We start from the raw sequence: 57,457 nt of genomic DNA, 5'->3' as shown, positions 1-57,457 counted from the left end.
CTACCAACAAGACCTGGTAAGCTGCCTCTGCCTTCTTATATTTTTCAATATTTTCATTGAGGGTCTTTGCCTTTTCCAAATCGCTTATAAGATTTTTTTCATTTTTCTTAAGTTTATCCAAGGATTTTAGAATTTCTTTCAAAAAACCTTCCTGGTCAGCCTCAGTTTGGGCAATTATTTGAAAAATATTTTCAAAATCACGTCTTAAAATGAGGTCTTCGCTGATTTTTCCTTGCAAAAGCTCATTATCACTTAGGACATTAGCTAGGTCCTTATCAACCTGAGCAAGCATTTTTTTGTTTTCATTGGCCCTCTTTTTAAGCTCATCCTGGATGGCTCTTAGGGCATCAGTCTTGAAAATATCTGACAAAAGTGCTGCTTTTTCATCCGATTTTGAAATCAAAAATTTTTGAAATTGACCCTGGGCGAGGAGCATAACCTTGGAAAATTGGTTCTTATCAAGACCTACCAGATCTTTAATCCTTTCGTCAACTTCTTTTATCTTATCAGCTAGGAGGGTTTTTTCACCTGTAATATCGTAAAGCTCAACCCTATGGCCAATATTTTTTGGATTTTTAAGCTCAACTGCCCTCTGACTTGGGATTCTTACAATTTTATAAACCCTGTCAGCAAGAGAAAATTCCAAGTCTACATAGGTGAAATCGTCATCTTCTGAAAGGTAGTCGCTCCTTAAATCTTCCATGGCAATTTCCCTTGGCACTTCCCCGTAAAGGGCAAAGGAAATGGCGTCAAAAATCGTAGTCTTGCCTGATCCAGTTGGGCCCGATATCAAAAATATTTTTTTGTCGAAAAGTCTGGTAAAGTCGATTGTGACCTCGTCCTTGTAGGTCAAAAATCCCCTTAATTTTACCTTCCTAACCTTCATTGATTACCCCTATCACGTCTTCTAGGACGTTTTTTTCATCATCAGTCAACTTTCGATTGTCCTTATAAGAAATAAAGTCATCAAATAATTCCAAGGTCGACTTATTTTCTATATCTATATTTATGTCTTCATCATTCATGGCAAAAACAGACCTTGATGCGTAATTTATAAGGACTGCGTTTGGAAATTTTTTCTTAAATTTCGCCATGGCATTTTCGATTGTAGCCCCATCTTCGAGGATAAATTTGATATAAGAATCACTTGCCGGCTCTCCTATCAAATCGTCAAAAAATCCTGTCCTCACTTCAAAGTCTCTCAAAAGTTTGATAGGAATTTTCTCAATCTTGACACTTTCAGACCCCAAATCGACAATAGTCACCGATTTATTATTATCTTTTTTATCGAAAGAGTAAGGCATAAAGGTGCCCGAATACCTGATTTTTGGATCTAAAACGTAGTGGGCAGAATGAAGGTGGCCCAAGGCGACATAGTCAAAGCCCATAAAAAGTCCTGCATCCATACAGTCTGAACCCCCGATTGTCAGTGGTTTTTGGCCCTCATTGTAATCTTTTTCTAAGCTCTGGTTAAATTCTGTCGCATAGCAGTGGGTGATTAAAATATTCCTGTCCTCATATTTATAATCCTTAAGAGCCTCTCGGTATAAATCGGTAAAATCAGCGAGATCTTCTCCAAAAATCACCCTAGCCTTGGCAAGAGACATAAAGGGCAAGAGGAAAAAGTGGATTGGCCCGTTTTCGTCTTCTAAGGTCACGACTTCTTTTGTGTATTCTCCTGCCAGATAATATTTATTGGTCTTATAAAACCTCTTATTCACATCCAAACGCTTGGCAGAATCGTGGTTGCCGGAAATAGCTAGAACTGGAATTTTTATGTCAAAAATAATTTTTTCTATGAAATAATTATATAAATCAAGGGCATCAGCCGATGCAACAGCTGTGTCAAAAATATCGCCAGCAATCATTACAGCGTCGATTTTTCTCTCCTCGATGATGTCTAAAATCTGATCTAAAACATATTTTTGATCTTCAAGAAAGGAAAAATTACCCAAAGATTTGCCTATATGAAGGTCCGATAAGTGGAGGAGTTTCATTTTTCATCTCCCTTTCTCACAAAGGTTAGGGTATCTTTTGTCGAATTGTATGGGTCATAGACATAACCATTGACATCAAGCCCTTTAATTTCCTCAACATCCTCGATTTTTCCTGAAATTATTTCCCTAAGCATGGCACCCCTCGCCTGTTTTGTGTAGGAAACAACAGATTTCAATTTCCCATCACGATTTTCCTTAAAATCCACAGTCAAAAACTTATCAGTTTCCTTCAAAAATGGCATTAAGGTCTTGGTATATTCCTTGCTCGCAAGGTTTAAAACCAAATCTCCGTCCTCAAAAAGTTTTTTATACAAATCATCGCCCCAAAATTCGTAGAGGTCATACATGGTGTTGTCAAAATATAGCCTATAATCTCTAATCCCTGTCATTGGCTTTAATAGACCATAAAATGCATCAAGAATGTAGACATGGTCATTTAGATAGTCTATATCATCGAAATCTTCCATGGAAAATTGCTTAAAAACCAAACCATCAAAGGAAAAAAGTGCTGGATTTGTGAGGTCGTTAAAGTCAAAATCCTGAAAATCGTAGTAAGCCTTTTCAGTGAGTTTATCATTAGTCCTATTAAGATTTCCCATTTCATTCATGGAAAGTTTCCTAACTTTATCAAGCAAAATCCTAGTCTTTTCAGGAAACAAAAGCTCTTCAGTCTTTATATTATCAAAATGTTTAAAACCCTTAGCCGGTGAAATAATAATCTTCATAAAAATCCTTTCTTTATATATAATATTATATCATAAAAAGAACTGACCTGGTCTGGTCAGTTCTTTTTATAGCCCCCAAAAAGCTCAATCCAATATTTGATACTTTGAGGTAAATAGTTTTGAAAGTCTTCATTACTTAGATAATTAAATAATTCTTTAGGATCAACTTTTTTTATATTTTCATACTTTTCATCGTAATTATCAATACTGCCGAATGTGGATAGTAGATAAACATCGCCTGTTAAATGTAAATATTCTTCTGCATTTATATTTCCATTCTTAACCTGGATAAAAATATTTTTCCCAGTCTTAGGGTCAAGAAAAACACACTCATAAAGTTCGGTTGATTTTTTGTTTGTTGAAGGAATAACAACATAACCATATTCTTTATTTAAGTACATACAAAGGAGGTCTTCGCAATCACTTGTGGAAATTGACTTATAAAAATTCTCCTGATTAAAAGTTAATTCAGTATTCATGTAATAATTTGTACCAGCTATTTTATCATATATATATTTAGAAAATTCCTTAACCCCTTCTTCGTTTATCCTACAAAAAGTAAGCCTTGAAATAAGGGCAGTTGTCACAGCTCCCGGCACAACACTCTCATCACCGATAGGTATCCAATCAATATTTCTTATCTGAATACAAGCATCCTTTTTTAGAGTTTCTTCTGAAGGATAATAACCAACAATAGATTCAGAACTAAACCTTCCTAGGTAATAAATTCCCTCATGCCTCATCCAAATTAAGTCGCCTTCTTCTATCTCCCTGGTAAATCTTGTGATGTTTGCATTTACACCATTTTTATAAATTTTATATTCATAACAAAATTTATCATAATCATCAATAGTTTTTATATCGTTTCTTTCTTTGCAGACCCTAGCCATGTCTTCTTCTTTTATAGTTCCCCTAAGGTGAGAGTCCTTTAAACTCCAACCTATAGCCATAATGTGCTCATTAAGCATATAACCAGAAATTTTTTTCTCATCATCTGAATCTGTATTTGCGTGTAATCTCCAAACTGTAGTCATAATCTCTCCTTAAATCCCATATAAATTTTCTTTCACACTTTCAATAACCGACTCTCTTAGGCTAACTGGCTCTAGAACTTCCACATAAGGAAGAAATTGCAGAGCCCAGTATTCTATGCCCTTTTCGGGTGCCATAAATTCTCCTAGGTAATAATCGCCATCTTCCCTTAATTTTATATCCGTTCCAAATTGATCTATGACATAGGTTAAAATATCCTTGTCAAAACGAATTTTAATGAATGACGGCTTACCAAAAAAGGCGTGGCTGGCTTTTTCTATTAGCCTATTTAATTCATCTTCCCTAAAGGAATCCCTATTTTCGTCTAAAATTTTTATATCCTTTATAAAATCAATCCTAAAGGACAAAATATTTGTAAAACCTGGCGTCGTTCCCAAAAGATAGTATTTTTTATTGTCAGCTAGGATCCTATAGGCATTTAATTTGTAAGGTCTTTTCCTTTTTGGCACAAGTTTCTTATCTGGCCCATAGGTCAGATAAGTAAATTCAATTTGGCGATTTTCCTCAATTGCCTCGTTTATAATTTCTATATTTAGGAAAACTTCCTTGTTTGAAGTTCTTTTCGTCCTATAAAAATCTGTCTGGCTGATGTATTTATCAACTGACCTTTGGTATTTAGACTGACTTTTGCCTATTTTCCTTAAAAGCTCTGTACACTGGTCCTTGTCAATGTAGGCAAGTGAAAAAATGGCATCCATCAAAAGATATGTCTCGCTTTTTTCAAAATCCCTATCTATTAAATAATAGCCTAGTCCATTGTCCGTAAAGGTTGAAATATCAATTCCAAAGTCAATTAGATCATTAATTGCGCTTGTAACAGTCCTCCTATCTAGATTTACACCATAATATAAAGAGAGTTTTTTCTTTATATCTGCCATTGATAAAATATGGTCGGAATCACTTTCTTCACGAAGAATTTCTAGGATATATAAAATATTTAATCTCGAACTTGCCATAGGTCCTCCTGGAAATATTATATCATATTAAAGCATTAATTTTATAATCTAAATAAGAATAAAGGGTGACTTTTACTAGGCTTGTCTTATCCCAAGTATGGGTGATTTTTTTAAGGTAGTCATCTATTTCTGGATTTATTTCTGGAAGATTGCTAGCCTCGGAAAAACTTATGTCACAGGCAAGCTTTGCGGCTCTTTCCCTATCAAGCCCATGGTCTAAATAATAAGCAAAAATTTCTTCCCTATTTGATGGATAATTTCTATTGGCAAAGTCTATAAACAAGGAATATGCCCTGGTATAGGTCAATGTGAGCCCAAAAAGATAAAGGAAATCTCCATAGGTTTTTATATTTTCCTTATAAGCAAAATTTTCTAAAGATTCGGTCACCTTCCTAGGATAAACATTTTTCAATTCAATTTTTTCATTAAGATAATAACCAAATAAATAATCTTTAAAATCTTCTATATCTATGTCTTGATAGATATTTTTTTCATAATATAAGAGATTTAACTTATCAAGATAAATAAAATGTGTAAAATATAAGCCACATTTTTCCATCCCCTTGTAAATACACCAAAGATACCCTGGTCCATAATCGTAATATTCCAATATCCAAAACCTTACTCTATCCTCATATTTTTTATCAATCTGAATTTCAAAATAAATTTTATTTTCAAAGATATAGGAAAAATCAATATTAAATCCATCTCGGCTAAACCCATCCTTTTTTTCTAAATCGACCCCATATTCCACCTCATTTACAAAAATAAGTTCCTTGGTATTCTCATTGTAATAATGGGCAGGAAGTGGATTTATTAGACTAAGACCTAAAAGATAAAAACTAAAAAATGGCAAATTTTCGATAAGGATATTTTGGTCGAGATTTTCCTTTAAGAACAAGAGAAAGTCAATTTCATCTTCCGAAGCTTTTTCTCTTATTACTTCCATTTCTTTTTTTATCCTATCTTCTATAAAAGGATTTTCTCCGTATTTGACTCTACTTATACGCAAAATCTTTTCTTCCAGATTCATACCATCACCTCTTATAATTATTATAACAAAGGTAATGTACAAAAAATTGTACAGGTAAATTTTTCCATCAAAAAATGACCCCCTAATGCCTCATTGAAATAGGTATTTGTAAAATAGTTTGGTAAATCTTTATTTTGTAAGAAAAAAACTATGAGTTTGAACACTCATAGTCTTACCTCTGATTTATATAATTTGCCGACTGGCATAAAACCATATCAAATACTTCTTCACTCAATTATAAAGGTATCCGTTTTCATAAAGAAGATTTACTGAATCCATTTTTAGTTGTACTTATCATCTCTTTCAATAAAAATTTTAAGGTCACCAATATAATATCCAATAGTTAGAGAACCTAAAGATTGAATTCATTAATAAAATTTTTATCGTCTATTTATTTACTTCTTTTCTTCTTTCTAAATAAAATATAATAAAAATACTTATAATTTCAATAAATGTTACCACTATACTGCCCTCTGGCCCATAAATTTCATCATACAAGTTATAATTTAAAATTTTAAAATTAAGTAAGCTATCAAATCCACTAAAGCCACTTACGTTTAATCCATAAATCATTGCCATGGAAAAGTTCCAACCTGCATGAACTCCAGAGGTCAACATAATATTTCCTTTATAAAATAGTAATTTTGCAAAAAATATGCCCACTAGGATTGTGTTAAGGGTTGATAAAATTGTAACTCCTTCATTACCCAGGTGCAAAAGTCCAAAAAATATCGAAGGTAGTAAGATTGCAACGTTTCTTCCAAATTTATCAGATAAGACCCTAGTTAAGATACCTCTTACCAAGACTTCTTCTGATGTTGATTGGATAAAAAATCCTATAAAGTAGGCAAGAAATATCAAATTAAAATTACCAAAGCTACTTCCACTGTATCCTAAAACTCCCCTCCACATATCTAATAATACATAAATTGAGATTTGCAGTAAGCCTAGGAAGAGTCCAATGCAAATGTTCTTGGCAAGGTCTTCTTTTTTAAAAAAGATGTAATCAATTTTCTTTTTTAAAATAAATTTCACAAAAAATATGCCTGCTAATAATTGACCCGTAGTTCCCATTAACATCACTAGGTTTGCATTTTTATAGTCGCTATTAAAGTGGGTTTTTCCATAAAAAATTAGTGATAGGGCAAGCATAATCCCGCCAGTGAAAACGGCGATTGCCAGCAACAATACAAAAATCCTTAAGATGATTTTAAAAAAATTCTTTATTTTATTTTTATTTTCCATAATCTGCTCTCCTGTCTTCTAATGATATTTTACATAATTTATCATAGGAAAATCCTATATTGCACCTCTTAGGTCATTTCACTTTGAATAATTTTTCTGTAATATTATACCATGCTTTACAACTTAATATTTAAACATTTCTAAAGTTAAACTTGGATCAGTTTTTACTAAATAAATTTAGGAAAATATACTGAAAAATTCAGAAATTCATACTGTATTGAGGCTATTTTTTTTGATATAAAACAATATGCCCCAAGCAAAAAGACCCTCTATTTGGAGGTCATTTTCTTTATTTTTTCTCTTATTTTTTTAAATATTGCGACAATTACCAAGGTCCCTATAGCTATCATCACTATGGCGCCGCCTGGTTTTAGGCCGTAGTAGAAGGATATAGTGATTCCTGAAATCATAAAAATTACCGAAAATATTAGGGAGATTAGGTAGGTTTTTTTGTAGGAATCGCTCATTAAAAGGGCTGTGGCTACTGGGATTACCATTAAAGATGTAATCATCAGTGCCCCTACGATTTTGGCTGAGATGGCTATTGTGATGGCTGTTAGGAAGGTAAATACTCCGTTTACCATCCCTACTTTCACTCCTGCCAGCCTTGCCATTATCGGATTTATGGATATAAACAAGAGAGCGTTGTAAAAGTAAAGCGACATGGTGACGACTAGGGCAAAAATTATCCCTACCAGGATGACGTCCTCTCTTGAAACTGTTGTGATTGACCCAAAGAGGTAGGATTCAAAGCTCTTGCCTCCTGGGGAAAAGTCCGAAAGAATTGCCGCAAGTCCAATGCCAAAACTCATGATGATGGCTGTCGCCATATCGCCGAAGTCCTTAAATCTTTTCCTGATTATGTCTATAGCAAAGGCGCCTAAAACACAAAATACCAAGGATGTCCACATGGGATTTATGGCGAAAATCAGTCCCATGGCTATGCCTGCTAGTGAAGAGTGGGATAGGGCGTCGCCTATCATGGATGTCTTCCTATTTATCATTACAAGGCCAATCATGGGGATGATGACTGCAAGCATTACGCCAACAGCTAGGGCTCTTTGCATAAAATCATAACTTAGCATATAAGGCCGTCCTTTAGTTTAAATACCTTGTCTACATAATCGCCAAGGATGTCCATTTCATGGGTTATCATTAGGATCGATATTTTGTGGTGGCGGTTTAGGTGGACTAAAAGATTAAGGAAGTCTTCCTTAGATTTTTGGTCGATGCCGACTGTTGGTTCGTCTAAAATCAATATATCGGGATTATTTACCATGGCCCTTGCGATCATAACTCTCTGGGCTTGACCACCGGATAAGTTGTTGACTGGCCTATCTATAAGGTCTTTTATTTTTAGGGTGGAAAAAGTGTTTTCTATTTTCAATTTGGATTTTTTTGTAATAGTATTAAAAATTGAAAATTCCTTATAGAGGTTTAGGCCAACATATTCCCTGGCTGATACCGGAAAGGCAACCTTTATGGCTTCATTTACTTGGGGCACATAGCCAACCTTGTCAAAATTTTTAAACTCTTCCATATCTATGCCAAAAAGTTTTATGCTTCCGGAATCTTTTTTTAACTCGCCTAGAATTAGCTTGATAAGGGTGGACTTGCCCGATCCATTTTCGCCGGATATCACCGCAAAGTCTCCCTCATCAAGGTCTAAGTTTATACCTTTTAATATTAAATTTTCATTATAGCCAAACTTTAGGTTTTTTATCTCAATTTGCTTCATACATATATTATGCTAGAGACTTATATATATTTTCAAGGTTTTCCTTAATTATTTCTTGAATTGTTACTTCCTTGTCGATTTCTTCTTGAGTTGCAAATTCCATTGTTGATAGTGGGGCTACTTCTGCACCTATCTCATCAGCGATAGTCTTTGCAGCCTTGTCTGAACCACCTTTTTCAAAGAAAACTGTCTTAATCTTGTCAGCCTTAGCTAAATCTGTTACTTCCTTCATTACCTTGGCATCTGGGTCTGCTGTCGATGTAAGGCTTGCTAGAGGAATTTGTTCAAGACCAAAATCTCTTGCTACATAGCCAAAGGCCTCATGAGGAACTATGAATTTTTTGTTAGTAACTTTTTCAAATTTTTCCTTGTAGTCTTTGATAATTTCATCAAATTCTTTTGCGATTTTTTCGTAATTTTTTTCGTAATAATCCTTATTAGCTGGGTCGATTTCTGCTAATTTGTCAGCTATTACCTTAGCTTGAGCCTTGGCATTTATTGGTGATAACCAAGTGTGTGGGTCAAACTCACCATGGTGGTGGTGATGGTGTTCTTCTTCGCCATCTTCGTGGTCGTGATCATCGTGGTCTTTATCTTCATGGTCATGGTCTTTATCTTCATGATCGTGGTCATGGTCTGCGTCCTCGTGGTCTTTATCCTCATGGTCATGGTCGTGATCTGCGTCTTCGTGGTCAGCCTTGATTAAATCTAGGCCAGCACTTGTATCTACCATTTCTATTCCAACACTACCTTCAACAGCATCCTTCCATTCTTCCATGCCAGCGCCATTCATAAAAATTAATTTAGAGTCGCTAAGCTCTGCAATTTCCTTAGCAGATGGTTCGAAATCGTGGCTTTCTGTTGTAAGGGAATTAAAGGCCTTTACATCAAACTTATCGCCAGCAATTTGCTTGGTTAGGTTGTAAATTGGATAAAAAGAAGCGTAAATCACCTTTGATTCTGCTTGTTTTTCTGTCTTTTCTTCTTGTTTTGTTTCTGTTTTTGGGCTTTCTTTTGCTTGGTTGCCACAGCCTGTTACAGCTAGGGCAAGGGCTAAAGCCATAAATATATTTTTCTTTTTCATAAACCCTCCTTTTGCAAATCATTTGCAGTAGTATTATATAGGTATTTTCATTTCTGTCAAATAAAGTATAATAAATTTAAGGAGGGAAAAATGCAATTAAACGACCTTTTAAAAGATAAAAACCTCAGAATCACCAAGCAGCGCAGGTTGATATTAGATTACATAGACAAAAAAAACGAGCCTGTATCTAGCCAAGAAATCTACGATGACCTCAAGAAAGAAATGGCAATTGACCTTTCTACAGTCTATCGTAACCTCAATATCCTTGAGGAAAACGACCTCTTGCTCAAGACATCTGACCTAGATGGAATTTCCTACTACCAGCTAAAAAAAGACGACCACAAGCACTTTATCACCTGCAGTCACTGCCACAAAAAATATATAATCAAATCTTGTCCAGTCCATGATCTAGAAAAGGAAGTAGCCGCAGAAACAGGCTTCATAATAAACGGCCACAACTTTGAATTTTACGGTATATGTCCTGCCTGCCAAAGAAAAATGAACCAAGCCTAGGATAATCTTTACCTTTTTTCCCTAGGCCTTGCATCAATCAGCCAATTAATAAAGGAAAAAGAAATCATTTGAGTAGGATTTAAACCTACAATATTAGGAATTGTTAAAAATTTAAAATACAGTTGTTTGAACTTTTCGAACTACTTAAAAATTTACATTATTTAAGGAAATATCTTCTTATTTAATATTTGAAATCATACCAAATATTTTTGTAGTTCATTTCTTTATTAAAACACAAAAAGAGCTAAAACCACACTTGTGGTTGATAGCTCTTTTTCACTCATACATATTTTTTATATGTCCAATATCAATTGCAAGGACAATTAGCTCATCATCTCTAATGTCACAAATTACCCTGTAGGCACCAATCCTGTATCGCCAAAGTCGCTTATATTCACCAACTAAGGCCTTGCCAAATCTTCGGGGATTTTCTAAACCATCAAGTTTGGCTTTCATATCCTTAGCGAGCATGAGGCCAAGATGTTTGTCCATTTCCTTAATTTTTTTCCTAACATTTTCTGAAACAACTAGCCTATAAGTCATTTTCTAATTCCAAAATTAAATCATCTATAGAATAGGTTATAGGTTTTTTTTCAAAATCTTTCAAAGCCTTGATCCCTGTATCGTAATCAAACTCATCTTCAATTTGATTTGCAAGAGCTGATTTAAAAAGTTCGGATAATGATTTACCAGTATGTCTAGAATATGTTCTAAACAAGTTATTTTCTTCCTCATTTAGTCTAAGTGATACAACGCTCATAAAAACCTCCAGTTCTTGTTTACATTGTACTACATTTGTAGAAAAATTCAATATTTATGCAAAAATATTTGGCACGTCCTCAGGGAATCGAACCCTGGTCTTGGGCTTCGGACACCCTTGTTTTGCCACTAAACTAAGGACGCTTGATTGTGATGTTGGTGTAGGAGATTGGGTCTAAAAACCTTAGGGGCAAGAAGGTGTTGCCGAGACCTGCTGATACGTAAATCTGACTTTGCTTATACTCATAAAGTCCCATGTCGTAGTCTGGAAAATATCCTTCTCCTGGGGCTATTAGTCCTCCTATGAAGGGTGCTCTCACTTGGCCACCATGGGTGTGGCCTGAAAAAATTATATCCATCCTTGGGTCGTAATTTTCCCTAATTCTTTTTGAAAAATGTGCCAAAATTAGGTTTAGGCTTGCCTCTGGCTTGAAATTACTTAGGTCCACCCCCCAATATGGGACTCCGTATACATAGACTTTGTTGTCCCTTATTTGCAAAAATTCGCCTTCATTGTCTAGTTTACTGATGGATAAATCTTTTATTAGCTCATAGAAAATGGTAGATTCTTCTGAAGCTTCCTCGTGGTTGCCGGATACAAAATAGGTTTTTATCCCAAGTTTTGATAGTCTTTTGAGGAAGTACATGGTTCTTTCGATTTTGCTTGGAGTCGGATAATCGATCATATCCCCTGTTAGAAAAATCAAATCAGGGTTAAAGGCCTTGATATTATCGAGAACTTCATCCAAATTACTAAGTACATTTGAATGTAGGTCTGATATATGTGTTATTTTTAGGTCGGTTTTGACCTTGGAATTTTTTATGGTGACCTTTTTCTCCACGCCAACAAAGGCCTGGTCGTGAAGGTATTTGCCTGTCAAAACCATTGTGGCAAGAACAAGTCCTGCCACAAGTTTTTTATTTTTCATCTAGGTCTCCTAGGTAAAGGTCACTCGCCATGTCGGAGGCAATCTTAAAGCCAAGTCTTGGCGAAAAGCTCCTTCCGGTCACATCTGGGCCGTCAACAGCAGTAGAGCGCTTAAATTGAGATTGGGTAAAGCGTTTAAAATATGATTTAAGCCACTTTTTGATTGTCCCCTCATCGTAGCTATCACCAAAGGCGTAGGTCGCTTCGATTAGGATTTGCCTTGCGCTCTTGTGGTAGGTCAAATGTTGGTAGATGAAAAAGTCCAAAAGTTCGTAAGGGCCGATTATATCCTCAGTTTTTTGGGTAATTTCTCCTGCCTTTTCGCTAACAAGCTCTGGTGAAATTGGTGTTGCCAAGATATCTGTCAAAACTTTTTTCAACTTATCATTGTCTGTAAAATGGGCGTAAGACTTAATTAGATACCTTAATTCAGTCTTCATCAAGGTCGCATTTAGGCCGTAAGATGCCATGTGATCACCATTGAAGGTGGCAAAACCCTGCATATTTTCAGATAGGTCACCAGTTCCTATAACAAGGCCCCCACCCATGTTCGAAAGGTCAAAGAGGACTTGGGTCCTCATCCTTGCCTGAGCATTTTCGTAGGCAAGATCAGCAGTTTTTCCATCATGGCCTATGTCATGCAAATGGGCTGTGACAGACTTTGAAATATTTATTTCCTTAAGGTCGATTCCAAATGCTTGGCAAAGCAAATATGCATTTGACTTGGTCCTGTCGCTTGTGCCAAAGGCCGGCATGGTGTAGGCACCAATTTTTTCCTTGTCAAAACCTGCCATCTCATAAGCCTTTGTGATAGCTAGGAGGACTGCAGTCGAGTCGACCCCACCAGATACTCCTAGATAAACCCTGTCAGTTCCTACAGCCTTCATCCTTTGTAAAAGACCTAGGGCTTGAATTTCAAGTGCATCTTCCATATATTCCTTAGAATATTCTGCCTTTGGCAAGTATGGGAATTTCTCCACATGGTAAGGTTCATCGGTAAAGATATTGAAATTTTCAGTCCATTCTTCATTATATATTTCTATAGAAAATACTTGGGTGTCTCCATCTAGGATTTGACCATTTTTTGCGAGGTAAGATTCGCCTGTGTAAACCATGTCTGTGGACGATTCGCCTAAGCCTGCTCCTGTGTGGACATAAATCACATCCTTTGATAGAAATTCAATATTTTTGCGGATTTTACCACCAGTGAAAATATTTCTAGCAACTGCTGATGGATTTAGGATAATATCTGGACCCATTTCCTTTAATTTTAATGATTTTGGAATGGTCATTTCCTCGTCTTCACCTATGGTGATTCCGATTTTTAGACCTGAAATAATATTTACTAAAGGTTCTTCATCCAATCTATAATCAAGGACCTTAAATTCTCCTCTTGGCTCAGATTCGAAAATTGTTTTTTCGTAAGGCTTTAAATTTTCCTTGCTGACAAGACCCATAAGTTCGCCGGATTTTATAAGGGCCATGGCATTATATAGACCAAATTCAGTCCTTATTGGAAGACCTATTGTGAAGGCTAGGTCAAATTTTTCGCTAAAGGCGATTAAATCTTTGAGGCCATCTTCTGCTGATTTTAGCAAATCTTCCTCTAAATAGGCGTCATAAAGACTTGCCCCTGTAAGGCAGAGTTCTGGTAAGGATAGGATATTTACCTTTTCTTCCTCAGATTTTTTGATTAATTCTTTTATTTTCTTAAGATTTTCTGGCACATTTCCCAAAGAAACTGGAAAAGATGCAGATTTTATTTTTATATTTCTTTTCATTTTATCACCTAATCTTATTTTACCCCTTCTAGATAAAAAAAAGAGGACCCTAATGGGTCCTGCTCTCTAAATTTAAAATGGAAATTTTATAGGTTTTTGATTTCTTCAATTAGGATTGGTAAGACTTCGGTAAAGTCGCCAACTATACCATAATCGCAATTTTTGAAAAATTGTGCTCCCTCATCGTTATTAATAACTACAACTTTTCTCGCAGCTTCGATGCCCTTTAAGTGTTGGAGAGCACCAGAAATGCCTATGCCAAAATATAGCTCTCCTGCAAATTTCTTGCCACTAACGCCAATATAGTGGTCATCAGAAACATAGTGCCTAACTTGGGCGGCAGGTCTTGATGCACCGAGTACTGATCCTGTAAGTTTAGCCAATTCTTTGACCATTTCTAGGTTTTGTTTATCTCCTAGACCCATACCTACAGCCACAACCCTCTCGCAAGAATCAACAGGGCCTTCTAGGTCAACTGGATCTTTCTTAAGCTTAATCCCATCAGCAAGAAGGGCAGCCACAACATTCTTAACAGCCTTTCTAACATCTCCAACAAAGACTTCCTTCTTCCTTTCTTCAACCTTAACAGGTTCTTTTTTAACGGCGTCTTCTGCCTTTGTAGCCTTCTTCACTTCTTTTTTATCTAAAATATAGGTTGCAATCATTTCCTTCATAAGGTCACTTGAACCATCATAGATTTGGCAAACCTTGGCATCCCTGTAGAGTGTTTCAAGGTCAGTAGCTTGTGAAGAAATGCCACCACACATATCAAGGGCCTTGGAAGTTAAATCTTCTGCTAGCCTTGAAGCAAAAAGTTTGGCCATGGAAGTATCCTTGCCATAAAATTCTGCCTTAGCATCCATTTTTAAAGCCGCATCCCTAACCATCATCTGTGCTGCCTTAAGATCTGTTGCCATAGAAGCGAGAATTGGACGGTTGACCTTAGCAGCCTTACGAGCTTTGAAACTCTTTAGACCACTTTGCAAATAAGCTTGACTCGCCTCACAACTAGCATCACCAAGACCTAGGGCAAGGGCAGCTGTTGCAAGGTTACTTGCCTCAAAAATTTCTTCCATATAAGTTACACCCTTGTTCAATTCACCAAGTAAATTTTCCTTAGGAACCCTTGCATCCTTTAAAATCAAATCTCCAGTGATAGCTGATCTTGAACCTAAGTTGTCATAGGTTTTTGAAAAAGAAAGTCCTGGGCAATCCTTATCCAAGATAAAAAGTGAAAGACCATTTTCCTTATCTCTTGGATTTGTAAGGGCTGTTATTAGGTAATAATTTGCTAGACGGGCGTTGGTTACAAGGATTTTCTTGCCGTTAAGTAGGAAATAATCGCCCTCATCTGTGGCAGTAGTCTTTATTTCCTCATCTTCCTCATAGTGGCCAAGACCTGCTAGATTTTTCCCATCTAAAAATAGCTTTAAATATTTTTCCTTTTGTTTGTCATTACCAAAGGCATTTATAGGCCAAGTCGCTAGGGATGTGTGGGCTATGACAAGGCTTGCAAGCCCAGAATTAATCCTTGCTAATTCTTCGATGGCTATGGCGTAATTTTCAAAACTTAAACCAGCTCCTCCAAATTTTTCCTCAAAAGGGATGGATAAAAGACCAGCTTCTCCAATTTCTTTTAGAACTTCTTTTGGGAAAGCCTCCTGCATATAGCTAGCGAGGGGTCTAAGCTTTTCTTCAGAAAAATCTCTAACGAATTTTCTAAAATCTTTTGTATCTTTTGCTAATTTGTATGTCATATCTTCTCCTATAATTTATTATGCTTATACATAACTGATACCCCTTATCATTTTCCTAAAACATTTTCATAAACTTTTTTGAATTTAGATAATTATTTAACATCCTCTAAAAAACAGGTATAGTTAAGGTAGAAAAAATTTTTAACAAGGAGAAAATATGCACAATATAATAGAAGTACTAGATAATATATATTGGGTGGGTGTTAATGACCGTAGGATTGACAGGTTTGAGAATATGTTTGAAGTTCCAAACGGTGTTTCTTACAACGCTTACGTTATCAAAGATGAAAAAAATGCCCTAATGGATTCTGTTGAAGGAGCTTTCACAAGACAATATCTCGAAAATGTTAAAGCAGCCCTTAACGGAGATAATCTTGACTACATAGTCGTTTCCCACATGGAACCTGACCACTGCAGAAATATTGATTTCATCTTAAATGAATATCCAAATTGTAAATTTGTCGGCAATGCTAAGACTCACAAATTTTTTGAACAATTCTACGATGACAAATATGCTGACAGATATATAGAAATCAAAGAAGGCGATGAAATCAACCTCGGCAAGAGGAACCTAAAATTTGTCTTTGCTCCAATGGTTCACTGGCCAGAAGTATTTATGACCTACGAAACAACAGAAGGTCTCTTCTTCTCTGCTGACGCTTTTGGCTCTTTTAACGCTATCGCTGGTAATATCGAAGCAAGCAAGGTTATCCACAAGGGTGACTGGCTAGAACAAGCTAGACGTTATTATATCAATATAGTTGGTAAACAAGGTAAGATGGTTCAAAACCTCTTCAAAAAGGTAGCAGACCTTAAAATCAATGCCATCCTCCCACTTCATGGCCCTGTTTACAAGGATCCTGAATCTATTAGCTTTATCCTTGAAAAATACGGACGTTGGGCAGGTTTCAAACCAGAACAAAAGGGTGTAGTTATTGTCTACGCATCAATGTACGGTGACACAGAACAAGCAAGCGACATCCTCGCAAACTACCTAGCCCAAGAAGGCGTTGAAGATATCGCTCTATATGACATATCTGACTGGGATTATTCTTATCCAATCGCTGATTGCCACAGATTTACCCATCAAGTCTTTGCCCCAATCAACTACAACGCAGGCCTCTACTACAAGATGGATGCCTTCCTAAGAGAATTAGTTGGCACAGGCTACCAAAATAGAACAGTTTCCTTCCTAAACAACTGGTCTTGGGGTGGAAAATCTCTAGAAATTTCACAAGAAATCCTAGAGCCTGCTAAATGCAACTACATCGGCGACGTTGTAAAAATCAACTCAGGCGTAAAAGAACCTCAAGTTGAAGAATTAAAAGCCCTTGCAAAAATAATTGCAGAAGATTTAAAAAATACAGAAATCTAATAAAAAATTAAGCTCGAAGCGAAAACTTCGAGCCTTTTTTTGCTTTTAAGGGTCGGTTAATATACTCAACCTCCCTCCATATTTCTCTCATACATAGGGAAGGTTTTTAAAAATAAATTAATTATCAAAATCAATTTCCCCTATATATAAAGAAGGTTTTTTAAAATTTTTTAGTTAGGCAAGCTTTATTTTAAAATTTTACAAAAAAGATATCATTAGGTAAGAATTTTTTCTGCTTACATATAATTTCACAACTTATAAGTCTTAGCCTAAAATCTTTTTAATTAGCCTCAATTTTTGCTCGCTATAAGGTGGGTACCTCAAAAAATTGTCAAAAAATCTGGCTTTTACCATTGATTTCCTGTTAGAAAAATTCATAAAACCAAAGTAGCCATGGTAGCCACCCTGGCCAGAATTACCAACACCACCAAACTCCAACCTAGGGTTTGTAACCTGCATCAAACAATCGTTAATCGCCCCGTTGCCATATTCCATTTCCCTGATGATTTTCTCTTCGATTTTCCTATCAGAAGTAAAGGTATAAAAAGCAAGTGGCTTGGGCATTTTCTTAATTTTTCTTAAAATCTCATCTAACTTATCATAGGCAATAATCGGAATAATCGGCCCAAAAATTTCCTCACCCATAACAGGATCATCAAAATCCACCCCATCCATGATTGTTGGGGCAATTTTTAAGATTTCTTTATCAAAGTCACCACCAAAAACAACTTTATCTTCGTCGATAAGGCTCAAGAGCCTGTTAAAATGGTGGGAATTTATAATCCTTGGCAAATCTTCATTGCTAAGAGGATTTTCCCCATAAAAGCCCCTTATCTTGGCCTTTAATTCTGAAATTAAGTCGTCTTTTATAGCCTTATCCACGATGAGAAAATCTGGAGCGATGCAAGTTTGACCAGCATTTACTGTCTTTGCCCAGGCAATTTTTTTCGCTGCCATTTTTATGTCGGCGGTTTTTTCAACTAGGCAAGGACTCTTGCCCCCAAGTTCAAAGGTGACCTTGCTAAGGTGAGGGGCTTGGGCTGCCATAATTTTTTTGGCAACACCTGGCCCACCGGTGTAAAAAACGTGGTCGTAGGCCTGGCTTATAAGCTCATCGTAATCAAGTTTTGCATTATCGAGATGGATAAGATACTCCTCCCTAAAATTATCCCAGATAATATTTGCGATTACCTTACTTGTCGCAGTTGACTTAGAAGAGGTTTTCAAAATTATGGTGTTGCCAGCAGCAATGGCTCCAACAACCGGCCCTAAACTTAGATTAAAGGGATAATTCCAAGGGGAAATTATTAAAGTAACTCCAAGGGGTTCGTAAACATAAAAACTCTTCGCCGGAAAAGTTGTTAAAGATTTTCCAACCTTCACTTTTTTCATCCAGCTTTTAAGGTTTTTTATTGCATAATCAATCTCTTCAATAACAAAAGAATATTCTGTAATATAGGATTCAAAATTTGACTTGCCAAGATCGACTTCAAGAGCAGTAAGAATTTCCTCCTCGTGATTAACAATAGCCTTCCTCAGCTTTTTAAGCATCTTAAGCCTAAAATCATAAGATTTTGTATTATTCTCAAGAAAAAATTCCCTTTGATTTTTTATAACATTTTCAAGATCCATATTAATCCTTTCAATTTCACGGCTAGTATTTAACTAAATATGTTCTATTCATTTTAATCCTTCAAAACGTCTTTTTCCATCCTTATACAAAGGCCTATCATTCCTAAAACCAAGGGAAAGAAGATAATAAACAAGCCAATTAAGGGATCAAAGAGCTTAAAGACTTCCCCTAAGATCATTGTGAAAAATGTAAGGCATTTACCGAAGATTCCGAATTTTACACTAGACCTATACCAATAGGCATTTCCATTAATCCAATTTGCTTGGCTTTTAACGAGCCTAGGAAGAAGGTAGTGGGATACGCCCCCATACTTATATGAAGATAAGCTTTCTCTTCCGCTTTTAAATTCCTCCCTGACTTCCTCTGGTGGATAGGGTTTGGGATTTTTTAAAAGATGGTAATTTACGATAATAATTAAAATATGTACTCCTAAAAATATTAGATATATCTTATTGTCCATAAAAAACTCCTACAATTCTGCTTTTTAAATTTTATATAATTTTAAAATCTCGCCATTTTAATAAATTTGGCGTATATAAATCAAGATTGGCAAGATTATAAAATATCACCAACCATCTTATAGATTAATTTTTTCCATCGCAAGGTCTTAAAAACCCACCATCATTATATAAATTATTACAAAAGCTAGTCCTTACATTGAGCTTTACAATATTTCAATAACAAGCTTGTTTGCCTTAGTCTCTTTCATCTGTAATTATATGTTCTATGCCCTTATGGTCACTCTTAAGATATTCTTTCATAAAAGTCGGATAGGCCTTGTACTTTTCAAGTTTATCGATTGGTAGCCAGTGCATAGACTCTTTTAGGCCGCCCTTAGTAAGGCTATGGCTATTAAGATTTTTATTGCCCTTAGGCTTCATCATGTAATAAAAGGAAATCTCATGGCAAAGACTTCCCTCTAGGTCAGAAGTCCCAATAAAAATATTCTCGTGAATTATAGCCAAATAATCCACCTCATATTGGACTCCAGTTTCTTCGAAGGCTTCCCTTTTTACGGCTTCTTCAGAACTTTCTCCCAAATGGACTCCGCCACCTATGGAATAGTAATAATCATCGACCTCATTTCCTGCAAACAAAACGCAATCATCTTCAACTATAATTGCAGCTGCTCTGTATCTAAACCACTTATCACCTTTACTAAATCCACAATCTTGATCCATCTCTTCTCCCTTAAAATAAATCTCCCACAAAACAAAAATGACCCCTCTGGGTCAAGATTGTATTTTTTCATATTTTTTAATTTCTTATATAAATATAAAACAAATTATAAAATGGTTCGTAAAACAATTTACAAAATGATTTTGTTTTCAAATATTTTTACAAACCCTATTTAACAATTGTTTTTAGTTTCAGGATAGCTTTGCAATCATTTTTAAAACTTATCCACAAATACTAGGAATATTTTCCGTAAATTGAGCTCACCAATCCGTTTTTACCAAAAATCTTTTTTTAGACTAAGCCCGGTTATCGGTTGAACTTTCTGCTTATTTTTGTTAAAAAAATAAGGACAAGGCTATAGTGTCAGCTGAACTTTCTGCTCATTTTCTTCCAGAAAATGAGGACAAGTTCGTGCCTCCACATAAGTATTTCCATAATTTTCCTTACGGAAAATTAGGACAAGGCTATAGCTTCGATTTCTATTACTGCGCCTTTTGGAATATTTGCTACTTCTAGGGCAGATCTGGCTGGTTTGTGGTCGCCGAAAAATTCTTCGTAGACTTCATTAAAGGCAGCAAAGTCGTTTACGTCATCTAGGAAGACATTGCATTTTACAATTTTATCAATAGATGAGCCTCCCTCTTCTACTATGGCCTTGATATTTTCGAGGGCTCTTTTGGTTGCCTTTCTAATATCCATTTCTAACTCGCCAGTTTCTGGGTCGAGTGGAAGTTGACCTGAAGTAAAGATTAAATTATCTGTAGCTATTCCTTGAGAATAAGCACCTACAGCTGCAGGCGCTTTTTTAGTTTGGATTACTTTCATTTTTCCTCCTAAGAGATTTTTAAAAATTCTTCTAAAGTTAAGTTGTTGTCGTACATTTCCTTAGCATTTTCAACACCGACAAATCTGTAGTGCCAAGCTTGAGCCTTGTGGTGAGTTTTATTTTCCTTACCCTTTGGATATCTCTCAATAAAGCCGTATTTATAAGCATTTTCAGCTAGCCACTTATACTCAGCAGTAGCTTCAAATTTGTCATTGTATTTTGTGCCCTCTGTAAAAAAGTCAAAGGCTGTACCAGTTTGGTGCTCGCTTGTTCCAGCTACTTCTGCATCAACTTCACCAGCATCGTGCATCTTGCCTTCAAGTTCATAACCCCTATAGTCAGACGCTATTCTAAGGTCAAGTCCTGCCCTTGCCATATCTTGGCGCATAGTTTCAAAGGCACGCCTAGCAGTCTTATCAACACCTGGATCAAAATTTGCTGGTAGTGGATATGCTTCGCTTACATAAACTAAACCGTTTACGACCTTGATATCTTCACCTGCTTCAGGCTTTGAAAGCCCATACTTGTTCACATAGTAATAAGAATCATCAATCTTAACCTTAGCAAAACCATTTTCACAGCCATAGAAGCCAAGGTATTGACCTTCTTTTACAAATTTATCAGTTTTTGAGTAATCATTTGGAAACTGATAAGCATATTGGGTCTGGAGGCACTTAACATATTGAATCAATTCATCCTGGTAAGCGCTATCCTCAATCTTAAGCTCATCTTTTATTTTTATATTATTAAAACCAATTTCAGTAGCCACATGAACATCAGATGTGCTTGTCTTTTCTTGTCTATTTTCATTTGACATTAATTCGCCAGATGCAATCCTGTATTCACTTGGTCTTCTGATTTGGTAATTATCCTCTTTTTGTAAGGCAAACTTAGCAGTTGTAAGAGTCAAAACTACTCCTATACCCAGTAATACTGCCTTTCTTGTTTTTTTTCTTGCTTCTCTTCTCTTACGTCTCTTAAGCTCTCTGATACCTTTGTTTGACATATTTATTCCTCTATTTATTTCAATATTTTAGTTAAGTCTAAGGGACCGCAATATCTTGCATAAATATTAAATATATTTCAATTTCCTACTATAGTTCGATATTACATTTCGTTATCATTATTATAGCACGAATTTAATAAAAATAATAGGGCTAAATGCGTATTTTTTGAAGAAAAAATCAAAAAATACGACTTTTTTGTCGGATTTTCATGAATTTTAGATTTATTTTGACTAAATCTTAAAAAGATTTTTGAAAAAGTCTATAAAACTTGCTTTTCTAGGGTCTTTTTTATTCGACTGGACCCTAATTGTTTTATAATTATTTTTTATTTCATTTTCCTCTATGGTTAGCTTTGCTCTCTCATATTTTTCGATAGCATTTTTCATTAATACTTCTTGAGCATTAAAATTCTTCTTATTTTCGACAGGGAGATATTCTCCATTAGGATAGAGTTTTCTGATTTTAACATCGTCTGCAAACATTATATCCATAAAGTTTAGTATATATTTTTTTACCTCAGAATCTTCTATTGGCACAGCCACTTCCACCCTATTTCTAATGTTTCTTGTCATGAAATCTGCCGAAGAAATATAAACTTTTGGGTTATCTCTACCAAATTGGTAGACCCTATGGTGTTCGAGGAACCTGCCGACAATTTGGTAAATTTCAATATTTTCTGTCTCTCCTTCAACACCTGGCAATATACAAGTAATTCCCCTTACCATCATTTTTATTTCAACGCCTGCCTTAGAAGCGGCAACTAAAAGGTCGATTAAGCCCCTATCAGAGATGGAATTCATCTTCAATCTAATATAAGCATCTTCCCCTCTTTTAGCCTTCTTAATTTCTTTTTTGATCAATTTTTCAAGACCTTCAGGCATTGACTTTGGCGAAACCATCAGCTTTTCATATTCGCCATCAAGGTTGCCTATCATGATGTTGTCAAACAAATCTTTGGCATCTTGACCAATGACCATGTCGCCAGTCATGAAGGAAAAGTCTGTGTAGAGTTTGGCTGTTTTTTCGTTGTAGTTACCTGTTGCGATTTGGGTAATATATGAAACTTCATCATCAATAAACCTGGTAATCAAACAAACCTTAGAATGGCATTTATAATGATCAAAGCCATAAATAATATTGCAGCCTGCATCTTCAAGCCTTGACGACCACAAAATATTATTATCTTCGTCAAATCTCGCCCTAAGCTCCATCAAAACTACAACTTCTTTGCCATTTTCACTAGCCTTAATCAAGCTTTTTGCTATTTCTGAATCCTTGGCTATCCTATAAAGGGTAATCTTTATAGATGCCACATTTGGGTCTGTGGCTGCCTCATCAAGAAGCCTAATTAATGGGTCCATGGATTCATAAGGGTAGGATAAAATTATATCCTTCTCTAGGACTTGGTCAATCATTGACCTGTTTGCATCAACCATGGCAGAAGGTTGTGGGCTGAAATTTTCATAGGAAAGGTCGCTTTTCACCTTGCTTGGTAGCTTAGAAATAAAGTCAAAAATAAAACCCAGCTGCAAAGGAGTTTTTGTAGTAAAAATTGACTTGTCGTTTAATTCAAAATTCTTGCATAAAAATTCCTTATCTTCAATGTCAAGAGGACTATCGACCTCAAGTCTAACTGGCTTTAGCCTCTTCCTTTTTTTTAGCTTGCCCTTCATATAGGTCCTAAAATCTTCCTCAACATCATAATCATCATCATCATAAGAAATATCAGCATTTCTTGTAAGGCTCATAACGAAGAAGTTTTGCACTTTGTATCCCTCAAAAAGTTCTGCCCCAAATTCCTTGATTATATCTTCAAGGAGGACGTAGGTCCTATCGGCTACCATAACCCACCTATTTAGCCTTTCTGGTAGGTAAATTATGCCAATTATTTCCTTTTGTTTTGACGATTTTGATTTTTTCTTAACCAAGTCAAAGACCACAGACATGCTTAGATTTGCAAGTCTTGGCAAGGGGTGAACCCTGTCGATTATTTGAAAAGATAAAATCGGTTCGATTTTTGTGTCAAAGTATGCCTGGCAAAAGTCTTTTGATTTCTTATCTAGGTCTGAGAATTTTTGTATATTTATACCAACATCTGCCAAGTCATTTACAAGGTCAAAATATATTTGATCCTTTTTTTCATACATTGGACCAAGCTTAGTTAAACAAGCGTCGATTTGTTCACTAGCGCTCATGCCAGACTTCTTGTCAATTGGTTGCTTTTTAAGCTTGGATAAGTCAGTTAAAGACCCAATCCTCACCATAAAAAACTCCTCTAAGTTGGTATCATAAATAGATAAAAACTTGAGCCTTTCAAGGACTGGAACTGTATTATCCATAGCCTCTTCAATAACTCTCTTGTTAAATTCTAGCCAAGATAATTCTCTATTTTGCGTATAATTTTTCATGCCTATTTCCTTCCTAAAAGCTTGCTATAGACATATCCTTCCCTAACTCCAGTTTGACTAACATTTATTGTTTCAACTGAGAAAAATTTGCATATCTTATCCATAATTACCATACCAGGCAAAAGAGTGTGGATTCTATCTGGCTTGATATCAAGGATTAGGTGCATTTTTTTCTTATCGCTCTTTTTAATAATGTCCTTAACCATTTTGTTAAAATCTGCTGAGTTCATTGTCCTTACGTCATCCCCAAGGTCATAGTATTCCCTATAAACCATGAGGGCTGCACGGGCAGAACCTCCAACAGCTGATAAAACCTTGAATTCTTCCCTATACATATAGGCATCATCGAAAAGTTGGACTACACGTTTTTCGATTTCCTTCCTGCTTAATTTATCCACAAAAAGTCCATCAACATAATCGTTAAAAGCTGATAGAGAGCCAATTGAGAGGGAAGTTGACTTGATAACCTTGCCCTGATCGATAAGGACAACCTCAGTCGAACCACCACCGATATCGCAAAGAACTCCCTCTTTCACATCAGTAGAAACAGCCGCACCAACAAAGGCAAGCTGGGCCTCTTCCTCACCGGATAAAATTTCTATTTCAAGACCAAGGTCCTCTTTAATTAGCGATAATATCTCCGACCTATTAGCCACATCCCTGACAGTCGCAGTCGCAAAGGGGTGAACTTCGTCAATATCATCAAAGTTATCGACAACTGCCTTAAACTTTGCCAAAGTTGAATGAAGCCTCTTAATCCCCTTTTCTGAAAGCCTGCCACCCTTCACATAAGATTTTAGAGAAACCTGGTCTTTTTCAGAAAATAAATTCACAGCCTCCCCATTTTTTTCCTTGTAAACAGACAGTCTAACTGTGTTTGAACCGATATCCATAATTGCGTAAATCATCTTATAAACCTCCTATAAAGGTCAACTTGTAGTCAACTTCCATTATCTTTTTGATTAAAGCAGAAGTTTCTTGACTTTCTTTGGTCATAAATATATTTACCCCATTTGCCCCATCATCCGTCTTGATATTATCAGCTAGAAAAACTGCTGGATCAATAATATTAGCCTTGTAATCAAGCCTTTTACTGATCTCTCCCTTTATAATAGGATAGTGGGTACAGGCTAGGATAATATTGGCAAGTTTCTTTTCATTAGCGATGGATAAATATTCATCTAATGCGCCATTAAGTGTCGTACCTTCCAAAACACCACCCTCAATCAAATTCACCAAGTCAATCGCCTTTGACTCATAAACTGTGCAAGGCTTTTTAGACTCCAGTGTAGATTTGTAAAAGTGACTCTCCATAGTTGCCTTGGTGCCAAGGGCTAGATAATCGCCATCATATTCCATAGCTGCCTCTATCGCCATATCAGCAATAGTAATAAATTTCTTTTTAAATTTCTCCCTCAAATAATCCTTGCAAGTCACAGAAATTGTGTTGCAAGCAATTATGTAATAATCAATGTCGTAGCCTTCCAAGAAATTTACAATGTCAGTTGCAAAGCTTGTAATTTCGGCCTTAGACCTATTTCCATAAGGAACTCTGAGATTGTCTCCAAGATAAAAATAATTTGCCTTATTTTTCTTGGCAAGCTCATTTAAAACAGCAATCCCACCCAGACCCGAATCGAAAATTCCAATATTAGTCATCGATAAGGTCCACCTTTCTCGCAAACTTATAGGAATCCTTTAGGTTTTCAAATGCCCTGTTAAGGCTATCCTCATCCCTAAAAACCCCAAAAATACTAGCACCAGACCCAGAAACCAAGGCCTTAATAGCGCCATTTTTAATCAAATTTTCCTTTACAGGAACCAATTGTGGGAAATCTTTTAGAACCACATCTTCCATCACATTTTCAAAATCACTTACAACTGACCAGTCGCCAGCCTTAAGTCCCTCAGCAATTTTCCCAGTCTTAATGTGGCCAAAAAGCTTAGTATTTTTGTAAACGTGGGCTGAAGAAATATTTGTCCCATCATTTACCAACAAAACTTTAAGCGGAGTCTTAATCCTAAAAGGCTCGAGAATTTCCCCAATCCCAGTCGCACGGGCAGCCCTATCAAGGAAGAAAAATGGGATATCTGCACCCAATTTCGCCCCAAGATCCATCAGCTGCTTGGTTGTAAGAGATAGGCCCCACATTTCGTTAAGAGCCTTCATAGTCTCCGCGCAATTAGTTGAACCTCCTGCCAGACCTGCAGCAACAGGAATATTTTTTGTAAGTCTTACCCTAATTCCTGATGCCTTATCACCTGCAAGACTTTTCATAAGGTCGTATGCCTTAAAAATCAAGTTATCTTTGACATCTCCAAGGTCAACATTAGACTCATAAGAAAATTTTCCGTCAGTAGTTTTTTCTATTTCTAATTTATCATAAAGACTAATCCTAGCCATCAAAGTGTCAATATTATGGTAACCATCTGGTCTTTTTGAGATAATATCAAGGCTCAGGTTAATCTTTGCAAAACATTTTTTAATCATAAATACCTCAAAATTATTATATCATATCCCAGCCCAAAACCTAATTTTTTTACTATATGTAAGAAAAATTTTACATAAAATCCAAAAATATATTGACATATTATAGAAAATATAGTATTATTTATTAGTAATCTCATGCGGGATTGGCGGAATTGGCAGACGCGCAAGACTAAGGATCTTGTGACCGATTTTAGGTCGTGGAAGTTCAAATCTTCTATCCCGCACCAGTAAATGTTTATTCAGTATAAAAATTAAAACTAAGCAAAATACAAAAGTCAGAATAATAAATATTCTGTCTTTTTTGTTTAAAAATAATTTTCAAACAAAAAAATATGCTAATGTAGCATTTTTGTTGTAAAAATTAAAGCTTAACAATATCATATATCCTGTATCTCATCATCCCTATCCTTTAGAGCAGTCTTAAATTTGTTTTTTTCATCGTTTACTTCCTTAAATCTCTCATAAGGCACATAAGACTTTAATTCCTCCATGGACTTTTCTTCAAGCTTAGAAGCCAATCCTCATCCACACCTAATTTTACAAAATCTACCTTTTTCATTCTGTCTCCTTCATAAACATTTTTACCTTGGTTAGCTCCAACATATATGTCTTGTTCTTTAACGTCTCCAATACAAAAAAGACTATAAAAAAAGACGGTATAAAACCGCCTTAATTACCTATTAAATTGTTAACATTATTGTATTTATCAATATATAAAGTATAATGATATTAACAAGTAGGGTTTCCTCGCTCATTAAAAGACTTTTTAGAGTAATCTAATAAGTTTGGTGGGGAACCCCTACTTTTTCTTTTTAAATATACCTATAAATTCACCTTTTCTAGTAATCATTATTTTATCAATAAAACCTAATCTTTTATTATTGAAAATCCTCAAAAGTTCATTATTTAATATCTCATCAGTATAAGAATCAATTTGTATATCTAAAATAACATTATTAGTTTGTTTTTTCGCTTTTTTAATAGCATTAGATAAAGTACTATTCCCATGATTGTTGATTGTTTTCAAATCCCATTTTTCTTCATTCCATATATAATCAGGAGTGTTAATATTTTTGGGTAAGACAACTCTAGGATGCAATCCTAAATCTCCACCAAGTTCATTAACTATCCACTTAGCATAATCTAACTCGTGTTTATTATGGTCTAGTATAACCTTTTTTCCATCAACCTTTAAAATTTCACTATTTACTATAACCTCATTCAATTCTGAAAGTTTTTTATTCTTGCTTTTCAATCTATATATTACAGATTTACTAATTTCATAATAGGGTTTATCGAGTGCAGCAAACCATTCTTCATAAGTGATTTCACCAGGCACATAGAAAGTTTTACCATCCTTATCCCTAGCAGTTCTTTCTTCACATAGGGTAAATTCATCATCAAAGTAAGGGACCGTTGTTGACCTACAATAGACATGAAAGGGTGGAGCGGTGATTCCAGCCTGGTAGTCTTCCATAGGGAAGTGCTTGCCATCCATATCTTGGCAAATTTCAGAAGTCCTTGAATCAAGAGTCGCAACTATTTCATATTCTTCTACATCCAGTTCATCAAAGGCCTTTTTCTGAATATAGAAGTGAAAGTAAGCCATGTGTCTTTAGAAACTTGCACGATTTCCTGTTCTCTTTTTGAATAGGAAATGATTCATCACCAGATTGCTTCATCATCGAAATTATCTTTAAAGGCTTTTAGATACCTTTCAATATAAGCTTTATGTTCCATTTGCCTCTCTTCATCCCACTCTCCTCTTTCCTTTAATCTTTTTAAAATTAATATGTTCCTTTTTATATGGAAGTAAAGGGAAATTGCTCCATATTCCCTGCCGTCGATGATAATATTTTTTTTACCTTTTTTATAAATTACATCTACCATATTTTTCCTTTCTAGATCCTATCCAACATAGCTTGGAGCTGATCTGACACCCTTGGACCCCTATACGATTTTCCCCCATCAATTTTTCTAGTATAGTCTGTATTATCCTTTATATTGTTTATATTTATATTATTATCTTTAAAGTCTCCTTGAATACCCTGCTTAAAGTCTGCTTGGTGTGGGTCACTAAGGCTAGTTTTATAGGTCATAAAGTCTGGTTTTATATAGAGCTTGCGTCTTTCAATCATTTTCGTATTGTCTTTGTAATCATAAACTCGTCTTAGGTAGCCATATTTGACTAGGCTTGAAATCCAAGTTGATATGGATACAGTTGATACTCCATAGGTTTTTGCAAAGTAGGCGTTTGTGGCAAAACAATAGCCCTTCTTGTTAGCAAGACTTAGGATATCAGAAAACAAAATTCTCTCAAAGGGCAGAAGTCTCTTATCTAGCCTGACTTCTGCCGGCAATATTGTGTAATATGTCGCTGTCATAAATTCTCCTTTAGCATTAAAGTCTACTTATACATATGATTTTTCATAAAAATATCCCGATTTATGCACAAAAAAATGCAAGATTTAACTTGCACTTTGTTTTCTATAATTTTTCTTCATTTAATATGTAATATTTTTTTAATAAATTAAATTTTTGCATTTATTTCATTTATTATACCATCTTTAGGGGCAAAAAAAGACCCCATCAAGGATGAGGTCGATTTTATTAGATAAATAGGCCAGCGCAGATTACTGATACTACTGTCATTAGTTTGATTAGGATGTTTAGTGATGGACCTGATGTGTCTTTGAATGGGTCTCCTACTGTGTCTCCTACTACTGCTGCCTTGTGGGCATCTGAGCCTTTTCCATTTTCACCGTCTAGGGTTTCAATGTATTTCTTTGCGTTATCCCAAGCTCCACCTGCGTTTGACATGAAGATTGCCATTAGTACGCCTGTTACTAGGGCTCCTGCAAGAAGTCCACCTAGGGATTGTGGGCCAAATACTAGGCCAACAAAGATTGGTACTATAATTGCTAGTACGCCTGGTAGGATCATTTCTTTTAGGGAAGCTGATGTTGAGATTTCAATACATCTTTGATAATCTGGATCGCTTGTTCCTTCTAGTAGACCTGGGTCGTTTCTGAATTGTCTTCTTACTTCTTCAATCATTTGTGTAGCTGCTTTGCCTACTGAGTTCATTGTTAGGGCTGTGAATAGGAATGGTAGCATACCTCCTACGAACATCCCTGCTACTACATGGCTATCTAGAATTGAAATTGATTCTAGGTTTAATGTTTCTGAGTAGGTTACGAATAGGGATAGGGCTGTTAGGGCTGCTGAGCCGATTGCGAAGCCTTTACCTATAGCTGCTGTTGTGTTTCCGATTGAGTCTAGTTCATCTGTGATGTCTCTTACTTCACTTGGTAGGGCTGCCATTTCTGCGATTCCACCTGCGTTGTCTGTAATTGGACCGTAAGCATCTACTGATACTGTTGTAGCTGTTGTTGAAAGCATTCCTACTGCTGATAGAGCTATACCAAATACTCCGTCTGCCCAGTAAGCTGCTATGATGCCTAGGGAGATTAGGATGATTGGGAATACTGCTGATAGCATTCCTGTTGATAGTCCTGCGATGATGTTTGTTGCAACACCTGTTTTTGATTCTTCTGCTATATTTTGTACAAATCTGAATTTATCTGATGTATAGACTTCTGTTAGTAGGCCGATTGCTATACCAACTATGATTCCTGTGATAATTGCAAGGGCTGCTCTTATGTTGCCAAAGTAGGCGAATGATAAGATTACTGCTGCAATAAGGACGATTGCACCTGAGACATAGATTGTCATCATGAGGGCCTTTTGTGGGTCCCTGTGGTTTTTAGATGTGAATAGGAAGCTTGCTACAAGTGATGCAAGGATACCTACTGTTACTAAAAGTAGGGTGAAGTTTAGTCCAGCATCTCCATATGATACAAGGCCTAGGGTAATAGCTGAGATGATTGCTCCGGCATAGGATTCAAATAAGTCTGCTCCCATTCCTGCTACGTCTCCTACGTTATCTCCTACGTTGTCTGCGATTACTGCTGGGTTTCTTGGGTCATCTTCTGGGATGCCTGCTTCTACTTTACCTACAAGGTCAGCTCCAAGGTCGGCAGCTTTTGTGTAGATACCACCACCAACTCTGGCAAATAGGGCAACTGATGAAGCACCGAGTGAGTATCCCATTACTATGGCTGGGTCTCTAAAGATTAAGTAGCAGATTAATAGTCCTGAAAAACCAAGTCCTGTTACTGCATATCCCATTACTGAACCACCTGCAAAGGCAAGTTTTAGGGCAGAATTTGTCCCACCTTCCATAGCTTCATTTGCACACCTAGAGTTTGCTTCTGTAGCTGTTCTCATTCCGATAAAACCAGTTAGCATTGAGAATGCTGAACCTAGGATATAACAAATCATGATTCTAAAGTCTAGGAATATCGAAATTAGGATTGATACGATTACTACGAAGGCAACGATAAATTTATATTCGCTTGCGATAAAGGTCATTGCTCCGTTTTTGATGTATCCTGATATCTCGTGCATTCTTTTTGAACCTTGAGATACAGGAAGGATTCTCTCTTTGATAGTGTAGGCCATTAACACTAGGGCTAATATGGCTACTATAAGAGAAATAATAACAATTAACATAAGTCCTCCTTTATTATTTAATTATAGTTATAACTATACTTTTATATATAAATTATTCATGTTTTAAAGCAAATAAAAAGGGAGCTATGCTCCCTAGATTGCTTATTGAAATTTTTTGTTAATCTTTTTCTTAGTTTTCTTCGTAAGGCAATAGGGCTACTTGTCTAGCTCTTTTGATTGCTCTAGTTATTTCTCTTTGATGTTTTGCATTAAGACCTGTAACTCTTCTTGGAAGAATCTTACCTCTGTCAGTAACAAATCTTTTAAGAGTTTCAATGTCTTTATAGTCTATTACCTTTGATGGGTCTTTAACAAATGGATCAACCTTTTTTCTTGGTTTAAATCTTCTTGCCATTGTAATTCCTTTCTTTTATATTTTTCTAGAATGGAATTCTGCCATCGTCTTGGATTTCAGTAAAATCATCATCAAAAAAATCATCATTGGTGCTTGGTGCACTTGGTTGGTTATTTTGATATTGGTTTGTTTGAGAATAGGAATTTTGATATACGTCTTGGTTATCACCAGGATTTGAGCTATGAGCTTGTCTTTCTGACCTAGCTCCTAAAAACTCAACATTGTCTGCGACAACATCTGTTGTATAAACTGTTTTGCCTGTTTCTCTATCTTGGTAGCTTCCTGTTTGAATCCTACCTTCTACTGCGCATTGACTTCCTTTAAAGAGGTATCTAGAGGCATTTTCTGCCTGCTTACCCCAAACAGTTATCCTTGGAAAATCTGCTGTTGGACGATTAGCTGCTTCCGCTTCTTCTCTTTTTTCTCGACTTAGTCTTTTGTCTATCGCTAATGTGAATGTACATACCGCTTGGTTTCCTTGGGTATATCTTAACTCAGGATCCCTAACTAGGCGTCCTATTAGTATTACTTTATTCATATTAGTCCTCTTTTCTTATAACCATGTATCTAAGAACGAAATCTGAAAGTCTTAATCTTCTTTCAAATTCTTTGATATGATCTGGGTCTGACTTGAAGTCTACGATATAGTAATAACCTTCTTTAAGATCAGCGATCTCATAAGCAAGTCTTCTCTTTCCCCAGTCATCAACTGATACAACTTCGCCGTTTTCTTCGATATGACCTTTAAATCTATCTAGAAGAGCATTTCTGTCAGCATCAGCTAATTCAGTCTTGAAAATCAATACTGCTTCGTAATTATTCATATTTTTCACCTCCCTGTGGACTATTGACCCCGTTTATACTACGGAGTAGAGATTACCTATTGATAATACTCGAATTATGCACAAATGTCAAACTCAATTAACCTTTATGATAATTTTTTTAAATATGGGTATATAAGAAAAGAGAAAAAACTTAAGGAGGTTTTATGAAATTATTAGAAGGTAAAGTCGCTGTTGTGACTGGTTCATCTAGGGGAATTGGTTTTGCTGTTGCAGAAAAATTTCTAGATAATGGCGCTAAAGTAGCCATCCTAGGCTCTAGAGAAGAATCAGCCAACAAGGCTATTGATAAACTTAAAGAAAAATATGACTCTTCCCTATTTAAGGGTTACTGGCCAAGACTAACTGACGAAGTTAGTGTGAAAGAATTTGTAGGAGAAGTTATAAAAGACTTTGGCAAGGTTGATATCCTTGTAAATTGTGCTGGTATTTCTGATAATATCCCAAGTATAGATGCTGACCTTGCACATTTTGCAAAAGTTATGGATATAAATGTCAACGGCACCTACAATATGATTCACAATTTTCTCCCACATTTTCTTGAAAGAAAGTCTGGATCTATTATTAACTTTTCATCTATGGTGTCTAAAAATGGTCAACCAACAGGTGTTGCCTACCCAACTAGCAAGTTTGCTATAAATGGTCTTACAGTATCTCTAGCCAGAGAACTCGGCCCATCAGGCATCAGAGTTAATGCAGTAGGTCCTGGCGTAACCAACACTGATATGGTCAAAGTTTTGCCTAAAGAGCAAATCGAACCTGTCAAACAAATGATTCCTCTAAAGAGGATTGGCGAACCAGAAGATGTTGCCAAGGCAGTTTTATTCCTAGCAAGCGACCTTGCAAGCTATGTTTCAGGAGAAATCCTCTACTGCGATGGCGCTACCTTTATGTAGGATTTAATTAAATAAAAAACAACCCCAATGGTTCTTTGCCGGAAGTCCAGCAGAAAGTCCATTCCAATAGGGGTTGTTTTTTATTGTTATTTTTATAGGATAAGTAAAGACTTAATTAAGTCCATTTTTGTTAATACCTTAGGCTAGGATTTTTTCTTAACCCTGTCTAAAGGTTACGCCTACTTCGCCTTGTGGGTGCTTCCAATCTTTGACGATTTTGCCATGGGATAAGACCCTGCAAGTACCACATTCCAAGCAACCAAGGTGTGAAAAGCCAAATACCCCATCTACATAGGTATAGCAAGCTGCTGGGCAGGCTAAGATTAATTTATTGATTTCATCTTCATCTTTAAACTCCAAGTCAACATCAATATGTGAATTAAACTCGTCAGTATGATATATATTAAGACCTAACTTGTCTTCTACACTCATTCTTTTCATTATAGTGCCTCCATTACTGTAGAAATAAAGTCTGATAGTTGTGTTGCGCTAATCCTTGTTGCAAGATCATTTACTGTTCCCATTATGAAGCCCTTGCTGTCTCCACCATTTACGGTAAAGGCCCTGCCAGCTACGTCATTTATAATTTCTGGTAGGTCACTGAAGATTTCCCTTCTGCTTAAGATTGTTGGGAAGGCTTTGAAGGTCATAAGATCTTTCATGATGAAGCTATCATTAACTAAATCTTGATAAACTGCTAGGCTTTCCTTGCTGAAGTCTTCTTTTTCTTTGGCTCTTAGGATGGCAAGGGCAGCTAGCCTACCACTTTCGATTGCAAAATCCATACCCCTTACAGTGTAGCCTAGGTTTATACAAAATCCTGCAGCGTCTCCTACTACTAGGAAGCCGTCTCCATAAATTTGTGGAACCATATGGATACCTTCTTCTGGTACTAGGTGGGCAGAATATTCTATGGTCTTGCCACCCTTGATAAATGGTGCTACGCTGTCATGTTCCTTAAATCTTTCTAGCAAGTCAGTCAATTTTGTGTTTGAGTATCCTATATCTGAAAGGGTTGCTACAACACCTATTGATACAGAGTCCTTATTTGTATAAATAAAGCCACCACCAAAACCACCCATGGTTGGGTCGCCACAAGATAGCCAGCTCATTCCCTCGCCACTTTCAAGGTTGAATCTCTCGTTTATAATCTCTTCTGATAATTCAATTACTTCCTTGGCGCCAACAGCTACTTGGTTTGGTTCTAGTTCTTTTTTGATACCTATTTGTTGAGAAAGTAGGGAGTTTACACCATCGGCGATAATAACTGCATCTGCGTACATTTCTTCGCCTGTAGCGTCAATACCAACTACCTTGCCATCTTCTAATAGGAGTTTTTCTACAAGTACACCTGTAATAATGGCTACTCCAGCCTCTTCAGCCTTTTCTGCCAAATATTGGTCAAACTTGCTATGTAATACCACATATGATGAAGAATCCTTATTCTCACCCAATTCTTTTGATGAGTAACCTATGTCAAGTGAGGATTTTCCGCTCATCATAGATATTTTTTCTTTAACAACTTTTCTTTCAATTGGAGCTTCGTCAGCAAAGTTTGGTATGATTTTCTCTAGGCTATGACCATACAACCTACCACCTGTAACATTCTTAGCTCCACAATAATCTCCTCTTTCAACCAATAAAACTTCTAAATCATTTTCTGCTAAAACTATGGATGCTGCAAGACCTGCAACACCACCTCCAACAATTATAACATCAAACTTATCTTCACTCATTGTTTCCCCCGTTATAAATTTTTTGGTTTAAATTTTTTGTCCACTCACTATAACACAAGCACCAAATAGCATTTTTTTAACCCTTATATTTTTTAATCCAAAAGACTCAAACAACTTCACCAATTCTTCGGGACTAATAAAGAGTTTGGTTGATTCATATAACCAAGCATAATCTTTATATCTTTTTATCCCCCCACCTAAAAGTGGCATAAGGTATTTAAAAAACAAAATATAAAATGGTTTTATAAAAATATTTTCTATTGTAAATGAATCCATCACATATACAAAAGCCTTATCTTTTCCAACCCTGACCATCTCCTCCAAAACTTTTTTGTAATCATCAGTATTTCTAAGCCCAAAAGAAATGGTAATATTATCAAAAGTCTCGTCCTTAAAAGGCAAATTTTTAACATCAGCTTTGATGAAGGATATATTTTTAAAAGATTTTGCCTTAGCCTTAGCCTTAGCTATTTTTAGCATATTTTCCGAAAAATCCACACCCACAACCCTGGCAGGGGATTTTTCTTTCAAACTAAGACCTATATCCCCAGTCCCACAACAAAGGTCGAGGAGATAGGAATCTTCATTTATAGTCTTTAAAACCTCGCTTACAAATTTGTTTTTCCGTTTTTTCTGCAAACCTAGGCTAATCCTATCGTTGGCCCTATCGTAATATGGCGATATATTTTGGAATATATCGTAGACCTTTTTGCTCTTATTCATCCTAAGATCCTATAAAACTCAAAGCTAGGCAAAGCAGGTAAGTACCATTAATCAAAACATTGGCCATGCCAATACTCATCATCTGACCAATCCTAGCTTCTGGTAGAAGACTTGCAAAAATTAGGTTTTTAAGAAATTTCCCCTTAATCATAAACAAGATTAGGTTTATGCCGAGAAATAGATAGCCTAACAAATAATAGGTCAGAACCAACTGGCTTACAATCCAAAGTCCCACAGTGATTTTGTATAAAATCCTGATTTTTTCCCTACCCATGACCACAGCTAGGGTATATCTTTTTGCCCTCTTGTCTTTTTCTATATCGCTGGCATTGTTGCTCATCATTATCAAGGCTATACCAAGGATAAAGGGAAGGGAATGGGCTAATATTTCTGGGTTTAACCTGCCAGAAATAGTAGCATTTACTCCAAGAGGTATCAAACCACCCATCACAAGGCCACTTGTTAGTTCTCCAATTGGCAAATATGAAATTGGAAAGGGCCCCTTAGAATAAAATAGAACTGTAAGGGTTGCGATTATGCCGATTACAATACTGGCATAATTTATTCCATCTAAGGCTAACAACCCCAAACCTATGCCAAGACCTAAAAATATCCAGCCTAAATTGTCAACGCTTTTGGGTCTGATATGGTTATAAAACATTACGTTGTCGTCTTCCTTTAGGTTATCATCTATACTATCAACTCCATTTACAAAATCACTGTAGTCGTTTATTGTATTTACAGATGCCTGAAGGAATACGCAAGCAAATATCAAGGCCAAGGCTCTTATCAAACTTATGGAATAGCCAAATTTCAAACTAAGGAGGATGCCAAATATTGCAGGTATAACTGAAGCAACAAAAGATTTTGGATTAGCAAAATTGATTATGTTTTTTACTGTCATTCTTTGGTAGGTTTGCATCAGCTATTTTCCACCTTTTCTAGAATTTTTTCCAAGTACATAACATCCTTATCATCTATACTAGCTAAGATAAACCTGTTTTCATCAGCCAAGTCTCTTATTTTTAGTGCAGTCAAAGTGTCAGCCTTGGATTTTATCAAAAGCCTTCTCAAACTTATTAATTCATCTTCTCCAAGTTTTCTTTCCTTATTTTCTAGCAAGATACGGTGGATTTCTTCTCCGTAATCTTCATCTTTTAGACCAAGCAAGACTGGATAGGTATAAATCCCCTCCCTGATGTCGGAGAATTCTTCCTTCCCAGTAATAAGTTTATTAGAAAATAGGTCCAATAGGTCATCCTTTAATTGGAACATCAAGCCCAGATTTTCTCCAAAGGCTACCATCCTTTCAGTATCCATTTGGCCAAAACCTGCATTTCTCGCTCCAAAATAGCAGACAGTCTTAAAAAACGAAGCAGTTTTGCCTGAAATATTTTCAAAATATTCATCTTCACCCATGTCAAGCCTGTATTTTATAAGGTTTTGCCCAACTTCACCGTTGCACATATGCTTTATTGTATCGGCTATTACTTTAATCTCGTCATATAAGTTTTCATTTGCCAAATAGCTAAAAACTTTTGCTATCATATAGTCCCCAGCGAATACGGCTACATCCTTGCCGTACTTCGCTTGAGTTGACTTGTGTGATCTTCTTAATGTAGAATCATCTATAATATCATCGTGAATAAGTGATGCAAGGTGGGTTATCTCGACAGCCGCAGCTTGGGAAATAACTTTTTTTGAAATTTCTCCATCGCCCATAAGACTTATACTAATTAATAGCTTAGTCCTAAGCATTTTCCCACTTGAAGTCAAGGCGTCTTTGATTATATCGCAAAGATTTTGACTGGACTTATAGTCGGATAAGATATTTTTTATCTCTTCATGAACCTTAGAAACACAGTCATCTATTAACTTTTCCCTAGTCAATGCCTCACTTACAATCACGTTCATTTTTAGATGAGTCCTCTCTTTTCAGATATGATTTCTGAAGTATGTTTAACCTTTATATCAAGGCCTTCTGCTTCTAGACCACCTCTGATTTGCATCATACAACCAGGACAATCTACAGCCACAACATCTGCTCCAGACTTTTTAATATTTTCGATTTTATTCTTTAAGATTTTTGATGAAATATCTGGATACAATACATTGTAAGATCCTGCGAAACCACAGCAGTTATCGCTATCTTCCATTTCAACAAATTCTACACCTTCAGTTGCTTTTAGAAGGTCCCTTGGTTCTTCAAAGACACCCAAAGTTCTCTTTAAGTGGCAAGAATCATGGTAGGTTACCTTAACATTTTTGCCATCGCCATGGTTTTCGTGGGTATCTTTTTCGTGGAAAAGCTTGCAGAAGTCAACACACTTGCTACCTAATTCCACAGCCCTCTTGTGCATCTCGGTACCTTCCTCAAAGAAATCCTTGTAAGATTGGAGTTGGTGGGTACATGATGGACAAGCAAGAAGGATATAATCGTATTTTTCAGCATCCATAGCCTTTATATTTATCTCAGCTTCCTTGGTTGCATTTTCTATATCACCCATGTTGCTAGCAGGACAACCACAGCAAGCTTGACCCATTGGGAATTCAACCTTATAGCCAATTGAGTTCATATTTTTAATCAAGGATTTAGCTGTATCTACATAAACAAAGTCTAAGAGACATCCTGCAAATAGGGCAACTGTACCCTTTTGGTTTTCAACTTTTTGGTCAATTTCATCAAATATATCCCTTAATGGAACCTTGGCAATTGATGGAAGAACCTTGCCACCTGTCATGCCTGCTGCAAAGTCAGGAAGGTGTCTAATCATAGTGCCACCCTTAGTAAATGGCTCTTGGGCAATAGATGCTATCCTTAGAAGTGAATGGAAAAGTTTCCTATCTGTTACTGCATCTAGGGCAAATTTCTTAACTGGGTTTGGGTTCTTCTTTACATTTTCTTCCCTAATACCCATGATCATTTGGGCTATTGGTAGACCACCACCACAAACTTCATTGCACCTTCCACATTGGAGGCAGACACTTTCGATTTGGTTAGCCCTATTTTCATCAATTAAGAAATGGGTTAGGAGGGTACCAATACCACCTGTATAAACATTTGAACCGTAAACATGGCCACCAACTAAGGCAAAGGCTGGACAAACATCTAGACAAGCTCCACACCTAATGCAGTTAAAGATTTGTCTGTATTCTTCTTCTGCTAAGATTTCTCTTCTGCCTGGGTCATCAAGGATTAGACAGTAAAATCCCTTATCTTCTTTGATATCATTTTCCTTATCTGTAACAACTTCGCAAGCGCCAGTGTAGAGAGATAAGTAAGAGGTAATTCTTTGGGCAGTACCATTACGTGGAAGAGCCTTGAATATCCACCTAGCATCAGTAATAGATTTTACAAATTTTTCTATACCAAATATGTAGAGGTGGTCTTTTGGCAAGGTGCCTACCATCCTACCATTACCTTCATTGGTCATTGTGAAAACTGTACCGGTTTCAGCAACAGCAACGTTAGCGCCAGATACACCAAGGTCTGCGTGGGTAAATTTATCCCTCATAACCTTTCTTGCTGTCCTAACTTCTTCAGAAATAACTGGTGCGTGGTCTGTCTTTGTGTAGTCTGAGAACAAGTCTGCTACCTGCTCCTTATTTAAGTGAAGAGCAGGCATTACCATATGTACTGGAGTATTTTCTTCTAGGGAAATAATAAATTCACCCAAGTCAGTTTCTTGGCACTCTACCCCATTATCCTTAAGAATTTTATTAAAATGTATTTCTTCAGAACACATTGATTTTGATTTTACAGCTGTTTTTATGTCTTTTACTTTGATGAAGTTTTTAACCCACTCAGCTGCTTCTTCCTTGCTTTTAACTACAACAACATGGCCGCCCCTAGCTTCACAATTTTTCTTAAATTCAGCTATCATTTCATCAACATGGTCAGCTGCATAAGATTTTACTTTTTTAATAGCTTGTTGGGTTTGTTCGAAATCAACACCCTTGTAAGAATTCAACCTTCTTTGTGGATAGGTTTTACAAAAATTACCAAGGGTCCTGCCTAAAGTCGCGTTATCAAGCGCGTCCTTTATCTCATCTTTTAAACTTATAGTATCAACCATTTTTATCTCCTCAATACTTCAGATTATAGATCTGTCACAATAATAATGCTCATTTGTAAAGGACCGTGAACGCCCACAGTACCAACACATTCAATATCTGCTGTCCTTGAAGGACCTGTAATAAATCCCACATATTTTGGGAAAGGTTTTAATTCTGCTAGGACATCAAACATATCATCATATGTTTTTACAATTGTTGAACCCTTGACTATTCCAATGTAATAGTCAGGCATAATCGCCATAAGTCTTGTATCTACATTATCACTAGCTTGGATTACTGAGCCAAGCTCTGCTATACCATATTGAACTTCTGTGATCCCACCCTTATCGGTTTCGCTATTTAACCTAATATGGTCTGTATGTACTGTGATACCATTAGCTTTTAAGCAATCGCTTAAGCCTATTTCCTTGGCCAAGTCTGTTTCAAGCATACAGGTAGAAGCAATTGCATTGTCCTTATAAATTTTGGCTACTGTTTCAGCCAAATCATTTTTACTAACCTTGTAGCAAGTGCCGTTGACACTTTCAAGGTTTTGGGCGAAAGTATCAAATAATTCCATTTTTCCTTCCATATATTTATGACCTCTCATTTTCATATTCTAATCATAATCCAACACAATTCTTAATTTCTTATCTTCTAGGGAAAATGAACTTATCTTCCTTGAAGATACCGTATCTGGCAACTTAAACCTTCTCTTGAAATTTAGGTAAGATATTTCTAAATCTTCACCTATCTTCTCTACCTTAACCTCATCTCCTTTCGCATAGTCAAGGTTAATAAGTATAACCTTGCTCGCCTTTTCTTCGATTAATTCAAAGGACTTTTTATCTATAAAAATATCTTCAAGATATTGGTCCACAAAATATTCGTCATGAAGCCTATTTAAAGCTTCTAAACCAATGACCTCATAATCTTTTAGGCTTAACTTGATAACTTTTTCTTCCTTGAAAAAGTCATCTATAGACCTTATAATCCTAGCCTCTTCATCTAATAAATTATCATAAGATGAATTTCTCATAGCTTCTGGGTAAATCATATTTACAAAAATACAATCAGTTAAAAAATCGTACATATTTGTAAGGCTAAAGGAACGAAAAGTTTCATTCGCCACCACCTTGTTAGCCTTAGTAACAAACCTAATTGTAGTTTGCGCTGGATCTTGTAGGATTTTTTCAAGTTCATATAATTTTTTAGATAAGCTTATAAATTCATCAAAAACTATGTCTTTAGGTTTTTTAACTTCTGTTTGCTTTTCAATAAAACTACCGAAAAGTCGGTTAAATCTCTTAACTAAAGGCACTAAAGAATCTGCCAAATTCTTGAATTTTTCTCCCGTAGACAAGAGAGAAATAGTCTCACCACTAGGTCCACAATCCACAACAAGGACTTCAAATTCTCCACTCTTATAAATCTCTAAAATTTTTAAAAGGGAAAACACATCGTCCAAACCTGGCAATAACAGCAATTCATCTAATTGAATGTCATCCAAGGCATTTTCTTCTACCAATTGTCTTATGTAAAGATTAAGATTGCCCCAAGCCTTCTTGCTCTCCTTAATTGCATTTATCTCAAGCGCATACAAGTTATTAGAAACCTGTCGAGGTGTATCATCTAATTTTATGTCTAACAAATCACTTAAGCTGTGGGCTAGGTCACTGCTAATAACCAAGGTCTTGTATCTTTTTGAAATATTTATAGCTGTAAGGGCAGAAATGGTTGTTTTGCCAACCCCTCCCTTGCCAGTGTTTATAATAATTCTCATACAGATAGCTCCTCTTGGTCCTTACTTTCTAAGTAGATAAAAAGTTCATCACCCTGACAATAATACTTGCCAATCTCTGAATTTATGCATACATTTGGCAGGCTAATTATCCTTTTTATATCCTTAAGCTTAATATTTATGTCAGAACCTTTTTTATAAACTTCCACATCCTCAACAGCCGGAATATTAATTTTAAGGATGTACCCATAAGGAATTTTTTCAAAGTAATGACCTTCTTTGAAAGGCCTTATATCTAAAAGATTATCTTTAAAGTCTAAACTATCAGCAAAATCTTCTAGATCAACCAAACTATTTAGGTCCTTATTCATTAGACCTATCTTATAAATTGGCAAATTATAAAAGCAAACTTTAATCTCCTCAAGCCTTTTATTTTGTATTTGGATGCGTTTTTTGATAAAATCGATATCTTCATCTGCCAACAACCTGTTTGCAAAAAATCCATCCACATTATAATCAAATAAACTTAGGTAGGCAAAATCTCTTTTGCTCTCTTCAATTACCATTTTTTCAGCAAGTCCTACCAACCTTATTGTCGAAATAGTCTTATTCTTCAAGATATCTTCTAATTTTTTCAACCTCTGATAAGTAACTTCCAGCTTATCCAAAGCTTCCTTATCCGGCAAATCAATCTGGTATTTATACTTGGATATAGGCCTTAAGGTCCTAATAATACCCTTCCCAACACCAAAAAATTTTTCCAGATACCAGCTAAGCATCTCAGGAATTTTTAAGTAGGCAAAGGTAGATGCCGAAGCAGGACAATCCACAACTATATTTTCAAAGTCGTAATTTTCGTATATATCAAGGATTTTAAGCAAGGAAAGGATATTCACAACAAAGGGCATATCAAAACTTGAATTGTAGGAGATTTTTGAAAAATCAACCTTCCTAAACTCGTTAGCTAGGCTTGCCTTTATGCTTGGAAATTCTTCTTCTAAAATCTTTGAGCTATCAAATTCAATTGCAGTTAGACCATCTCTGACCTTTGTTAAGGTATTTCCTATTTTTATAGAAAAAATATCGGATAAACTATGGGCTGAATCTATACTTATCAAGATAGTTTCTATATTTTTTTTAGCAGAAATAAGGGCAGTAGAGCTGGCAAGGGTTGACTTGCCAACCCCGCCCTTTCCTGTGTACATAAAAATTTTTTTAGTCATCTAATATTAAACCTTGGGAAATATTAGAATAATAGAATTATAAATAATGGCATCAATACAACAGTGCAAATACCAGCTACTGCTATAGATAGACCACTCATGGCTCCTTCAACTTCACCCATTTCGATAGCCTTTGATGTACCCATAGCGTGGCTAGATGTACCAATTCCAATACCTTGGGCAACAGGGTCTTTTACTCTCATTACCTTCATCACAGTTGGAGCAGCAATCGCACCTACAGTTCCCCTTAGGATAACTGTGATAGCTGTGATAGCTGCAAAAGTTTTGATAGTTACTTCATCAGCACCGAATTTGGCTACATATTCTTCTGTCAATGACTTAGCGATTGGTGTTGTAACTGATTGTGGCATCATTGAAAGGGTCAAATCTCTATCAAAACCAAAAAGCTTTGATAAAAGATAAGCTGAAAGGATAGCCACAAAGGATCCAACTATTACGCCAATTAAAATCGGAATGAGGTTGGCCTTTAATTTTTCAATATTTCTGTAAAGGCTTACTACTAGGGCAACAGTGATTGGGGCAATCATAAAAGAAATATACTTGCCACCCTTGTTGAAGTTTTCATAAGAAATTCCAGTTAATTTTAGGAAGATTATGCAAAAAACAATAGCAAGTAAAAGTGGGTTTAAGACAGCGATTTTGGTTTTTTTATTTATTACCATCCCAATTCTAAACATTACTATACTTAGGATAATCCCAAAAAAATCATTATCCGCTACATATGTATTTAAAAATTCACTCATATTATTTCCTCACTTTTTGTACTAATTCTACAACCTTTGCTGTAACAGCCATGGTTATTAGGCAAGAAACTGTCATAACTATAAGAATCTTCACAGCATTATCCTTAATCACATCAAATTGAACCATAAGGGCAACACCAAGTGGTGTGAAGGTAAAGGCTAGGATTGATGTTAGAAAATCAGATGTTTCCCCAATATCGTCTACCTTTAGGAACTTGCTGCAAAGAGCAATAAATAAGAAAATCATACCAAAAACTGGTTCTGGAATTGGTAGTCCTGTTAGTTTCTTAGCAATAAAGCCCAACAATAAGAAAAAAAGTATATAACAAAATTCTTTTAAATATTTCATAAATTCTCCTAAAATTTTCAAAAATAATACAGTATCGTCCTTTGTAATTAGCTGGATTTCTTATGTGAACATTCTAACCACCCCTTCTATTACATATTTCTACTTTAAAAATTAGATTCGCAAACAAAATGATAAATATCAAAAAAATAAGATTTAACAAGTAAAATTAAAAATATTATTGGATATGTAGAGATTAATTTATCATTTTTATTTTACATGACAAAACTTATCACCTTTTAGCTTATCATTTTTTTTCATTATATCATAATTTTTTGTTAATGAAAAGGTTTTATAGGAAAGTAATTAATACTCTAAATTAAGCAAAAAATCATTAGAAAAACGTGTTTTTTACATATTCCTAAAGCCTACACCCCTTATATTTTAGCTTCGCTTCTAAAAAAAATTTAGTATTAGTAGAATTTTAATTAAATTCTAATTAAAAAAACGGCTAGCTTAACCATCAAATCCTTCTAACCTTGATCATAATTTTATAAGTAATATTTTATTCTACGTTTTAAGATGTGAAGGCAAATATAAGCTTCTTTTCTTTAGCAACAAAAAAGACTAGCTAAACTAGTCTTAAACTTAATTATTTTTTTCTCTCGAGCTGTAAATCGCATTTGCAATCGCCATGGACATGGCTTCTGCTGCGAGTGTTCCTACGAGATTGATATTTGCTTGCACTTTGTTGGTCGCTAATGAAAAAATTGTATCGCCGTCAAAGAGGGTATGCACAGGATTTATTGACCTTGCATAGCCATCGTGGGCCATGCCTGCTATTTTTGTTAGCTCTGTCTTGGTGAAAGTAGCGTTGGTGGCTACAGCGCCGATTGTTGTGTTGGCTGGTTTTATGTCAGCAAAAGATCCTAGGATTTTATCAATCATATCAACAGTCCTAAGCATTTTCCCATCCACAATTGGCCCTGCAAGCTGGAGAGCCTTATGGTAGTCAAAAATATCTCCAAAGGCGTTTACAGCAACTATAGCAGAGACTACCAAGTCCCCTTTTTTTATAGAAGCTTGCCCTAGACCTGATTTTACCAAGTGGTCTGGTCCAAGTGCCTTGGCAACTGTGGCACCTGTGCCAGCGCCAACTATTCCTTGACTCTTATCTTCATACCTAGCATTGTTATAGGCTTTTTCAGTCATCTTTGCATCTGGTCTCGCCTTGGAATCTTTGTAGGATAAGTCGAATAAGACAGCCTGGCTAATGATTGGCACAACCCCGACTCCCACATTAAAGCCCCTACCTTCTTTTTCGAGAATTTTCATAAGGTGGCTTGCCGCTTCAAGGCCGTAGGCAGAGCCTCCCGATAAAATAATCGAACTTACTTCAGATACTTGGTTTATAGGGTTTAATAGGTCAGTCTCACGAGTGCCCGGCGCCCCACCTCTCACATCAACACCTGCAGTATTTCCGGAATCTGGAATGATGATTGTAAGGCCTGTGCCCCCTTCTAAGTCTTGGGCGTGGCCCACTTTTATATTTCCAACATCTGTAAAATATCCACTATACATCAGATATCCTCATTTCTGTAAGTATCCATCATTGAGCCAAAAACATCAGATGAAGATGGTGGAGTGTAGGAAATGGCATTAGCTCCAGCTTTAATTGTCTCAAGTATAGACTCACCGTCCTTGCCACCTGTAGCTATTATTGGAAAATCATCCCCAATATCTGCCCTAATATGGCGAACGAGATCGGCTGTATATTTACCACCAGACACATTTAAAATTTCTGCTCCAGCTTCAATCTTCGCCTTGTAATCATCCTTCAAAGACGAAACAGTAGCTATAACAGGTATGTCAACAAATTTTGAAATTTCCCTAATATCTTCGTGTGGAATTGGACCATTTACCACAACCCCGTAGGCACCTGCAAGTTCTGCATAATAAGCCACAAACCTTGATCTTGGGCCTTGGGTAGTGCCACCACCAACTCCGATAAAACATGGAACTGAAGCTATGGAAATAATGGCCTCAGTGATGGAATTTAATGGTGTGTAAGGATAGACCGCCATGATTGAGTCAGCATTTGAATTTCTAATTATGGCAAGGTCGGTAGTGAAAAGCAAGGATTTTATCCTCTTATCAAAAATTTTGATGCCACTTGCCTTATAAATTTCTTCTGGCACAGAAATAAATGATTTTCTGAGCTTGGAATGGACTTGGGGCACATTTTTCTTTTCTGTCATTTAGTCCCTCTCAAATAAATCTCTGGTATAAAGTTTGTTTTTTACATCTTTAAGGTCGTCTTCAACCCTGTTTGCAATTATCAGGTCAACCTTCTTAAAGTCTTCTAAGTTGCGAATTAACTTCATGCCTTCAAAGTCATCGCCATCTAGGTTTGGCTCGTAAATTACAAGGTTTGCGCCCTTGGATTTTAGGTTATTTATTACATCAAAAATCGCAGACTTCCTAAAATTATCCGAACCCTTTTTCATAACCAACCTATAAACGCCGATGGTTTGAGGATTTTTAGCAAGGATGTCCTCGCTTACAAAGTCTTTTCTCACTTCATTTGAATCGATAATTGACTTAAAAAGGGCTGACGGAATATTTTCGTAATTGGCGTAAAGTTGCTTGGAATCTTTTGGAAGACAATAGCCACCATAGCCGAAGGATGGGTTGTTGTAGTGGTCACCTATCCTTGGATCGGCAGAAACACCTTCTATAATAGATTTGGAATCAAGGCCCTTAGCTATGGCGTAGTTATCAAGTTCGTTAAAAAATGACACCCTCATAGCAAGGTAGGTGTTAGCAAAAAGTTTTACAGCCTCTGCCTCACTTCTTCCCATCAAAATCACATCAGGATTATTTAAAGCTTCAGACTTATAAAGGTCAGCAATTTTTTTGCCGATTTCAGTCTTATCTGAGACAATTATCCTTGAAGGGTGAAGGGAATCGTAAAGAGCCCTGCCCTCCCTTAAAAATTCTGGCGAGAAAATTATGTTCTCACAGTTAAACTCTTTGTTTTTTCCCTCAGTATATCCGATTGGAATAGTTGATTTGATTAGGATTGGTAAATCTTTTCTAATAGATTTTATCATTTTTATAGCGTCATCTAAGAAGGAAGTGTCGAAAAATTTCTCCACTTCGTCGTAGTTTGTTGGTAGGGCAAGGATGGCAAGGTCACAATCCTTAAAGTCCTCCTCTCCGCTTGTTTTAGCGATAAGATTCAATTTTTTATTGGCCAGATAATCTATTAGGTAATCGTCCTTTAGGGGTGATTTTTTATTATTGATTAGATCAACCTTTTTTTGGTCAATTTCAAGGCCTATAACCTCATTTGTTTGGGCGAGTAGGACTGCATTTGAAAGACCAACATAACCCATACCCATTACTATAATTTTCATCATAACTCCTTTTTTAAGAAACTTAATATCATTTTACATTTATAAAATTTATTTACAATTCACAACTCCCCCACTGAAGCCTGCTAAATCCTAGCTCTCCTTGGCTCTAGAAAAGCTTATACTATAATAAAACTTAGCTAAGTTTAGTTTGTGATAGTTAAGATGCCTGAACAATAAGAATATGTGATGAAGTCTAGATTACTAAAGTGGTTTTTTAGCTCGTCATAGACAAAATAAAATTCATCCTCATCCCATTCGTTCTTAAATTTTTCCCTTGTAGCTTCTAAATCTCTCCTTGTTTTGAAAGCCACATCTCCAATATATATCTTTCCACCAACATTCAAAAGGGAAAGCAAAGTTTTTATGAATGAAACCTTATCCTCATCACTTAAATGATGAAGTGAATATGTCGCAACTATCGCATCATACTTATGGTTTAACAAGGATGAAACCAGCCCTCTTCCAAAGTCACCTACATATAAATTTGCATTCGGCATCTTTTCTTTGGCGATTTTCATCATTTCCTCAGAAAAATCTTGGCCATAGATAGTTAGGCCCTTGTCATATAAACGACTTGCGAGCGTTGCCGTACCAAAACCTATATCCAAAACATTTTTTGCTTCAGCTCCTAAGACATCCTTATAAATAGCATTTAAAATATCCTTATAAGCTGCAAATGGATAGGTATTTTCCTCATCACAAAGACCGACACTTTCGTCATATCCATCTGCCCATAGGTCAAAACCTTTATTATCAAGCATCCTTACCTCCAATAAATAAATTGTATAAGTTTTATTGTTTAAATTATACTCCTTTTAGCAAGTAAATATTAAAAAATAGGACCTAGGGCCCTATTTTTCTATGTTCTCTATATCTTTGTCAATTTTTTCAACAAGGTCTTCTATTAAATTTGGAAAGGCCTTTATAAGTCGTTTTTCACTCATCTTATCAAATTTATTAGCTATATCCATCCTAATTTTATTTCTCTTTGCCTCAAGTTCCTTAACCCTTGGTTTGATTTCTTCTCTCTTCTCCTTGATAGACATGGTCCTGTCGTAGACACGCTTGCCAATATCATCAGAAACTTCTCTAATATCTTCGCTTGCAGCTTGGAGTTTTTTAAACTTCTTATTAAGTCCAACCAGGGTCAGAATAGTCTGTGCCATATCCACAGCAAAAATTGCCAATAAAATTATGTTAGCATAAAAAATAAATTTTGGATTTAAAAAGGCAAAAAATCTTACAATCAAAGGGTGGATAGCCTCATACAAAACAAAGCAAGCAAGGCCCCAAAGAATTGAAAATTCAAGGCAAATATAGCCACCAAGATTAAATCTCATATCAGAATAATCCCACCATTTCTTGTGGAAAATCTTCTCCAAAAGAAACCCCCCAACAAGTTCAAGGGATGTGGCTATAAAAATCGATCCAAAAAATAAGTATAATTTATTGGTCTTTGCTATATCAGTCAAAAAATAAATCACACCCAAGGCCCCAAAACCGTAAATCGGACAAAGAGGCCCATTCAAAAACCCCCTATTAATAAAACGCCCAGTCTTAATAGCCTGGTAAGAAACCTCCATAATCCGACCAATAAAGGCATAAACAAAAAAATATCCTATATAAAACCTAATAAAAACACCTCCTTTAGATCCTTCTAACTATTATACCCAGATTGAGAAAGATTTAACAAAAAAGTGCCCTTTCGGACACTTTTCTCAATTCTCCCCATGGTCAGTAAGAGGTTCTTCGTCGTTGTCTATGGCTTCTTGGACGGTTTCTTCTGTCTTTTCCTCGATTTGGTCGTTGTCTATGTGGGAGCGGTCTATTAGTTTGTTTAGTCTTTCTTCATCTTGTTTGGTGAAGTCTAGGTCGTCATCGAGTTTTTTTCTCATGTAGTGTCTGATTCCCAGTCTTTTCATGGATTCTCGTCTGATGGCTGATCTTTCTTTGAAGTAGGCGAAGACTAAAAGGGCCATCATGAATATTCCAATATAGCCGATTATTGGGTAAAATATCGAAACTAATTTCTTAAAGCCTAGGAAGGAAAGGATAAAGCCTACGCCTGTGATTGTTACAAGCATGATTTTAAATCGTCTTTCTTCCCCGTTTGAAAATCTCCTTGCTAGGGCATAAAAAAGTGAAATTCCTGTATTAAATATCATCCCAAATACTACCAGAGCCATGACAAATCCTAGAATTGGACTGATATCTTCTATGATGTAAAGCATTGGTATGTCAAGATTATATACTTCTTCGACTCTTATTAAGAGGGTCAAGGTTATTAAGACTCCCATGATTCCAACAATAGCGCCTCCCATTAGGCCACCTTTGCCGGCATTTTCTGTGCTTAATTCATCTCCACCTAGTACAAGGCCCATGGAAACTGCTGTCATTAGGCACATTCCAAAATAATTTAGGACTGCAAAGCCTACATTATCAAAGTTTGATGGAAGTTTTACCGCGAAGGCATTTAGGGCTTGCCAGTCTGGCTTGAATTTAATAAAGGTGTAGACAGACCCGATTAGGACAAAACCCACGATAAAGGGTGTAAATGATCCTATTATCTTGCTTACCTTGGAAAAATCCATCATGCCAACGACAATTATTAAAAGGGCACATAAGACCCTACCAACGTTGACATTTAGACCAAAGGCCTGGTTTAGGTTAGACCCCGCCCCTGCAAGCATGACAAAACCAACTACAAAGCAGGTGAATATCAAGGATATGTCCATAAATTTTGAAATAAATTTGTTAGTGATTTCGTCAAATACATCGGAATGGTCGGTCGCCAGATAGTGGCTACCGAGAATTAATAAAATCCCACCGATTACCATATGTAGGATGCCTACTAGGCTTATACCGACAAGTCCATTTATTCCAAGCGAGACAAAGTATTGCAAAAGCTCTTGGCCCGAGGCAAGTCCTGCACCTGTGAGGACGCCAACATAGGCGAGCATTATCTTAAATGTTTGTTTATTCATATTTCCTCCGTCCCACCATGATACCGGAAGAGAAGTTTTTATCAAATTAAACAAAAAAAGACTCCACAAGGAAGTCTTTTCATTCGTGCTATTATCAAATTTATTGACTCAAAAACCGAGCCTAATGTTTGTAAGATTCCCCCCACTTTTCGACAAATTAAACAGTCGTTGCTTATGAGGTCATCTTTTCAAGGGCTCTTATATTGGTTATTAGGATTTCATTCCTACCGATAATCTTGATTAAGCCCATCTTTTCAAAGTTTGATAACTTCCTCGAAAGGGTTTCTCTCACAACACCCGAATAAGACCCCAGTTCCTCACGGCTAAGGTGGGATGTAATCAAAACTCCGTCTTTTTTGACTATGCCAACATCATCTGCCAAGTCCAAGAGGAGTTTGGCGACTTTCATGTCTGCATTTATGGTCGAAAGCCTGTCTATAAGCTCTTCAGATCTCCTAATCCTCCTGAAGGATTGGTCTAGGATTTTGATTAGAACTTTGTTATTTTTTTTGAGGATACTATTGAAGTCAATCCTTGATATTATCAAGAGTTTGGCCTTGGTTAAGGCCCTCGCCTCATAGATGTATTCCTCTTCGGTAAGAAGGTTGTGGGCACCAACAAAGTCTCCCTCGCCGTAAATATACAAAATCTGCTCCCTGCCGTCAGAAAGGTAGGTGGATATTTTTATAAAACCCTCGAGGATTATATACATAAAATCAGCCGAGTCACCAAAGGAAAATATCATATCTCCCCTCCTGTAGGCTAAAACTTGGGGTCTGTACTTAAAACGTTGTAATTCTTGATCGGATAAAAAGGCCAAAAAACTTTTTTCATCTTTTTTGTAGTCGTTCATAATTTGCTCCTACAAAGATTTTAACATATTGTTAGCATAAATTTCAAAGTTTTTTGCCTTATCCTTATCCATGGCCTCCATGTTTTTAATCCTGTATGGCTTGCCCAAATCTGCATATTTACACACTCCCAACTTGTGGTAGGGAAGAATTTCTATCTTATCAATATTTGCCTTTATTGGCCTAATAAAGTCAACAAGCCCATCCATATCCTCTTTGGTATCTGTGACAAAGGGCATCATTACGTGTCTTATCCAGACCCTGGTATCAGTTTTTTTGATTGATTCCATAAATTTTATGAGTTTGTCTTGGTAATTTTTTGTTATTTCATAAAAGAAGTAGGGATCATAATGTTTGATATCCAAGAGAATTAGGTCGGCTTCTCTGGCTATATCATCGTAATATTTTTCATCACCCACACCTGAAGTATCCACTGCCACATGGATGGCTTCCTTGTGGAGGGCTCTTATGGTTTCAAGCACAAAAGCCCCACTTGCCAGAGGCTCGCCACCCGAAAGGGTGACTCCACCTCCGTTTTTGAAGTAGGGTTTCATTCTTAGGGCTCTTTTTACAATCTCATCTACCGTTACATCCCTACCATAGTCTAGGGATTGGGTGTCTGGATTGTGGCAAAATACACATCTTAGTGGGCAACCAGAAAGGAAGAACACTGTCCTTATCCCTGGTCCGTCTACCAGGCCCATTGTTTCAATTGAATGTAATTTTGCCATAAGGCCTCCTTATCTTATTGGTGGTTGTGGAAGGTTCTTTCTAGAACTTCTCTCTTTTGTTCATCTGTAAGTCTGTTGAAGTGAACAGCATAGCCAGAAACTCTGATAGTGAGGTTTGGATACTTGTCTGGGTTGTGGTAAGCGTCTAGGAGTTTTTCTCTTTGAAGGACGTTTACATTTAGGTGGAAGGCATCTTGGCCAAAATATCCGTCCATGATGTTTACAAGGTTATCTATTCTCACTTCATCTTCCTTGCCTAAAGCGTCAGGTACGATTGAGAAGGTGTTTGAAATACCGTCTTCACATACACATTCATAAGGAAGTTTAGCTACAGAGTTAAGACTTGCAAGAGCACCTGATTCGTCCCTACCGTGCATTGGGTTTGCACCTGGAGCAAATGGTTCGCCTGCCTTTCTGCCGTCTGGTGTTGTACCTGTCTTTTTACCATACATTACATTTGATGTAATTGTAAGGGCAGATAGGGTTAGTTTAGCATTTTTGTAGGTAGCGTGTTTCTTAAGTTCATTAGAGAAATAGGTTAGGATATCAACAGCGATTTGGTCTACTCTGTCATCATCGTTACCATATTTAGGGAAGTCGCCTTCTGTTTCAAAGTCGATTGCTATGCCATTTTCATCCCTAACTGGTTTTACTTTTGCATATTTGATTGCAGAAAGTGAGTCAGCTGCGATTGAAAGACCAGCCACACCTGTTGCTAGATTTCTCTTAACATAGGTATCATGAAGGGCCATTTGACCTGCTTCATAAGCATATTTATCGTGCATGAAATGGATAACATCGAGGGTCTTCACATATAGGCCTGCTAGTTCAGATAAGACTTTTTTGTAATTTGCAAGAACTTTGTCATAGTCAAGATATTCTGTTGTAATTGGCTCAACATCATTAAATAACCTAATTATGCTACCATCCTTGTTTTTCTTCTTTTCGTCAACTCCACCATTTATTGCATAAAGGAGTGATTTTGCAAGGTTGGCACGAGCGCCAAAGAATTGCATTTCCTTGCCAACTTCCATAGCAGATACACAACAAGCTATAGCATAGTCATCGCCGTACATATTTCTCATTAGGTCATCATTTTCATATTGAATAGAATCTGTCATGATAGAAACCTTAGAGCAGAACTTCTTCCAACCTTCAGGAAGTTTTTCAGCCCAAAGGATTGTCATGTTTGGTTCTGGAGCTGATCCTAGGTTTATAAGGGTATTTAGGTATCTGAAGGCTGTCTTTGTTACAAGAGTCCTACCATCTAGACCCATACCACCGATTGATTCTGTAACCCAAGTTGGATCTCCACCGAAAACTTCATCATAGTCTGGAGTTCTTAGGTGGCGAACAAGTCTTAATTTGATAACAAGTTGGTCAATTATTTCTTGAGCTCCAACTTCATCAAGGATGCCCCTATCCATATCTCTCTTGATATAAATATCTAGGAAGCCTGCATTTCTACCAATTGACATAGCTGCACCATTGTTTTCCTTAACAGCTGCAAGGTAGCCAAGGTATAAGAATTGGGCTGCTTCTCTCGCATTTGTAGCAGGTTTAGAAATATCTATACCATACTTAGCTGCCATATTTTTAATCTTGCCAAGGGCTCTGATTTGCTCGCTAACTTCTTCCCTTAGTCTGATAGTTGCTTCTAGGTTATTTTCATCAATTTCAATCTTATCTAGGTCTTTTTTCTTTTCTTCAACTAGCCTATCAATACCATAAAGGGCAACTCTTCTATAATCGCCGATAATCCTACCACGACCATAGGCATCTGGCAAACCTGTTAAAAGACCAACGTGTCTAGCTGTTCTCATATCCTTGGTATAGGCATCAAAAACACCCTCATTGTGAGTCTTTCTAAATTCTTTGAAATATTTTGCTTGAACAGGATCCATCTCTTGGCCATAAGCCTCAAGGGATTGCTCAACCATCCTGTAACCACCGTAAGGGTTAACTATTCTTTTTAGAACTTCATCAGTTTGAAGACCAACTATGACCTCGTTTTCCTTGTCAATATAGCCAGCATCAAAACCGTCTATAGAAGAAAACCTGCTTGTATCTGCATTTCTGTAAGATTCTCTGATTTCTTTATTAATCAAATCCTCTACAACAGCAAATAATTTTGTAGTCTTTTCGCTCTTACCAGCTAAAAAATCATCTCCACCTTCATATGGGGTGTAGTTTTCTTGGATAAAGTTACGAACATTGATTTCATCTTTCCAAAGTTCGCCCTTAAATCCATCATATGCTTTTACTTCCATTTTTTCCTCCTAATATATATTTTAAAAACCGAAGTTTTTTTGACTATCTGCCCCTATTCTATCTGGAAAAAGCTTTCTTGTATGTGATTTGAATCACTTCAACATAAAAAAAGACAAGCACAATTGCTCGCCTATAGTAAATAAATATAAATTTTATACTAAATAATAGTTATATCCACCAAGTTCTATTGTTTTTGTAATTTTAAGCTTAACTACATTTGTAAGAACAACATCTTATAAATTATTTTTTCTTTTAATCACATATAATCCGATTATAATAGTTAGCCAATAAGCAAACTCTCCTAAGAAAATAATTAATAAGGCTTCTTTCTGGTGGGGACTATTCATTTGTAAATCTTCAAAAAAAGTTATAGCTAGAATAAAAATTACCACTATATTAAGTCCAATAGCTCTCTTTATACTAATTCTCATTTTCTAACTCCTACTAATTGATGATTCCTTTGCCAAAGTCTTCCTATTTATTTTGGTATTATAATACTTGATTAGTTTTTGAACCACAAGATTCTTTTCTTATGAAAGATAATATTAAAACAATTTTTATATTATTTTCAAAATTAAAAAGCTATCCTTGTAACATTAGTTACGGATATCTTTCCTAAATTTTTTTATAATAGGATTATAAGATAAAAGTTTGAGAAAAAAAGAAATGAGGAAAAATATATGTTTTGTTATCAATGTCAAGAAACAGCTGGAAATAAAGGATGCAGTAAGGTTGGGGTTTGTGGTAAAAATGAATCTGTAGCCAACCTCCAAGACCTTTTAATTTATACAACCAAGGGTCTAGCAGGACTTGTGGTAAAAAAAGGCAAGGCTTGTGCCAAGGTCTACGATAGGATTTCAAACAATCTTTTCATTACCATTACCAATGCAAATTTCGATGAAAGTGCGATTTTAGATGCAATTAAGAAAACCATGGCCTTTAAGGAAAAAATCATGGGTAAAATTGGCACAGAAGGTCTAACTGATATTGAAAAATACATATCATACGACGATGAGGAATTAATAAGAAAGGCAGTTGAAGTCGGGGTTTTAAATATTATTAATGAGGATGAAAGAAGCCTTGTTGAGCTAATTACCTACGGTCTAAAGGGCATGGCAGCCTACAACCACCACGCAAACGTGCTTGGCTATAGGGACGAAGAAGTCGACTTCTTCATAGCATCTGCCCTTGCAAAAACAACTCACAATGACAAGGAAATTACAGATTTAATCGACCTTGTAATGGAAACAGGATCTCATGGTGTGAAAGCTATGGCCCTACTAGATAAGGCCAACACCGAAACTTACGGCAATCCAGAAATTACCGAAGTAGATTTTTCTGCAGGAAAAAATCCTGGAATTTTAATTTCAGGCCACGACCTTCACGATATGAAAATGCTCCTTGAACAAACCCAAGGAACTGGAGTTGACGTTTACACCCACTCAGAAATGCTTCCTGCAAATTATTACCCAGCCTTCAAAAAATACGACAACTTCCATGGTAATTACGGCAATGCTTGGTGGAAGCAAAACGAAGAATTCGAGAAATTTAACGGCCCAATCCTTATGACAACAAATTGTATTGTACCACCAAAAAAAGATAATACTTACCTAGATAGGATGTTTACAACATCTAACGCAGGTTACCCAGGAGCTTTCCACATAGAAGCTGACGAAAATGGTTTTAAAGATTTTTCACAAATAATTGAAATGGCAAAGAAATGTCAGGCTCCAGAAAATCTTGAAGATATAACGGTTGTAGGTGGTTTTGCCCACAACCAAGTTCTTGCCCTTGCCGATAAGGTTGTGGAAGAAGTAAAGGCTGGCAATATTAGGAAATTTGTTGTAATGGCGGGCTGTGACGGAAGAAATCCTAAGAGATCTTATTACACAGATTTTGCCAAATCTTTGCCAGAAGATACTGTTATTCTAACAGCAGGTTGTGCAAAATACCGTTACAACAAGCTAGGTCTTGGGGATATCAACGGGATTCCAAGAGTCTTAGATGCAGGTCAATGTAACGATTCTTACTCACTGGTTCAAATTGCCCTTGCCCTCAAAGACGTCTTTGGACTTGATGATGTAAATGATTTACCAATCGCCTACAACATCGCTTGGTATGAGCAAAAGGCAGTCATAGTCTTACTTGCCCTACTTTCACTAGGAGTTAAAAACATCCACCTAGGACCAACTCTTCCTGCCTTTTTAAGTCCAACAGTTATTGACTTTTTGGTAGAAAACTTCAACATCGCTCCAAATTCAACAGTAGAAGAAGACTTAGAAAAAATGATTGGCTAAATTACTTCTCACCTGTCATTCTTGAAGCCCTAACCACATTTAAGGCAAGCCCGTCGGCTCGAGGAGACAAATGTATGGTAGGAAAATTGCCCTAGCGGCATAGAGCGTGCAGAGGCAGACGAGCAAGGCGAGGAAGAATCTCATGAACTTAGGATTTACTATGTAATATTTATAATTGTCGGCACAAGCGTGCCGACTTTTAACTTTAGAAATAAAGTATAATAGGACTTAGAAAGGACATATTAATGGATTTACGAGAAATAAAAATTTTTAAAAATTTAATAGACCAAGACCTTGACCTCATAAGGTCAAAGACAGAATTTATAGAAAAAACTTATGGTAAGAGCGAGTATATTTTTATGGCCGGTGATAAGAGTGGTGACTTATTTTACCTAATGGAAGGCGTCCTAAATGTCTACCAGATAGATTCAAATGGCAAGAGGTTTATCTTCCAAAACTTTACAAAACCCACACTTTTTGGCGAAGTTTATTCCTATCTGGGAGAGCCCTTTGAATTTGACTGCGAATGCGCCAGCTCTTGCAAAATTTTAATCATAAAAGATTTCAGGAAAATCTTCGAGCCCCCATGCCCGGAAAGTTTTTTAAGATCCTATATAAACTTCCTATCCCACAAGTGCCTGGCCCTATCAAAGAAAAACCAAATCACCTCCCAAGCAAGTCTCCGTCAAAAAATCTGTAAATATCTCCTAGAAACTGAAAATCAAGGCAAGGTAAAACTTTCAATGAAAAGGGAAGATCTAGCAGACTACCTCTCCACCACCAGACCTAGCCTATCAAGGGAGCTATCAAAAATGGCAGACGAAGGGATTATAAAAGTCGGTGGAGATTTTATTGAGATTTTAAATAGAGAAGGAATTGAGTTTTAGTTTTTTGTGGTGATTTTAATTTGAAATTATGCTGAATGCATGACTATATTTTGCTTTTGAGCCTACGTAAGAGTTCCCTTGGGCCTCCCCTTTTTATAAAGATTCAACCGTAAATAGAAAAATTTAATAAAAGATAAAGATAAAATATAATAATAAATAGATTTATAGAATATTTTTCAAAAATATTTACCACAAAAAAAGACAAGCCTTAATTGACTTGTCTTTTTAAATATCAATTATTATTGTAAATAATCCATATCCTTTCGAAGAAGCTTTGCTCCTTCTAGGCATTTGCTGGACTATCTATTGATTGTCTCAGTTCTACGAGATTT

58 protein-coding genes and 2 tRNA genes (1 of these 60 cut by a window edge) are annotated in these 57,457 nt (G+C 36.3%); 6 read left to right on the top strand and 54 right to left on the bottom strand.

Translation table 11 applies throughout. The features are described 5' to 3' along the window. The 10 genes from HMPREF1630_RS07605 to HMPREF1630_RS07560 form a co-directional block, all read right to left on the bottom strand. A protein-coding gene (locus HMPREF1630_RS07605) for an AAA family ATPase (RefSeq protein ID WP_037328516.1) crosses the window boundary here: on the bottom strand, positions 1–886 show its beginning. The gene continues 2,153 nt to the left of window position 1, outside the view; 886 of the gene's 3,039 nt are visible here — the first part of the coding sequence; its start codon is at positions 884–886; the stop codon falls past the left edge of the window. Then, positions 876–1,997 (bottom strand): exonuclease SbcCD subunit D, encoded by a 1,122-nt coding sequence (locus HMPREF1630_RS07600; protein ID WP_037328514.1) that lies wholly within the window; start codon positions 1,995–1,997, stop codon positions 876–878. The genes HMPREF1630_RS07605 and HMPREF1630_RS07600 overlap by 11 nt, the downstream gene beginning before the upstream one ends. Next, on the bottom strand, positions 1,994–2,722 hold the full coding sequence (locus HMPREF1630_RS07595) for a YaaA family protein (protein ID WP_004828397.1): 729 nt from the start codon (positions 2,720–2,722) through the stop codon (positions 1,994–1,996). The genes HMPREF1630_RS07600 and HMPREF1630_RS07595 overlap by 4 nt, the downstream gene beginning before the upstream one ends. A 56-nt stretch (positions 2,723–2,778) precedes the next feature. Continuing rightward, a complete protein-coding gene (locus HMPREF1630_RS07590) occupies positions 2,779–3,756 on the bottom strand; it encodes a hypothetical protein (protein ID WP_004828395.1) in 978 nt (325 codons plus the stop codon). A 9-nt stretch (positions 3,757–3,765) separates the two neighbouring features. Then, positions 3,766–4,731, bottom strand: coding sequence for a WYL domain-containing protein (locus tag HMPREF1630_RS07585; protein WP_037328513.1), 966 nt, complete (start codon positions 4,729–4,731; stop codon positions 3,766–3,768). Positions 4,732–4,753: 22 nt separating this feature from the next. Beyond that, positions 4,754–5,764, bottom strand: coding sequence for a hypothetical protein (locus tag HMPREF1630_RS07580; protein ID WP_037328511.1), 1,011 nt, complete (start codon positions 5,762–5,764; stop codon positions 4,754–4,756). Between the two features lie 387 nt (positions 5,765–6,151). Next, positions 6,152–7,009, bottom strand: coding sequence for a CPBP family intramembrane glutamic endopeptidase (locus HMPREF1630_RS07575; RefSeq protein WP_037328509.1), 858 nt, complete (start codon positions 7,007–7,009; stop codon positions 6,152–6,154). A gap of 269 nt (positions 7,010–7,278) precedes the next feature. Then, positions 7,279–8,094 carry a metal ABC transporter permease gene (locus tag HMPREF1630_RS07570; protein ID WP_037328508.1) on the bottom strand — a complete coding sequence of 272 codons (816 nt, stop codon included), beginning with the start codon at positions 8,092–8,094 and terminating at the stop codon, positions 7,279–7,281. Continuing rightward, positions 8,088–8,747 carry a metal ABC transporter ATP-binding protein gene (locus HMPREF1630_RS07565; RefSeq protein WP_037328506.1) on the bottom strand — a complete coding sequence of 220 codons (660 nt, stop codon included), beginning with the start codon at positions 8,745–8,747 and terminating at the stop codon, positions 8,088–8,090. The genes HMPREF1630_RS07570 and HMPREF1630_RS07565 overlap by 7 nt, the downstream gene beginning before the upstream one ends. 7 nt (positions 8,748–8,754) lie before the next feature. Continuing rightward, the gene (locus HMPREF1630_RS07560) at positions 8,755–9,831 is read right to left on the bottom strand and encodes a metal ABC transporter solute-binding protein, Zn/Mn family (protein ID WP_004828382.1); all 1,077 of its coding nucleotides are present in this window, start codon (positions 9,829–9,831) and stop codon (positions 8,755–8,757) included. A gap of 90 nt (positions 9,832–9,921) precedes the next feature. Here HMPREF1630_RS07560 and HMPREF1630_RS07555 point away from each other — a divergent pair, with 90 nt between their 5' ends. Next, positions 9,922–10,344 carry a Fur family transcriptional regulator gene (locus HMPREF1630_RS07555; protein ID WP_004828380.1) on the top strand — a complete coding sequence of 141 codons (423 nt, stop codon included), beginning with the start codon at positions 9,922–9,924 and terminating at the stop codon, positions 10,342–10,344. A 276-nt stretch (positions 10,345–10,620) separates the two neighbouring features. Here the strand turns inward: HMPREF1630_RS07555 and HMPREF1630_RS07550 are convergent, their stop codons facing one another. From HMPREF1630_RS07550 to HMPREF1630_RS07530, 6 genes are all read right to left on the bottom strand, one after another. Beyond that, on the bottom strand, positions 10,621–10,887 hold the full coding sequence (locus HMPREF1630_RS07550; RefSeq protein WP_037328505.1) for a type II toxin-antitoxin system RelE family toxin: 267 nt from the start codon (positions 10,885–10,887) through the stop codon (positions 10,621–10,623). Further along, positions 10,877–11,104: a type II toxin-antitoxin system RelB family antitoxin gene (relB, locus tag HMPREF1630_RS07545; protein ID WP_037328504.1), complete on the bottom strand. Its 228-nt coding sequence runs from the start codon at positions 11,102–11,104 to the stop codon at positions 10,877–10,879. Before relB ends, HMPREF1630_RS07550 begins: the two co-directional genes overlap by 11 nt. Before the next feature lie 69 nt (positions 11,105–11,173). Next, positions 11,174–11,247 (bottom strand) — tRNA-Arg (locus tag HMPREF1630_RS07540). After that, positions 11,238–12,032 carry a metallophosphoesterase gene (locus tag HMPREF1630_RS09245; protein WP_052039409.1) on the bottom strand — a complete coding sequence of 265 codons (795 nt, stop codon included), beginning with the start codon at positions 12,030–12,032 and terminating at the stop codon, positions 11,238–11,240. Before HMPREF1630_RS09245 ends, HMPREF1630_RS07540 begins: the two co-directional genes overlap by 10 nt. Continuing rightward, complete coding sequence (gene nadE / locus HMPREF1630_RS07535; RefSeq protein ID WP_037328502.1) at positions 12,022–13,812, bottom strand: NAD(+) synthase; 1,791 nt, start codon at positions 13,810–13,812, stop codon at positions 12,022–12,024. The genes HMPREF1630_RS09245 and nadE overlap by 11 nt, the downstream gene beginning before the upstream one ends. A gap of 86 nt (positions 13,813–13,898) precedes the next feature. Beyond that, a complete protein-coding gene (locus HMPREF1630_RS07530) occupies positions 13,899–15,569 on the bottom strand; it encodes an acyl-CoA dehydrogenase family protein (RefSeq protein WP_037328501.1) in 1,671 nt (556 codons plus the stop codon). A 157-nt stretch (positions 15,570–15,726) separates the two neighbouring features. On the opposite strand from HMPREF1630_RS07530, the gene HMPREF1630_RS07525 reads away from it, so the two are divergent. Further along, positions 15,727–16,944, top strand: coding sequence for an FprA family A-type flavoprotein (locus tag HMPREF1630_RS07525; protein ID WP_004828366.1), 1,218 nt, complete (start codon positions 15,727–15,729; stop codon positions 16,942–16,944). 264 nt (positions 16,945–17,208) lie between these two features. Here the strand turns inward: HMPREF1630_RS07525 and HMPREF1630_RS07520 are convergent, their stop codons facing one another. The 9 genes from HMPREF1630_RS07520 to ispE all read right to left on the bottom strand — a co-directional run bounded on the left by HMPREF1630_RS07520 (position 17,209) and on the right by ispE (position 26,488). After that, positions 17,209–18,576: an aldehyde dehydrogenase family protein gene (locus HMPREF1630_RS07520; protein WP_037328500.1), complete on the bottom strand. Its 1,368-nt coding sequence runs from the start codon at positions 18,574–18,576 to the stop codon at positions 17,209–17,211. Positions 18,577–18,629: 53 nt separating this feature from the next. Continuing rightward, the gene (locus tag HMPREF1630_RS07515) at positions 18,630–19,037 is read right to left on the bottom strand and encodes a hypothetical protein (RefSeq protein WP_037328499.1); all 408 of its coding nucleotides are present in this window, start codon (positions 19,035–19,037) and stop codon (positions 18,630–18,632) included. Positions 19,038–19,272: 235 nt separating this feature from the next. Next, the gene (locus HMPREF1630_RS07510; RefSeq protein WP_037328498.1) at positions 19,273–19,758 is read right to left on the bottom strand and encodes an NUDIX hydrolase; all 486 of its coding nucleotides are present in this window, start codon (positions 19,756–19,758) and stop codon (positions 19,273–19,275) included. Positions 19,759–20,209: 451 nt separating this feature from the next. After that, positions 20,210–20,581 carry a RidA family protein gene (locus HMPREF1630_RS07505; RefSeq protein WP_037328497.1) on the bottom strand — a complete coding sequence of 124 codons (372 nt, stop codon included), beginning with the start codon at positions 20,579–20,581 and terminating at the stop codon, positions 20,210–20,212. A gap of 8 nt (positions 20,582–20,589) precedes the next feature. Continuing rightward, a complete protein-coding gene (locus tag HMPREF1630_RS07500; RefSeq protein WP_004828356.1) occupies positions 20,590–21,588 on the bottom strand; it encodes a M15 family metallopeptidase in 999 nt (332 codons plus the stop codon). Positions 21,589–21,819: 231 nt separating this feature from the next. Next, positions 21,820–23,997, bottom strand: a complete 2,178-nt coding sequence (locus HMPREF1630_RS07495) for an RNA degradosome polyphosphate kinase (protein WP_037328496.1) — start codon at positions 23,995–23,997, stop codon at positions 21,820–21,822. 2 nt (positions 23,998–23,999) lie between these two features. After that, positions 24,000–24,905, bottom strand: coding sequence for a Ppx/GppA phosphatase family protein (locus HMPREF1630_RS07490; protein ID WP_037328494.1), 906 nt, complete (start codon positions 24,903–24,905; stop codon positions 24,000–24,002). 1 nt (position 24,906) lies between these two features. Continuing rightward, complete coding sequence (gene murI / locus HMPREF1630_RS07485; RefSeq protein WP_037328491.1) at positions 24,907–25,656, bottom strand: glutamate racemase; 750 nt, start codon at positions 25,654–25,656, stop codon at positions 24,907–24,909. Continuing rightward, entirely contained in the window at positions 25,649–26,488 is an 840-nt protein-coding gene (gene ispE, locus HMPREF1630_RS07480) for a 4-(cytidine 5'-diphospho)-2-C-methyl-D-erythritol kinase (protein ID WP_037328489.1), read from the bottom strand. Before ispE ends, murI begins: the two co-directional genes overlap by 8 nt. Before the next feature lie 137 nt (positions 26,489–26,625). Between ispE and HMPREF1630_RS07475 the strand changes: the two genes are divergently transcribed. Next, positions 26,626–26,715, top strand: a tRNA-Leu gene (locus tag HMPREF1630_RS07475). Positions 26,716–26,865: 150 nt separating this feature from the next. On the opposite strand, the gene HMPREF1630_RS09445 is transcribed toward HMPREF1630_RS07475, so the two are convergent. The 8 genes from HMPREF1630_RS09445 to rpsF form a co-directional block, all read right to left on the bottom strand. Next, a complete protein-coding gene (locus tag HMPREF1630_RS09445) occupies positions 26,866–27,006 on the bottom strand; it encodes a hypothetical protein (protein ID WP_156095819.1) in 141 nt (46 codons plus the stop codon). Positions 27,007–27,287: 281 nt separating this feature from the next. Further along, entirely contained in the window at positions 27,288–28,097 is an 810-nt protein-coding gene (locus HMPREF1630_RS07470; RefSeq protein WP_037328487.1) for a minor capsid protein, read from the bottom strand. A 56-nt stretch (positions 28,098–28,153) separates the two neighbouring features. Beyond that, on the bottom strand, positions 28,154–28,378 hold the full coding sequence (locus HMPREF1630_RS07465; protein WP_004828346.1) for a hypothetical protein: 225 nt from the start codon (positions 28,376–28,378) through the stop codon (positions 28,154–28,156). Between the two features lie 11 nt (positions 28,379–28,389). After that, entirely contained in the window at positions 28,390–28,872 is a 483-nt protein-coding gene (locus tag HMPREF1630_RS07460) for a helix-turn-helix domain-containing protein (RefSeq protein WP_052039407.1), read from the bottom strand. A gap of 226 nt (positions 28,873–29,098) precedes the next feature. After that, positions 29,099–31,063 (bottom strand): sodium-translocating pyrophosphatase, encoded by a 1,965-nt coding sequence (locus HMPREF1630_RS07455; RefSeq protein ID WP_037328483.1) that lies wholly within the window; start codon positions 31,061–31,063, stop codon positions 29,099–29,101. A 130-nt stretch (positions 31,064–31,193) separates the two neighbouring features. Further along, positions 31,194–31,418: a 30S ribosomal protein S18 gene (gene rpsR / locus HMPREF1630_RS07450; RefSeq protein WP_004828342.1), complete on the bottom strand. Its 225-nt coding sequence runs from the start codon at positions 31,416–31,418 to the stop codon at positions 31,194–31,196. A gap of 25 nt (positions 31,419–31,443) precedes the next feature. Further along, positions 31,444–31,956, bottom strand: coding sequence for a single-stranded DNA-binding protein (locus HMPREF1630_RS07445; RefSeq protein WP_037328481.1), 513 nt, complete (start codon positions 31,954–31,956; stop codon positions 31,444–31,446). A gap of 1 nt (position 31,957) precedes the next feature. Further along, the gene (gene rpsF, locus HMPREF1630_RS07440) at positions 31,958–32,242 is read right to left on the bottom strand and encodes a 30S ribosomal protein S6 (protein WP_004828337.1); all 285 of its coding nucleotides are present in this window, start codon (positions 32,240–32,242) and stop codon (positions 31,958–31,960) included. A 164-nt stretch (positions 32,243–32,406) separates the two neighbouring features. Between rpsF and HMPREF1630_RS07435 the strand changes: the two genes are divergently transcribed. After that, positions 32,407–33,156: an SDR family NAD(P)-dependent oxidoreductase gene (locus HMPREF1630_RS07435; protein WP_037328479.1), complete on the top strand. Its 750-nt coding sequence runs from the start codon at positions 32,407–32,409 to the stop codon at positions 33,154–33,156. Positions 33,157–33,312: 156 nt separating this feature from the next. On the opposite strand, the gene HMPREF1630_RS07430 is transcribed toward HMPREF1630_RS07435, so the two are convergent. The 21 genes from HMPREF1630_RS07430 to HMPREF1630_RS07330 all read right to left on the bottom strand — a co-directional run bounded on the left by HMPREF1630_RS07430 (position 33,313) and on the right by HMPREF1630_RS07330 (position 54,372). After that, positions 33,313–33,597, bottom strand: a complete 285-nt coding sequence (locus HMPREF1630_RS07430; RefSeq protein WP_004828333.1) for a ferredoxin family protein — start codon at positions 33,595–33,597, stop codon at positions 33,313–33,315. Then, positions 33,597–34,892, bottom strand: a complete 1,296-nt coding sequence (locus HMPREF1630_RS07425) for an FAD-dependent oxidoreductase (protein WP_037328477.1) — start codon at positions 34,890–34,892, stop codon at positions 33,597–33,599. Before HMPREF1630_RS07425 ends, HMPREF1630_RS07430 begins: the two co-directional genes overlap by 1 nt. 27 nt (positions 34,893–34,919) lie before the next feature. Further along, positions 34,920–35,615 (bottom strand): ubiquinone/menaquinone biosynthesis methyltransferase, encoded by a 696-nt coding sequence (locus HMPREF1630_RS07420; protein ID WP_037328474.1) that lies wholly within the window; start codon positions 35,613–35,615, stop codon positions 34,920–34,922. Position 35,616: 1 nt separating this feature from the next. Then, positions 35,617–36,537, bottom strand: a complete 921-nt coding sequence (locus tag HMPREF1630_RS07415; protein ID WP_037328471.1) for a prenyltransferase — start codon at positions 36,535–36,537, stop codon at positions 35,617–35,619. Further along, positions 36,537–37,529, bottom strand: coding sequence for a polyprenyl synthetase family protein (locus HMPREF1630_RS07410; protein ID WP_037328470.1), 993 nt, complete (start codon positions 37,527–37,529; stop codon positions 36,537–36,539). The genes HMPREF1630_RS07415 and HMPREF1630_RS07410 overlap by 1 nt, the downstream gene beginning before the upstream one ends. Before the next feature lie 2 nt (positions 37,530–37,531). Continuing rightward, positions 37,532–39,691 (bottom strand): L-lactate dehydrogenase (quinone) large subunit LdhH, encoded by a 2,160-nt coding sequence (ldhH, locus tag HMPREF1630_RS07405; RefSeq protein WP_037328468.1) that lies wholly within the window; start codon positions 39,689–39,691, stop codon positions 37,532–37,534. A gap of 23 nt (positions 39,692–39,714) precedes the next feature. Continuing rightward, positions 39,715–40,251 (bottom strand): LutC/YkgG family protein, encoded by a 537-nt coding sequence (locus tag HMPREF1630_RS07400; RefSeq protein WP_231549530.1) that lies wholly within the window; start codon positions 40,249–40,251, stop codon positions 39,715–39,717. A 39-nt stretch (positions 40,252–40,290) separates the two neighbouring features. Beyond that, positions 40,291–41,454, bottom strand: coding sequence for an ArsA family ATPase (locus HMPREF1630_RS07395; protein WP_037328464.1), 1,164 nt, complete (start codon positions 41,452–41,454; stop codon positions 40,291–40,293). Next, positions 41,451–42,617: an ArsA family ATPase gene (locus HMPREF1630_RS07390; RefSeq protein WP_231549529.1), complete on the bottom strand. Its 1,167-nt coding sequence runs from the start codon at positions 42,615–42,617 to the stop codon at positions 41,451–41,453. The genes HMPREF1630_RS07395 and HMPREF1630_RS07390 overlap by 4 nt, the downstream gene beginning before the upstream one ends. A gap of 41 nt (positions 42,618–42,658) precedes the next feature. Further along, the gene (locus HMPREF1630_RS07385; RefSeq protein ID WP_037328461.1) at positions 42,659–43,399 is read right to left on the bottom strand and encodes an LrgB family protein; all 741 of its coding nucleotides are present in this window, start codon (positions 43,397–43,399) and stop codon (positions 42,659–42,661) included. Between the two features lies 1 nt (position 43,400). After that, positions 43,401–43,748: a CidA/LrgA family protein gene (locus tag HMPREF1630_RS07380; protein ID WP_004828312.1), complete on the bottom strand. Its 348-nt coding sequence runs from the start codon at positions 43,746–43,748 to the stop codon at positions 43,401–43,403. Between the two features lie 585 nt (positions 43,749–44,333). Further along, positions 44,334–45,266 (bottom strand): P1 family peptidase, encoded by a 933-nt coding sequence (locus tag HMPREF1630_RS07375; RefSeq protein ID WP_037328459.1) that lies wholly within the window; start codon positions 45,264–45,266, stop codon positions 44,334–44,336. Beyond that, on the bottom strand, positions 45,266–45,943 hold the full coding sequence (locus tag HMPREF1630_RS07370) for a beta/alpha barrel domain-containing protein (RefSeq protein WP_037328457.1): 678 nt from the start codon (positions 45,941–45,943) through the stop codon (positions 45,266–45,268). Before HMPREF1630_RS07370 ends, HMPREF1630_RS07375 begins: the two co-directional genes overlap by 1 nt. Next, complete coding sequence (locus HMPREF1630_RS07365; RefSeq protein ID WP_037328456.1) at positions 45,944–47,104, bottom strand: nucleotide sugar dehydrogenase; 1,161 nt, start codon at positions 47,102–47,104, stop codon at positions 45,944–45,946. 143 nt (positions 47,105–47,247) lie between these two features. Beyond that, positions 47,248–47,865 carry a class I SAM-dependent methyltransferase gene (locus HMPREF1630_RS07360; protein WP_037328455.1) on the bottom strand — a complete coding sequence of 206 codons (618 nt, stop codon included), beginning with the start codon at positions 47,863–47,865 and terminating at the stop codon, positions 47,248–47,250. A 90-nt stretch (positions 47,866–47,955) separates the two neighbouring features. Continuing rightward, positions 47,956–48,726: a putative ABC transporter permease gene (locus HMPREF1630_RS07355; RefSeq protein WP_269319703.1), complete on the bottom strand. Its 771-nt coding sequence runs from the start codon at positions 48,724–48,726 to the stop codon at positions 47,956–47,958. A gap of 96 nt (positions 48,727–48,822) precedes the next feature. Then, complete coding sequence (locus tag HMPREF1630_RS07350) at positions 48,823–50,088, bottom strand: YkvI family membrane protein (RefSeq protein WP_037328452.1); 1,266 nt, start codon at positions 50,086–50,088, stop codon at positions 48,823–48,825. Positions 50,089–50,260: 172 nt separating this feature from the next. Further along, a complete protein-coding gene (locus HMPREF1630_RS07345) occupies positions 50,261–50,941 on the bottom strand; it encodes a Crp/Fnr family transcriptional regulator (RefSeq protein ID WP_037328450.1) in 681 nt (226 codons plus the stop codon). A 9-nt stretch (positions 50,942–50,950) separates the two neighbouring features. Further along, complete coding sequence (gene pflA / locus HMPREF1630_RS07340) at positions 50,951–51,670, bottom strand: pyruvate formate-lyase-activating protein (protein WP_037328448.1); 720 nt, start codon at positions 51,668–51,670, stop codon at positions 50,951–50,953. A 14-nt stretch (positions 51,671–51,684) separates the two neighbouring features. Then, positions 51,685–53,940, bottom strand: a complete 2,256-nt coding sequence (pflB, locus tag HMPREF1630_RS07335) for a formate C-acetyltransferase (RefSeq protein ID WP_004828295.1) — start codon at positions 53,938–53,940, stop codon at positions 51,685–51,687. A gap of 234 nt (positions 53,941–54,174) precedes the next feature. Further along, positions 54,175–54,372, bottom strand: coding sequence for a hypothetical protein (locus tag HMPREF1630_RS07330; RefSeq protein WP_037328446.1), 198 nt, complete (start codon positions 54,370–54,372; stop codon positions 54,175–54,177). Between the two features lie 249 nt (positions 54,373–54,621). Here HMPREF1630_RS07330 and hcp point away from each other — a divergent pair, with 249 nt between their 5' ends. Both hcp and HMPREF1630_RS07320 read left to right on the top strand, forming a co-directional pair. Then, positions 54,622–56,238, top strand: coding sequence for a hydroxylamine reductase (gene hcp / locus HMPREF1630_RS07325; protein WP_037328445.1), 1,617 nt, complete (start codon positions 54,622–54,624; stop codon positions 56,236–56,238). A gap of 245 nt (positions 56,239–56,483) precedes the next feature. After that, positions 56,484–57,125, top strand: coding sequence for a Crp/Fnr family transcriptional regulator (locus tag HMPREF1630_RS07320; protein WP_037328444.1), 642 nt, complete (start codon positions 56,484–56,486; stop codon positions 57,123–57,125). Positions 57,126–57,457: the final 332 nt, after the last annotated feature.

Source organism: Anaerococcus lactolyticus S7-1-13 (assembly GCF_000758765.1).
Classification (GTDB): domain Bacteria; phylum Bacillota; class Clostridia; order Tissierellales; family Peptoniphilaceae; genus Anaerococcus; species Anaerococcus lactolyticus.
The sequence above is the reverse complement of the archived record's forward strand: the minus strand, read 5'-3'. Positions and strand labels throughout refer to the sequence as shown.

What these genes read in the sequence shown, in the direction of transcription:
- HMPREF1630_RS07600 (WP_037328514.1), bottom strand. Translation starts at nt 1,997, where the DNA reads ATGAAACTCCTCCACTTATCGGACCTTCATATAGGCAAATCTTTGGGT.
- HMPREF1630_RS07595 (WP_004828397.1), bottom strand. Translation starts at nt 2,722, where the DNA reads ATGAAGATTATTATTTCACCGGCTAAGGGTTTTAAACATTTTGATAAT.
- HMPREF1630_RS07590 (WP_004828395.1), bottom strand. Translation starts at nt 3,756, where the DNA reads ATGACTACAGTTTGGAGATTACACGCAAATACAGATTCAGATGATGAG.
- HMPREF1630_RS07585 (WP_037328513.1), bottom strand. Translation starts at nt 4,731, where the DNA reads ATGGCAAGTTCGAGATTAAATATTTTATATATCCTAGAAATTCTTCGT.
- HMPREF1630_RS07580 (WP_037328511.1), bottom strand. Translation starts at nt 5,764, where the DNA reads ATGAATCTGGAAGAAAAGATTTTGCGTATAAGTAGAGTCAAATACGGA.
- HMPREF1630_RS07575 (WP_037328509.1), bottom strand. Translation starts at nt 7,009, where the DNA reads ATGGAAAATAAAAATAAAATAAAGAATTTTTTTAAAATCATCTTAAGG.
- HMPREF1630_RS07570 (WP_037328508.1), bottom strand. Translation starts at nt 8,094, where the DNA reads ATGCTAAGTTATGATTTTATGCAAAGAGCCCTAGCTGTTGGCGTAATG.
- HMPREF1630_RS07565 (WP_037328506.1), bottom strand. Translation starts at nt 8,747, where the DNA reads ATGAAGCAAATTGAGATAAAAAACCTAAAGTTTGGCTATAATGAAAAT.
- HMPREF1630_RS07560 (WP_004828382.1), bottom strand. Translation starts at nt 9,831, where the DNA reads ATGAAAAAGAAAAATATATTTATGGCTTTAGCCCTTGCCCTAGCTGTA.
- HMPREF1630_RS07555 (WP_004828380.1), top strand. Translation starts at nt 9,922, where the DNA reads ATGCAATTAAACGACCTTTTAAAAGATAAAAACCTCAGAATCACCAAG.
- HMPREF1630_RS07550 (WP_037328505.1), bottom strand. Translation starts at nt 10,887, where the DNA reads ATGACTTATAGGCTAGTTGTTTCAGAAAATGTTAGGAAAAAAATTAAG.
- relB (WP_037328504.1), bottom strand. Translation starts at nt 11,104, where the DNA reads ATGAGCGTTGTATCACTTAGACTAAATGAGGAAGAAAATAACTTGTTT.
- HMPREF1630_RS09245 (WP_052039409.1), bottom strand. Translation starts at nt 12,032, where the DNA reads ATGAAAAATAAAAAACTTGTGGCAGGACTTGTTCTTGCCACAATGGTT.
- nadE (WP_037328502.1), bottom strand. Translation starts at nt 13,812, where the DNA reads ATGAAAAGAAATATAAAAATAAAATCTGCATCTTTTCCAGTTTCTTTG.
- HMPREF1630_RS07530 (WP_037328501.1), bottom strand. Translation starts at nt 15,569, where the DNA reads ATGACATACAAATTAGCAAAAGATACAAAAGATTTTAGAAAATTCGTT.
- HMPREF1630_RS07525 (WP_004828366.1), top strand. Translation starts at nt 15,727, where the DNA reads ATGCACAATATAATAGAAGTACTAGATAATATATATTGGGTGGGTGTT.
- HMPREF1630_RS07520 (WP_037328500.1), bottom strand. Translation starts at nt 18,576, where the DNA reads ATGGATCTTGAAAATGTTATAAAAAATCAAAGGGAATTTTTTCTTGAG.
- HMPREF1630_RS07515 (WP_037328499.1), bottom strand. Translation starts at nt 19,037, where the DNA reads ATGGACAATAAGATATATCTAATATTTTTAGGAGTACATATTTTAATT.
- HMPREF1630_RS07510 (WP_037328498.1), bottom strand. Translation starts at nt 19,758, where the DNA reads ATGGATCAAGATTGTGGATTTAGTAAAGGTGATAAGTGGTTTAGATAC.
- HMPREF1630_RS07505 (WP_037328497.1), bottom strand. Translation starts at nt 20,581, where the DNA reads ATGAAAGTAATCCAAACTAAAAAAGCGCCTGCAGCTGTAGGTGCTTAT.
- HMPREF1630_RS07500 (WP_004828356.1), bottom strand. Translation starts at nt 21,588, where the DNA reads ATGTCAAACAAAGGTATCAGAGAGCTTAAGAGACGTAAGAGAAGAGAA.
- HMPREF1630_RS07495 (WP_037328496.1), bottom strand. Translation starts at nt 23,997, where the DNA reads ATGAAAAATTATACGCAAAATAGAGAATTATCTTGGCTAGAATTTAAC.
- HMPREF1630_RS07490 (WP_037328494.1), bottom strand. Translation starts at nt 24,905, where the DNA reads ATGATTTACGCAATTATGGATATCGGTTCAAACACAGTTAGACTGTCT.
- murI (WP_037328491.1), bottom strand. Translation starts at nt 25,656, where the DNA reads ATGACTAATATTGGAATTTTCGATTCGGGTCTGGGTGGGATTGCTGTT.
- ispE (WP_037328489.1), bottom strand. Translation starts at nt 26,488, where the DNA reads ATGATTAAAAAATGTTTTGCAAAGATTAACCTGAGCCTTGATATTATC.
- HMPREF1630_RS07470 (WP_037328487.1), bottom strand. Translation starts at nt 28,097, where the DNA reads ATGGCTTACTTTCACTTCTATATTCAGAAAAAGGCCTTTGATGAACTG.
- HMPREF1630_RS07465 (WP_004828346.1), bottom strand. Translation starts at nt 28,378, where the DNA reads ATGGTAGATGTAATTTATAAAAAAGGTAAAAAAAATATTATCATCGAC.
- HMPREF1630_RS07460 (WP_052039407.1), bottom strand. Translation starts at nt 28,872, where the DNA reads ATGACAGCGACATATTACACAATATTGCCGGCAGAAGTCAGGCTAGAT.
- HMPREF1630_RS07455 (WP_037328483.1), bottom strand. Translation starts at nt 31,063, where the DNA reads ATGTTAATTGTTATTATTTCTCTTATAGTAGCCATATTAGCCCTAGTG.
- rpsR (WP_004828342.1), bottom strand. Translation starts at nt 31,418, where the DNA reads ATGGCAAGAAGATTTAAACCAAGAAAAAAGGTTGATCCATTTGTTAAA.
- HMPREF1630_RS07445 (WP_037328481.1), bottom strand. Translation starts at nt 31,956, where the DNA reads ATGAATAAAGTAATACTAATAGGACGCCTAGTTAGGGATCCTGAGTTA.
- rpsF (WP_004828337.1), bottom strand. Translation starts at nt 32,242, where the DNA reads ATGAATAATTACGAAGCAGTATTGATTTTCAAGACTGAATTAGCTGAT.
- HMPREF1630_RS07435 (WP_037328479.1), top strand. Translation starts at nt 32,407, where the DNA reads ATGAAATTATTAGAAGGTAAAGTCGCTGTTGTGACTGGTTCATCTAGG.
- HMPREF1630_RS07430 (WP_004828333.1), bottom strand. Translation starts at nt 33,597, where the DNA reads ATGAAAAGAATGAGTGTAGAAGACAAGTTAGGTCTTAATATATATCAT.
- HMPREF1630_RS07425 (WP_037328477.1), bottom strand. Translation starts at nt 34,892, where the DNA reads ATGAGTGAAGATAAGTTTGATGTTATAATTGTTGGAGGTGGTGTTGCA.
- HMPREF1630_RS07420 (WP_037328474.1), bottom strand. Translation starts at nt 35,615, where the DNA reads ATGAATAAGAGCAAAAAGGTCTACGATATATTCCAAAATATATCGCCA.
- HMPREF1630_RS07415 (WP_037328471.1), bottom strand. Translation starts at nt 36,537, where the DNA reads ATGCAAACCTACCAAAGAATGACAGTAAAAAACATAATCAATTTTGCT.
- HMPREF1630_RS07410 (WP_037328470.1), bottom strand. Translation starts at nt 37,529, where the DNA reads ATGAACGTGATTGTAAGTGAGGCATTGACTAGGGAAAAGTTAATAGAT.
- ldhH (WP_037328468.1), bottom strand. Translation starts at nt 39,691, where the DNA reads ATGGTTGATACTATAAGTTTAAAAGATGAGATAAAGGACGCGCTTGAT.
- HMPREF1630_RS07400 (WP_231549530.1), bottom strand. Translation starts at nt 40,251, where the DNA reads ATGGAATTATTTGATACTTTCGCCCAAAACCTTGAAAGTGTCAACGGC.
- HMPREF1630_RS07395 (WP_037328464.1), bottom strand. Translation starts at nt 41,454, where the DNA reads ATGAGAATTATTATAAACACTGGCAAGGGAGGGGTTGGCAAAACAACC.
- HMPREF1630_RS07390 (WP_231549529.1), bottom strand. Translation starts at nt 42,617, where the DNA reads ATGTACACAGGAAAGGGCGGGGTTGGCAAGTCAACCCTTGCCAGCTCT.
- HMPREF1630_RS07385 (WP_037328461.1), bottom strand. Translation starts at nt 43,399, where the DNA reads ATGAGTGAATTTTTAAATACATATGTAGCGGATAATGATTTTTTTGGG.
- HMPREF1630_RS07380 (WP_004828312.1), bottom strand. Translation starts at nt 43,748, where the DNA reads ATGAAATATTTAAAAGAATTTTGTTATATACTTTTTTTCTTATTGTTG.
- HMPREF1630_RS07375 (WP_037328459.1), bottom strand. Translation starts at nt 45,266, where the DNA reads ATGTATAGTGGATATTTTACAGATGTTGGAAATATAAAAGTGGGCCAC.
- HMPREF1630_RS07370 (WP_037328457.1), bottom strand. Translation starts at nt 45,943, where the DNA reads ATGACAGAAAAGAAAAATGTGCCCCAAGTCCATTCCAAGCTCAGAAAA.
- HMPREF1630_RS07365 (WP_037328456.1), bottom strand. Translation starts at nt 47,104, where the DNA reads ATGAAAATTATAGTAATGGGTATGGGTTATGTTGGTCTTTCAAATGCA.
- HMPREF1630_RS07360 (WP_037328455.1), bottom strand. Translation starts at nt 47,865, where the DNA reads ATGCTTGATAATAAAGGTTTTGACCTATGGGCAGATGGATATGACGAA.
- HMPREF1630_RS07350 (WP_037328452.1), bottom strand. Translation starts at nt 50,088, where the DNA reads ATGAATAAACAAACATTTAAGATAATGCTCGCCTATGTTGGCGTCCTC.
- HMPREF1630_RS07345 (WP_037328450.1), bottom strand. Translation starts at nt 50,941, where the DNA reads ATGAACGACTACAAAAAAGATGAAAAAAGTTTTTTGGCCTTTTTATCC.
- pflA (WP_037328448.1), bottom strand. Translation starts at nt 51,670, where the DNA reads ATGGCAAAATTACATTCAATTGAAACAATGGGCCTGGTAGACGGACCA.
- pflB (WP_004828295.1), bottom strand. Translation starts at nt 53,940, where the DNA reads ATGGAAGTAAAAGCATATGATGGATTTAAGGGCGAACTTTGGAAAGAT.
- HMPREF1630_RS07330 (WP_037328446.1), bottom strand. Translation starts at nt 54,372, where the DNA reads ATGAGAATTAGTATAAAGAGAGCTATTGGACTTAATATAGTGGTAATT.
- hcp (WP_037328445.1), top strand. Translation starts at nt 54,622, where the DNA reads ATGTTTTGTTATCAATGTCAAGAAACAGCTGGAAATAAAGGATGCAGT.
- HMPREF1630_RS07320 (WP_037328444.1), top strand. Translation starts at nt 56,484, where the DNA reads ATGGATTTACGAGAAATAAAAATTTTTAAAAATTTAATAGACCAAGAC.